We start from the raw sequence: 56,595 nt of genomic DNA on the forward strand, positions 1-56,595 counted from the left end.
TAGACATGATTGTAAATGCTATTCAAAAAATTGGATTTTATAGCAATGATTTCTCCTTGTGTCTCAAAATATTCAATAAAACTACTAAGGAACTTAAAATATGAAAAAATTATCGTGTACAGAGAAACTTATAAATTATGAGAAATATTACCCTAAAACTAATATGAGTGTTCAAGAAATTTGTGAACTAAACTCTTGGGAAAGTTCTTCTGCTCTATTAATATTTGCTTGTATTGCCTTATCAACAGTTCCACCAAGATCAAGTCTTTCAAAAGTAGATAAAGCTTCAAAAGTTATACCTTTTTTAGATGTTACATTTTTTCTTAAAGTAGCCATATCCTCGTCACTTTTCAAGACCATCTGCGCAGCACCAAGACACGTTTGAGCAACAAGCTTCTCAGCTTGTTGTTTATCCAGCCCTCTTTTAGCAGCAGCATCGACCATATGCTCCATAAATTGAAAATAATATGCTGGACCAGAACTTGCTATAGCTGCAATAACATCAATCTCATCCTCTTTTTTAACTACAGCGACCTCTCCCATTGTCTTCATAATATTAATAACTTCTGACTTATTATCATCACTAATATTTTTATTAAAAAATATTCCAGTAGCGCCGTAGCCTAAGCTACTAGGCGTATTGGGAATAGTCCTTGCGAAAGAAATATTCTTAGCAAACATTCTCTCATAATCATTAGTTTTGATGCCTGCTGCTACCGTAACTATTGTCTGATCATCTCTAGTATGATCTCTAATATCCCTGATTAAACTAATCATACCTTGTGGCTTTACAGCTAAAATAATAATATCAGCTATAGCAATTGACTCTAGTAAAGAGTCCGAAGACAGTATCCCATATCGACTAACTAAATTTTCTCTTTTATCTTCATTTCTATCAAAAACGATAATATTCTGACCATCATAGCCATGATTAACCATTCCCGCGATCATTGCAGCGGCCATATTACCACCACCAATAAAACAAACTTTCATAAATATACTCTATATATTTTCCATTCTTTAATTTATATAACTATAACATTTCGGATAATTATTGCTAATATATACACAGACTTAAACCTTAAAAAACATTCAAAAATGAGAGAAATAGTTCTAGCATCAAGCAATAAAGGAAAGATTAGAGAGTTTACAGATATTTTTAAAAAAATAAACATTCAAATAATCCCTCAAACAGAATTCAATATTAGTGATGCTGAAGAGACAGGGCTTAGCTTTATAGAAAATGCAATCATTAAAGCAAGACACTGTTCAAGACACACTGGATTGCCTGCAATAGCAGATGATTCTGGGCTTGAAGTATTTTCATTAGCAGGCGACCCTGGTATTTACTCTGCAAGATACGCTAGCGAGCATGGCAATGATGATGCTAATATACGAAAGTTACTAACCAATCTAAAAGACAAAGATAATCGTACGGCTCGGTTTGTATGCGCCCTAGCTTATGTCAAAAATGAAAAAGATCCTACCCCTGTGCTAGAATATGGCTTCTTAGATGGCGAGATCGCACACACTTGCTTAGGTGAGCATGGTTTTGGATATGATCCAGTATTCTCTTTACCTGAATTACAAAAAACTTTAGCACAACTATCAAAAAGTGAGAAAAACAAAATAAGTCATAGAGCTATAGCGCTTGATAAAATTATTAGCAAAATATGAGGTCTTAATGTTTTTTCATCCTTGATGATATAATTTCTTATCATATATGCTAAAATAGCTTAATTAGTTTGATAATTTTTACTAAACAAGTAAGCTTTTGGGTCGAAGTGTGGAACATTTAAAAAGAATATTATACGTTTCTCTTGCTCATATATACTCTAGCCTATTCATTATATATGTACCTTTCATATATCTCAAAAAACTCAAAAGAAGCCTCAAAAATAGTAGCTATAGGCAAAGATGGGGAGAAAGATTTGCTCAAACAAAACTTCGACTAAAGAGTTCAATTTGGATTCATTCAGTATCAGTGGGCGAAACTGTTTCAGCAGAACCTCTAGTGAAAGAACTCTTAAAAAACTTTCCAAACGAAAATTTTGTTATTACTACTACAACACCTACAGGTAGTGATGTTGTTAAAAATTTGTACAGCAAATACGATAATGTATACCATATGTACATCCCATATGACACAATACCATTCATAAACAGCTTCTTTGTGAAAGTTAATCCCAAGGCTTTCTTGATAATTGAAACTGAAATTTGGCCAAATATTTTAAATAAATGTTTTGCAGAAAATGTTCCCGTAGTTATAACAAACGCAAGACTATCAAGAAGATCGATTAGAAACTACACCAAAATACCATTTGGAAAAGATTTCCTATTTAAAAACATAAGTCAAATAAACGCTCAGACTGAAAAAGATGCAAAAAGATTTTGCTCATTAGGTGTTGATAAAGAAAAAATCACAGTAACTGGCAATTTAAAATATAATCTTATCACCCCTGAAAATTTAGAAGATAAGATGCTTAGCATCAAACAAAGCATAAATAGTAGACCAGTATGGATTGCAGGTAGTACTCACCAAGGAGAAGAAGAGATAATACTTGCCGCTCATAAGGAAGTGTTAATCACTTACCCAAACTGCCTATTAATAATAGTACCAAGACACAAAGAACGTTTTCAGAAAGTAGAGAAACTCATTGCAAATGAAGGATTCTCTTACCAAAAAAGATCGTCATCTACCAACGAGATCTTTAACCATACTCAGATATATTTAGGTGATACTATGGGAGAGTTACTTCATCTATACTACATTTCTAACATCACTTTTGTAGGCGGTTCTTTGATAGACAACGGTGGACACAATCTATTAGAACCTGCAGCCCTCGCAAAACCAATTATAAGTGGCACAAGTCTCTACAACTTTAGTCAGATATCAAAAGAATTAATTCGCAATAGAGCACTAATACGAGTAAAAAACCATACAGAACTTGCTGAGAGTATAGTTAAGTTACTAGATAATAAAGAATATTCGCAACAAATGTCTCAGGGCTCTCTAAAAACATTTGAAGCTCACAGTGATGTTCTAGAAAAGCAATACAACAATATAGTGAAGTTCTTATGAGTACCACTCCTACACTAGAAAGCTTCAATATTTTTTCAGAAAAGATATTTTCTGAAATTAACTCGCCTTCCGAAAGACTCAAAGAAGCGATGAAATATAGTTTTTTCAGCGGTGGTAAAAGAATACGCGCACAATTTGTATATGCTCTAGGTGAAGCATTGGATATAAGTCTTCAGAACTGTCATAAAGTTGCATTTGCTATAGAGTGCATACATACTTACTCACTTATACATGATGATCTTCCAGCAATGGATAACGATACTTTACGAAGAGGCAAGCCCACATGTCATATACAATTTAATGAAGCAACAGCGATATTAGCTGGAGATGCATTACAGTCATTAGGTTTTGAAATTCTAAACAATATTGAAGTATCGAACATTGACAAGCTAAAGAAAATAAATATATTTTTTGCAAAATGCTGTGGTCTAGAAGGTATGGTTGGTGGCCAACAATTAGATATAGACGGCGAAAACCAAAGTCTAGAATTAAAAGATTTACAAAAACTGCATATAAACAAAACTGCAAAAATGTTTAGAGCTAGCATAATAATACCCTACATCATTTCCGAGCATAATAGTAAAGAGATAGAAATCATCTTGACAACACTTTCTGACTTAATTGGCTTATGTTTTCAAATCAAAGATGATATTTTAGATGTTACAAAATCAACAAAAGAACTTGGTAAAACTAGTGCGAAAGATATTAACGCAAATAAATCCACCTACGTATCTCTGATGGGTCTTGATAAAGCAGATGATCACTTAAGTCGTAATAAGAGTGAAATCAAAAAACTACTTACTCAATTAAATGAAAGACTACTTTCTACACAAAAGTTAGAAAAACTTATTGAACTAGTTATTCATAGAAACTATTAACTATTTTTGTTACAATTCCGTAATTATTTATTTCATAGTAAATTAAAAAAATAACAACAATGCAAATAATACAAAAAATTTATGCTTGGCTAGTACACCTATTCACTTCATTAGGTGCAGTATTTGGCATACTCGCTATCATTTTCTCCATAGAAGCTGCTAAAGCCAGTGTGATTAACCAAGTAGATCTTCACCACTATTACATTAAGCTATCAATGTTTAGCATAATTATGGCTATTTTTATTGATTCTATTGATGGTAGCTTGGCCAGATTGGTAGATATAAAAAAATTAGCCCCTCTAGACGGTGCTTTACTTGATAATATTATAGATTTCACAACATACTCTATAGTCCCATGCATTTGGATATATGTCTCAGGGATAGTCTCCCAGGAATGGTTAATTCCAGTAGTAGTAATGATAACGATTTCATCTTCATATCAGTTCTGTCAAACTAATGCCAAAACTGATGACCACTTTTTTGTTGGTTTTCCTAGCTACTGGAATGTAATAGTCATGTACATGCTATGTTTTCAATCTCCATACTGGGTTAACGAGATTGTAATAGTCATTCTTTCGATATTTTCATTTGTACCAATAAAATATATTTACCTATCAAGAACTGAGCATATAAGTACAAATAAGCTTATCAAATCATTTACTTTTATATTTACAATGCTTGCATCAATTTCCACATTCCTAGCAGTGCTAATATATCCTATAAAAACTCCAACTCCTTTTATATCAATAATACTAATTTTCTCTATTTTTTATATATTATTTAGCCTCAAACTTAATATTAAACCAGTAAAAAACTAATCTCTTTAGCGAATAGCTATCCCTTATGGTAATATATTATCTATGGTAAATATTAGTTAATCTACACATGAAAGTATTAAGCCAAGAGGAGCGTCAAAAGCTCTTTGTCGAGAATATATTTCCATACAAACATAAAATCCCTCGTAAAGTATATGAAAAGCAAAAACATCATTTGCAAATAGAATTATTAAAGTTTCAAAAATGGGTTAAAGAAAATAATAAAAAAGTTCTAATAATTTTTGAGGGACGAGATGCTGCTGGAAAAGGTGGCACAATAAAAAGAGTTATGGAACACTTAAATCCTCGTGGAGCTAAAGTAATAGCCTTAGAAAAACCCTCTGAAAGAGAAAGAAATCAATGGTATTTCCAAAGATATATCGAACATCTACCATCTGGTGGCGATATAATACTGTTTGATAGATCTTGGTATAATAGAGCTGGTGTTGAACGAGTTATGGGATTCTGTACCGAGAGAGAATATTTTTTATTTCTGGAGCAGGCTCCTCAACTTGAAAAAATGTTAGTTGATAGCGGCACCATAATCATTAAGTTTTGGTTCTCTGTAAGCCAACAAGAACAAAAAGATAGATTTGCAGCTAGAGAAAATCATCCTCTTAAACAATGGAAACTTAGCCCTATTGATAAAGCATCCTTAGATAAGTGGGATGACTATACAGAAGCTAAAGAAAGGATGTTTATATATACAGACAAGCCTTATGCGCCCTGGGTAATTGTGAAGTCTGATGATAAGAAAAGGGCAAGAATAAATGCTATTAGATATATACTAAATAGTATTGATTATGATAACAAAGATCCTGAGGTAGCAATTGCACCAGACCCTCTTATCGTAGGAACATCATCAAAAATATATAAATAACAACAAACTTAAGCAAAATTTCTATTGACTAAACACCATATTTAAAATATAATCTTGACTATAGTTTTGGGCCTATAGCTCAGTTGGTTAGAGCGCCGGACTCATAATCCGTAGGTCGTAGGTTCGAGTCCTACTGGGCCCACCAAACTATTCAATTTATCAGATATAAGTTTCCATACAAATTGAAAAAATAAAACTCATATCTACAGAAATACTTTTTGCTGTTAAGCAGACTAAACTCTATTTGATTGACTATTTTTTAGGAATCAAAAAGTACAAGAAAATAATAAAATGGAACAGGCTCTTTAAATTAAATATGCCTATCTACAATATAGCTGCCAAATAGCTTTGCTTATCTTTTTTTGTAAGTCTAACTTTATGCTCATTCATTAGTGTACCATTAAATGATTTACCTAGAGCTTCCAAAATATCAAGCATGAGCTCATAGCAGGTTTTAACATCATATCCTATATTGGCAAGCTTTCTATAGTTCATTACTGCCACTATCCCATTTACCTCACCCTCATTACTAGCCAAAAATTCTTGACCTTCATTATCAGGCAAAACACTAAAAATAACATCTTTATAGTTTATCTTTTGAAAGACTTTCTCTTCTGTAAATTTAATACCATAATACTTCAAAAATGTTGCTAAATCTTTTACCTGTATAGATTGAGTTCCTTCAAAATAGATTAATAAAAAACCATCTCTCAATAAAGGATACTCACGCTGAACATCCTCGACGCGTGCATTGCTTGGTGAACTTTTAGCTTGACTTATCAGCTCTTGACTATTTGCATGTTCAATATTTGCTAGAATATCTTTTTGTCTAACTCTCAAGCTTTTACGGAATAAATCAATTATGATTAAGACCACTAAAATTAAAACTAAAGCCAATATCAATGTCATTTATTTAGTACCTTTGGTGTTTTCATACTCATGTATTATATATTTAAAGATTATAAAAATTAAGATTTTTCTATCATTGTATCCAATACTTCTATGATCTTTTCTTCGGTGTCGACAATCATATCTTCATGAATTTTTTCAAACTCTTGAACTATATAATCATTTCTTTGCTTATCATCAAACAGTCTTTTCAATTCATAAAAAAGATTATCTGCAGTACAATCTTCTTGAATTAGTTCTTTTATTATTTCACTTTTATGCAAAATATTTGGAAAAGCCCAATAACTATGCCCACGTATAAGAATTCTACCGATAAATGCTGAAAGTTTAGACAGCTTATAACCAACTACCATAGGTAACTTACACAACATAGCCTCTAAGGTTGCTGTACCAGATGCCAATAGACTCAAATCCGAAGCTTTTAATACTTCGTGAGAGTTTGTTTCAAAAACCTCAATTTCCAAGTCTCTAATTTGTGTATCATACTCAGCAAATATTGATCTAAGTGACGGTTTAGCTAATGGCATAATAGCTTTGAATTTATATCCAGATTCTTGTAACTTTTGCAATGCTTCCAAAAATAATGGTAATAGCCTAGTTACTTCAGTAGTTCTACTACCTGGTAATACAGATAGTATTGGCAACCCTACATTTTCAAGACCAAGATGCTCTCTATACTTCGCTCTATCAATCTTGATTGGTATATTTTTAGCAAGCGGATGCCCTACATATATAGCTTCAAAATCATGTCTATTTTTGTAGTATTCCACTTCAAAAGGTAAAATTGCTAAAATCTTATCAGTAGCTTTTCTGATTTTTTTGATACGATACTCTCTCCACACCCATATTTTAGGACTAACATAGTGTATAGTCTTGATACCAGCAGACCTTAGCTTTCTTTCTACGGTTAGGTTAAAGTCAGGTGCATCTATACCAATAAATATATCAGGCTTATTATGTTTAAAGTGATTAATTATCTTTTTACGAATACCTAGTATATTAAGACCTTTTGAAATAATCTCAAAAAAACCAATTAGAGACAGAGCATCCATAGGATATAAGCTCTTAAACCCTTGACTTTCCATTTTAGGGCCACCAATGCCCTCTATTATAGCATCAGGATATTTTTTTCTCAGAGCTTCGACAAGAGTTGCACCCAGCTGATCTCCTGAGAGCTCTCCTGCTACAATACCTATTCTCATTATCTTAGTATGCCTCTACGTGAAGTACTTATCACATCAACGAATGGTTCTAGCACAGGCTCTTCATCTGCCATTTCCTTAATGACTTCAAACGCCTCTTTGATCATCAAGCCCTTTCTATACAGCACTTTATAAACTTCTTTTATTTTCTTTAAGTGCTCTGGAGTAAACCCTCTTCGTTTCAGACCTTCTGTATTTATTCCACAAGGGGTTGCACCTGCTGTTACAGCTGTTACCATTAAGTATGGTGGAACATCTTTTCCAACAAGAGCAGCATGAGCTATAAACGCATGTTTACCAACTCTGCAAAACTGATGAATACCAACATTTGAGCTCAAAATAGCAAAATCATCGACATGGACATGACCTGCAAGACCAACTCCATTTACAAGACTAATATTATTTCCAACTTTGCAATCATGACCTATATGAACATAGCACATAATAAGGTTATTATTTCCAACTGTTGTAACACCTGTCTCTTTTGATGTGCCACCATGTATAGTAACACACTCTCTAATGGTATTGTTATCCCCAATAATAACTTGAGAAAAGTCACCCTGTTTATAAGTATAATCAATAGGATCATCACCTATTGATGCATACTGGAAAATACGGTTATTCTTGCCTATTACTGTATTATCCCCAACAGTAACATGACTCTTAAGCTCTGTACCTTCACCTACAACGGCATTCTCTCCAATAACACAGAATGGTCCTATTATAGCACTTTCGGCTATTTTGGCGCTTTCATGTACTACTGCCAAACTATGTATCACAATCAATAATCCTTATATGCTGCCATTAACTCAGCTGAACAAACGACTTGCCCATCAACTTTAGCTACAGACTCCGCCGTGCAGATAATATTTTTCTGCTTAACCATACGTGACTCAATAACCAAAACATCTCCAGGAACGACTGGTCTTTTGACTCTAACCTTATCAATACCCGCCAACATAAACGTTCTTCTTCCACCACCAGCTTTAGCAACAACATGAGCAAACAGTGTCTCAGCCATCAATTCACCAAGTATAGCAGTTGCCTGAGCCATAGCTTCTACAATTAAAACACCAGGCATGACTGGAAACTCCGGGAAGTGACCATTAAAAAAATCTTCATTTATCGTTACATTTTTATGGGCCACAATAGTTCTATCTTCAATACTCCAATCAACAATCTTATCTAAAAGAGCAAAAGGATACCTATGAGGTAAAATTTTTCTAATCCCCATTACATCTATTTGTTTATTTTTTTCATCAAACTGGCTCATGAATAATCCTTACTTATTTAACTTATCTTCTAATTGTTTTACTTTTTTAATCAAACTGTCGATTTTAGATAATCTCGCTACGAATCGTCCCCATTGAATCCTTGGCTTAGCTTCAAATGCAGCATAATACATCCCAGGTTGAGTAATCGATTTGCCTATGTTAGATGCTCCGCCAATAACTGCATTGTCACATATACTTATATGACCTGTTATCGCAGATTGTCCACCTATCAAACAATTATCACCAATAGTAGTACTCCCAGCTACTGCTGTGACACCTGCCAAGGCAGTATTTCGACCAATAACTACATTATGGGCTATCTGCACCAAATTATCAATACGAGCACCTTTTTTAATAATGGTATCGTCGATAGCTCCCCTATCAACCGTAGTCCCTGAGCCAATCTCGACATCATCCTCTATTACAACTCTTCCTAACTGAGGAATCTTAGTCCAACTACCATCATCATCTCTGGCATTACCAAATCCATCACACCCAATCACTGCATTTTGGTGTATTATACAGTTAGCACCAATTTGAACATCATGAGCAATAGAAACATTACTCTTTATAAAAGTATCACTACCTATCTTAGTACCTTCATCAATAGTGGTGCATGCACCAATAAAAGTATTATCTCCAATAGTAACGTTTTCACCGACAACAGAGTTTGCTCCAATAGTAACATTTTCACCTATAACAGCACTTGAGGCTATTACAGCTTTACTATGTATTTTACCATCTGGCTTTGGTGACTTATCAAACAACTCCATAACTTTAGCCAATGCCATATATGGGTTTGATAAAACAACTGCATTTGTATTACAAAACTCTAAGGCTTCCTCTGTAATTAGCACAGCAGAAGCTTTAGTCTCTGATAGCGCCTTCAAATACTTAGGATTCGTGCAAAAAGAAATATCTCCGACACCTGCTTTCTCTAAAGTAGCTATCCTATTTATTTCAATACTCTTGTCACCCTTAACTTCACCATCTAGTTTCGAGGCCAAAAAATCTAAAGAATACATTCCAAAACTCCCCAAACAATTAAGAGTTCTTATTCATAATTTCAATTACTTGGTTTGATATATCATCAACATTATTTACATAAGCTAGCGCCTGAGTTGTCATAACAATATTATAACCCTTTTGTTTAGCAACTGTTGCTACCGCACTATCAAAAGATGCTTGGAATTTCTTAGATAACTTATCTTTTGCAGCATACTCTTTTTGCTGAAGAACTTGAGCTTTTTGAGCAAAGCTCTGTTGCTCTTGTTGAATCTGCTGCTGCTTCTTCTCCAGCTCAGCTTTTGTCATAGTAGCTGAATTTTCTTGAAGCGTTCTCATTTGTTGCATAATATCATTTTGCTCTTGCTTAAGCTTTGCTGCTTCTGGCTTTAAGTCATTTTCCATTTTCTTTACGCTAACTGATCCCAAATCAGAATCATTGAAGATCTCTACAGGGTTAACTACCGCTATCTTAGTATCTGCATATACTCCCGTCACAGCACTAGCCAAAACGCACAACGATAATACAATTTTTTTCATTTTAAGATCTCCCTTAATTTTTATTATATATTCAATAACAGATTCTAACACAATATTATAGACCTTGTTAAATCGTTTTGGTATTAGATTTCGATAAATATTTTCTAGATTAATTATTTTTTTTAGAAGTTTTGACCAAGTGAGAACTGGAAAACTTGCGTAACATCTCCAGGCTGAACATTAAATGGCTGTGCTATTGATACTGCCAAAGGCCCCATTGGCGAAGCCCATCTAAACTCAACACCCACAGAATATTTAAGGTTAGTAAATGATGGAGTAGTCTCTTGTTTTGGCTGAGGTGCTACAACCCCTTTCAGATCATAAGTAGTATAAGTATTACCTATGTCAACAAATGCACCTATTCGCATTTTTGAGCTATCTTTAATAAATGGTACTGGAAAAAGTAAATCATAGTTATTGTAGATATTAAGGTTACCACCAATTGAGTTACCTATTTGACCATTTTGTAAATTTATATCACGCGGACCTAAAGAACCTTGTAGGAAACCACGAACACTTCCCCAACCACCTCCGTAGAAGTTCTCATAAAAAGGTAAGTTATCAGTACCACCATATCCACCACCATACTGCACACCACCCCTGATAGTTAGAGCAGACATATCTGTATTTGGTATAGCTATATTATACTTACCTCCAACTTCAATCTTATAAGCTTCAATATTACTAATAACTGGTATATTGACTGAGCCATTGATATCGAATGAGCCACCATCTGTAGCGAACATATATTTATTAGAATTATCAAAACTCCAACCAGCAGTTAAAGCAGGCTCATTAAAGCTATTTCTCCCACCTTGTTGCTGTATAAACCATTGTACAATTGATGAAGTAAATCCGTTAGATTGGTTAACAGTATTATTTGCAAATGTTATACCCGCTGAAACGTTACTAAATGTTGATATTGGCACACCATACATTAATCTTGCACCGATAGTATCTAATCGATATGCCGCAACCGCATTAGTTTTTGCAAAGTTTGATCTATTAATATAAGCTGAAATACTCTGACTAACTCCAGAAGTAGTAAAATAAGGATCAATATAACTTATATCCAATTGTTGGAATGGAATCGATAACTGCGCATTAAGGTTAAAGGTATTGCCAGTACCAAAAACGTTAGGCATATTAAGCCTACCACCAATCATGAAACCATATAAGTCCGAGAAACCTAAGCTTCCACTAACTGAGTTCGCATTTCTCTCTTTGATATTATAGTTGACATCAACCAAGTCATCAGAGCCCTCTACAGGCACAAGCTCCATATCTGCACCTGCGACGTATGGAAGCTGATCAAGCCTTCTTTGAGACTTATCTATGGCTTCTTTATTATACTGGCTTTGCTCATAGTACTGCAGCTGTCTACGAAAAACATAATCATTAGTAACATTATTACCAAAGAAATTAACTCTATTTACGTATACTTTTTTACCGGCATCTACAACAAACTTGAAAGAAACTATACGCTTCTTCTTATCAATTGTCGGAATAGGGTTAACTGTAGCGAATGCATAACCTTTACTTCCCAACAAGGTTTTTATACTCTCAACCGTATCAACAAGCTTACTTTTAGAAAAAACCTCGCCTCGCTTTATTTTTATCAAAGATTCTAACTCAGACTTTGGTAAAATAAATTTTCCGGTCAAAGATACGTCACCAACCTTATATACATCACCTTCTGCAACATCAAGAGTGATATATGAATGCTCTCGATCCTTAGACATTGATGCTTGCTTAGATGTAACTTTAAAATCAAGATAACCTCTATCAAGATAATAATTAGTTACCCCTTGAACAGATTGATTCATACCTTCAGGAGAGTAACTATCAAACGACGACAAAAAGCCCCACAAATTCCATATAGATGGAACTTCGAAGGCCATACTACTATCTAATTCTGAATCATCAAAGTTTTTATTACCTACAAAATTTATAGAATCAATAGTTGCAGGCTTCCCTTCTTTAAAGGTAATGTTTATATCAATCCTATTATTAGGGAGTTTTCTAATATTTTCATCAACCTCTGCACCATATAGGCCCATCATAGAGTATTGATTTAGTAGTGACTGCTTAAGCAAAAACATCGTATTAGGGTTATATACATTACCAACATATATACCCGCATCAGTAAAGACCTTTTCCAGATCTTCTTTTTTAAGTTTTTTATTTCCTGTGAAATTAAAACCAGCAATAATTGGTCTCTCTTTAACATTAATAAAGAGGTTACTACCCTTACGATATAGATCAACACTATTAAAAAATCCTGTACCGTAAAGATTATTAATAATTTGGTTTGTATCTTCTGGAGTGATATAACTACCTTTCTTATAGCCAATTCGGCTCTTCACCACATCACTCTGTAAACCTTCCAAACCTTTTATGGAAACATTGTCTAATATAAAACTGTCATTATCTGCCCAGCTATTTAATGCAATACCCATAAGAAGAGAGGCTAATACAAACTTCTTTCTCAAAAAAAACACTCAATTTACCCCAAAACAGAATCCACATATTCTCGAGTCTTTCTATCTATTTCAAAAACTTCTTCTATATTTGTTGGATTCTCAAAAATCAACTCTTTTGTTACTTTTTTATTTACTTCTATTATATCTAAATACTTAATTCTTTCGTTTAAAAACGCTGCCACTAAAACTTCATTTGCAGCGTTAAAAACAATATTTGCTGAATAATTTTCACTCTTTAAATTATCAAAAACTATTTTCAAAGCCTTGAATCTGTCAAAACATGCTTCCCTAAAAGTAAGCTCATATTTTGTAAAATCCAATCTATCAACATTAATCGACCCTCTAACTGGGTAATACATTGCGTTTGCTATAGGTGTTCTCATATCTGGTACACCTAATTGCACTATATAACTACCATCCACATATCTAACCATAGAGTGGATTACACTTTGAGGATGAATCAGAACGCTTATTCTATCAGCTGAAACAGAAAAAAGCCAATATGCCTCGATAACTTCTAGTGCTTTATTTACCATAGTAGATGAATCGACTGATATTTTTTGCCCCATTTCCCAGTTAGGATGAGCACAAGCCTGCGCAGGTGTGATATCAATCAAATCGCATAACTCTTTATCCCTAAAAGGCCCACCAGATGCTGTCAAAACTATTTCACTAATCTCTTTAGTATATTTCTTATCTGGGTTGTCAATACATTGAAATATAGCATTATGCTCACTATCCACAGGTATAAGCTGAGCATTATTTTTCTCAACTTCTTCAATTAAAAGATGTCCAGCTGTTACAAGAGACTCCTTATTTGCAAGTAAAATTTTCTTGCCTGCTCTAGCCGCAGCAAAGGTAGGCTTAAGACCTGCTATGCCGACTATAGCAGACATCACCAAATCGACTTCTACCGCACTTGAAACTTCCTCTAAAGCACTTTCACCAACCAAAACAGTAACATCAGATATCAGGGCTTGTAATTGTTGCTTTTTAGGTAAATCCGAAACTACAGCAAATTTTGGTGAAAATTCTTTACACAATCTCGCCAGCTTTTTTACATTACTAAAAGCTGATAACGCATAAACCTCAAAGTCATTACTCTCTCTAATTACAGCTAATGTACTATCACCTATTGAACCTGTAGCACCCAGTATAGTTACCTTTTTCTTTAGCATATTAATTTATTCACTCTGCTCTGTTGCTTCAGAAATTTCTACATCATCACTATCAACTTCATCATCTTTTTTGACTACTTTTAGACTTATAAGCCTTTCATTATTCCTAAGATTAATAAGTCTAACACCCTGAGCAGAACGACCACATTCTCTAACTTGATCAGATGAAGTCCTAACCAGAGTTCCATTATCGGTAATCATGACTATATCTTCATCATTACCAACCAAAACAGCAACAACAACTTTACCATTTCTATCGGAGGTTGATATAGCTATTACACCTTGACTAGCTCTTTTAGTTCTACGATATTCTGATACTGCAGTACGTTTACCATAACCATTCTCAGTTGCTGCCAAGACAACGCCCTCATCAGGATTTGTTACGATCATAGAGACTATTTTTTGATCAGCATGTAAACGCATACCAGTTACACCAGCAGCCGAGCGCCCCATAGCTCTAACATCTGACTCACCAAAACGAATTGCCTTACCCGCATCTGAGAACATCATAATCTCCTTAGAACCATCTGTAAGAGCAACATATGACAGTTCATCACCGTCATTTAATCCAATCGCTATCTTACCTGTAGAACGAGGTCTCGCAAACTCTGATAAATCAACTTTTTTAACCCTACCAAGCTTAGTTGACATAAACACATACCAGCCTTCTGTAAACTCAGAAATTGGCATTAAAGCGGTTATTCTTTCATTCTTATCAAGTGGTAAAATATTATTAATAGGTCGACCTTTAGAAATTCTACTTGCCACAGGGAAATCATATACTTTTGACCAGTACACTCGGCCCAAACTAGAGAAACAAAGCATTGTGTCATGAGTTGAAGCAAGCATTAATTTAAAGATACTATCTTCTTCTTTAGTCTTAGTTGCAGACTTACCAACACCACCACGTTTTTGAGCATTATACATACTAAGCGGTTGAGTTTTAACATAACCATCCATTGACAAAGTCACAACCATGTCCTCTTCTGCTATAAGATCTGCTCTTGTAAGATCAAGTCTTGATTCTATAATCTCAGACTTCCTTGCATCACCGTAGTTATCTCTGATTTCAACAAGCTCCTCTTTCACAACACGAATCAGCTCATTCACATCACTCAAGATACCTATTAGATACTTAATTCTTTCAATAAGTTCTTTAAACTCGTTAGTAATTTTATCCTGTTCTAAACCTGTTAATCTATGCAATCTTAAAGCAAGTATTGCCTCAGCCTGTTCTTCTGTAAGATTGTAAGAGCTATCAACTTGAATGCCATAGTGAGATGCCAATGTTTCTTTACGATACATTTTGACATCAACACCCTCAAGCATACTCTTAACCATAGAACCATTCCATGATCTAGCAAGCATTGACTCTTTTGCATCGGCAGGACTTGGAGAAGCCTTAATAAGCTCAATCATTTCATCAATATTAGCCAACGAAAGCAATAAGCCTTCTAATATATGCGCACGTTCCTTTGATTTTCTTAACTCAAAAATTGTTCTTCTTGTAACAACTTCTTTTCTGTGTTTAATGAACTGCTCTAATATTTCCTTAAGATTAAGTAACTTAGGTCTATTGTCGCTTAGTGCCACCATATTTATACCAAAACTACACTGTAGCTGAGTTTGAGCATATAAAGTATTTAAAACAACTTCTGGAGACTCATCTCTCTTAAGGTCAATAACAACCCTAATACCATCTTTATCCGATTCATCTCTTAATTCAGATATACCTGTTACTTTCTTATCTTTTACAAGTTCCGCTATTTTTTCAACTAGTTTGGCTTTGTTAACCTGATATGGTATTTCTGTAACCACAATCTGAGACTTGCCAGAAGCTTCATCTTCATGAATATCAGCTTTGGCACGCATAATAACGCGCCCACGACCAGTCTTATACGCCTCCAAGATACCATCAGTACCATTTATGTAAGATCCAGTAGGAAAATCTGGTGCAGGAATATATTGAATCAAATCCTCTATAGTTAATTTTGAGTCATCAATCAAAGCTATAGTACCATTAATAACCTCTGTCATATTGTGCGGAGGAATATTTGTCGCCATACCCACAGCAATACCTGATGACCCATTGACTAAAAGATTTGGAACTCTAGTCGGTAAAACATCAGGAACCAATTCTGTATTATCATAGTTTGGAGAAAAATCTACAGTTTCTTTGTCTATATCAATCAAAAGCTCATGCGTCAGCTTCTGCATTCTAATCTCAGTATAACGCATAGCTGCAGGAGAATCGCCATCTACAGAACCAAAGTTACCTTGCCCATCTACCAACGTATAACGTAGAGAAAATGGCTGAGCCATTCTAACGATAGTATCATATACCGCAGTATCACCATGTGGATGATACTTACCTATCACATCACCGACAACCCTAGCAGACTTCTTATATGGTCTATTGTAATAATTAGACAACTCATTCATTGCAAAAAGTACTCGGCGGTGAACTGGCTTCAAACCATCTCTCACATCTGGCAAGGCACGACCAACGATCACACTCATTGCATAATCAAGATATGATTGTTTAAGTTCTTTCTCTATATTTATAGATGATGATTCTTTAGTAGGTATAGACATTACTTATCGCTTATTACAAAGATAAAACATATAGCCGATATTCTAACACATTCAATAGCAAAAAGCACTCTTTAGAGACCGCACTAAGCCTAAGCAAGAACCAAACACTTACGTAGTAACATTATCCAAACAACATCTATCAAATTTTGATAAGGACTATCAATATATGATAAATTAGCAACTCTAATTTTAATATATAATATGTCCACAAAATTCCAAACATAAAATATTACATTCTTTTGAGGAGATTACTAAATATGAAAAAAATTATCATAAGCTCAATATTAGCATCACTGGCACTACCAGTAGCATCACTAGCAAACACATCGCTCAAAGAAGGCGAAGTTGCTTATCACAACACATTCCCCTTCAGCAAATCAGCAACTTACGATATTTTTACTACAAATACTGAATACGCAAATACTGTAATAATGTCTAATACCATTGCTGGTGTTATGTACGGATATTTAATTAAACAAAAATATCCTGACATAAAATTCAACAAAGATTACTTATATGGCTCATTAATCGGGCAACTAATGCAAGAGTCAGACATGACGACTCAGATTAACAAAGATTTTAAACCAAATGATCCTGATCAGTTAATCCAGAATGAAACTTATGCCAATATTCTTTTATCAAAAGGACAAGGTGGTCCTTATCAAATCAACGACTATTCAAAAAGGTTACCAGGAGTAGGACAAGAAGGGTCACTTGGTCTAGTAAACTACAACTCTATTGCAAAGGTTCTAGGCTACTCTATCGAAGATCAGGATAGTGGTAAGCAAACTGACAGCCAAGGACCCAAAGCTTTAGACAATATATATGCAGGACCAATGATTACGACATTCTATCATTTCAATGATATCAACAGGATGAATGTTAATGCTTCTAATGACTGGTTTGTGTATCACCAACAATGGAAAGACTGTTTAGCTAACTCTCAAAAAAGTGATGCTAGTGGCTTAAACTTCCCATTTGTTATGAATGTTGTATACAATGCTGGTTCATACAGTCCAGTACTTAAAACATACCTAGATATTTGTGCAAACGGGTCTACAGATTCAAAAGAATACAAAAATATGAACAACTGGATGTTAGACACAATCACTTATCAAACTAAAGTAGGTGCTGAAAAGCCTAATGATGGTGAAGCAACATACTATCGCTATCCTAGACAAGTATCTTTCTATATCAATCAGATATTTAATAACAACAATGCAAAGCTAGAAAAAACTGAACTTCAAGTCAACAATGAAGTAATATTCAAAATTGAAAGGCTTAAAGCAGTATTTGGAATGGTAATGCACAAACTATCCTATAGAGATAGCAATGATGAACTTCAATATATTAATATTTCAGCTGCTAATACAGCTTTTGATCAAGCCATAAAGCAACTAAAAATAACAGAAACTGAACTAAGCTTCTCAAATACCCCTAAGACAAAAAATCAACAGAGACTAGTAATCTATAAAATCATCAACAAAGCCATTACCAATTTAGCAAAAAATGACAACATAGATTTCACAGCAGTATATGACAAGCAGCCTGGTCCTGGGCCACAACCTGGTCCAACACCAAAGCCACAGTATAAGTATCCTGATGGCATTGGCGAATATGTAGCTGGTACAGTTGTTAGCGCAGGTGATAGCACATACCAGTGTAAAGTTGCAAACTGGTGCAACGATTCCACATATTCTCCAGTGGGTGATTACTCTGACTCAGCATGGCAAAACCTAAATCCTCAACCAACTCCTCCAGTTCCAGAAGGTGACTGGGATCCTAAGAAAACATATGTTGAAGGTGATTTTGCAAAAGTGAATGGAATAAATTACAAATCTAATTTTTGGAATAAAAATAAAAATCCAGAAGATAATAACTGTGAGTACGGTTGTCCTTGGACAAAACAGTAACTTTAAAACTCAAAATATCTCTTAAATATCAAACGCTTTAACATCTAAATAAGTTTCATTACTAGCAACACACAGCACTAAAATGATATACTTCGAGGAAGCTTATTAGCAAATAAACTCAAATTTAAGGAAATGACTTTTATGAAAAAAATACTAGTAGCGTTAACAGCTATAATAACCCTAGTATCATACGGATTTTGCGACGATGTAAAACAAAAGTGTAAAATCGAATCATGCGAACTTAGCATAACTCATGCAGAAGTAAAAGAAACCAAAGGCAATAATACAGCTATAAAAATGCACATTAAGAATAGCGGTAATGAAACTGTTGATATTATCGCAGCATATTCGCCAGTGGACACCCAAACACAACTTCACCATTTTGTAACAGTCGGCAATAAACGTGTAATGAAGCAAATCAAGACAATTGAAATATATCCTCATAATAGTGTTGATCTGTCATATCAAGAGTTACATGTAATGCTAATAGGTCTTAAACAAAAAATCACAAAAGGTCAAAAAATACCTGTAATGCTAATCTTAGAAGATGGTAGCACACTTTCAACAACCGCAATAGTCGACTAATTTTCCCCTTATAATTTCCAATCTACAGGATTGAGACCTTTTGAAGTCAAATATTGATTAGCTTTCACAAAATGATTACAACCTTCAAATCCTCTATATACAGATAGAGGCGATGGATGTGATGATTCAAGAATTAAGTGCTTAGTATCATCAATAAGATTTTTTTTCTTACGAGCATGTGAGCCCCACAGCATAAACACAACATTTGGCTTATTGTTAGATATCTTTTGAATTACAGCATCTGTAAAAATCTCCCAACCAATATCTTTATGTGAATTAGCCTTATGAGCTTCTACCGTAAGTGTCGTGTTTAGCAGAAATACTCCTTGCTTCGCCCAATTTATGAGACAACCATGCTCAGGAATCTTAAATTCTGTGATACTGCGCTCTAATTCTTTGTAAATATTACGTAGTGATGGTGGGGTATCAACTCCTTTCTGCACAGAAAAAGCAAGTCCATGGGCTTGATTATAATTATGATAAGGATCTTGCCCCAAAATTACGACCTTTAAATCATCTAGCTCGGTATACTTAAAAGCACTAAATACATTTTCTTTTGCAGGAAAAATAATTTTACCAACAGATGTTTGACTAGCCAAAAACTCTAATATTTTCTTAAAATAAGGTTTCTGCTTTTCTTCTGCTAAGATATCTGACCAATTCACTTTTTATATTCTATAAATCCTATAACTTATAAAATTATAACAAAATGAAAATACAGTAAGATAAAAATATAAGATTAATATTTAATTAGAGAGGTTTATTTTTTCTTCTTTTGAGGAGGAAGATCTGTTGCAGTACCTTCAAACACTTCCGTAGCCATCATCAAGCTCTCAGATAGAGTTGGATGTGGATGTACTGTAAGAGCTATATCTTCAGCATCACAGCCCATTTCAATAGCAAGTGCAGCTTCAGAAATAAGCTCTCCAGCATTAGTACCAACGATAGAAGCACCGATAATCTTATGATTCTCATCAAATAGAACCTTAGTCATACCCTCTGATCTATCGATACTTAGGGATCTACCACTAGCAGCCCAAGGGAATACACCTTTCTCATACTTGATACCTTTTGCTTTTGCAGAAGTCTCTGTCTCACCAACCCAAGCAACTTCAGGGTCAGTATAAGCAACTGAAGGAATTACTAACGGATCAAAACTATGGTTCAGACCAGAAATAACTTCTGCAGCTGTTCTCCCTTCCGGCACTGCTTTATGAGCAAGCATAGGCTGACCAACAATGTCTCCGATTGCGTAGATATGCGGTACGTTTGTACGAAGCTGTTTATCCACTGCAATAAAACCTCTTTCATCAACATTTACACCAGCTTTCTCAGCATCGATAAGCTTACCGTTAGGCTTACGACCTATAGCCATAAGAACCCTATCATAACGCTCATCTTTTGCTGGATGATCACCTTCCATAGTTACATAGATACCATCTTTTTTAGCTTCCATAGCTGTAACACCTGTTTTCAAGCGAACATCATACTGACTATTCACTTTTTGGTATGCTTTAACCAAGTCCTTATCCACACCATTCATAAGTTGATCAGCAAATTCCACTACAGTGATCTTTGTACCAAGTTCAGAGTAAACTTGCGCCATCTCAAGACCGATGATACCACCACCCACTACAAGCATAGTTTCAGGGATCTCTTTCATTTCAAGAGCACCAGTAGAGTCGATAATTCTGTCATCTTCAGGCACAAATGGTAAGTTTATAACACTTGACCCAGCAGCGATAATACAATTATCAAATGCAATTTTTGTAACCTTACCATCTGCAGCTTCTACAGCCAACTCTTTATCAGAAGTAAATTTACCATAACCCTGTACGATTTTTACTTTACGCATCTGAGCCATGCCTTTTAGACCACCAGTAAGCTTACCGATCACACCATCTTTATATTTCAATAGATTTTCTCTATTAATATTAAGACCACCCATCTCGATTATACCTAGAGACTCTAAGTGGCGAGCTTCATTGATAACTTTAGCAATATGCAACATAGCTTTTGAAGGGATACACCCAACATTTAGACACACACCTCCAATCTCAGCATATCTCTCAACCAAAACCACTTCTAGACCTAAATCTGCAGCCCTAAATGCCGCACTATACCCACCAGGACCACTACCTAGCACTACTAATTGTGTTTTAATATCACTCATTTTAAAACTCCGTATTTACATTATGATTTCACGTAAATCAGATAAAATCTGACTATATCTTGTCAAGAACTTAGCAGCTAGTGCACCATCAATAACCCTATGATCTGCTGACATAGATAGTGGCAACATAGTTCTAGGTTCAAATTCTTTACCATTCCAAATTGGCTTAACAGCTGTCTTAGATACACCCATAATAGCAACTTCAGGCATATTTATAATTGGTGTAAATGCTGTAGTACCTAACACGCCGATACTTGAAATAGTAAATGTAGCACCAGACATATCCTTAGATCCCAATTTACCATCACGAGCCTTACCAGCTAGCTCCATAATATCTTTTGATATTTCTATAATACCTTTCTTATCAGCATCCTTGATAACTGGAACCATAAGACCTGCTGGAGTATCTGCAGCAAAACCAATATTGTAGTATTTCTTCAATATTAAATTCTCACCATCATTTGATAATGAGCTGTTCATTCTTGGGAACTCTTGTAGAGCTACAGCAGCAGCTTTTACCAAGAATGATAATGGAGTAATCTTAACACCCATTTTCTCAGCAAAACCTTTTTTAGCTTTTCTAAACTCTTCAAGATCTGTAACATCCGCATCATCGTAGAAAGTTACATGAGGGATTTTTACCCAGTTTCTATGTAAGTTTTTCGCACTGATTTTATTGATGCGAGTTAGAGGCTGAGTTTCAATCTCACCAAATTTAGAGAAATCAACAACTGGATCATCCAAAAGATCCAAACCACTTCCACTTGCAGCAACTTTACCAGTCTGGACCTGTGTTACAGCATGCTTGATATAATTATAACAGTCTTCTTTCGTTACACGACCCTTACGACCAGTTGCTTTGACCTTACTTAAATCAACATTCAAGATTCTGGCTAGTTTTCTAACCGCTGGTGAAGCGTGAGCATTAGAGTTATCTACCGCATACTCATTTACGCTACTTTGCGCTACTGGTGCAGGAGCTGGTTTTGCCGATTCTTGCTTAGGCGCTTCAGATTTAGCCGCTTGACTAGGAGCTGCAGCAGGAGCTAAACCTTGTGTTTTGACTTTAAGAATTAGAGTACCTTGAGCGACCTTATCACCTACTTTTGTGATAACTTCTGTAACTTCTCCAGCCACAGGAGATGGAACTTCCATACTAGCTTTGTCTGTCTCTAAAGTGATTAAAGAGTCTTCCTCTTCCACCTTATCACCAACAGCTACAGCCACTTCAATCACATCAACACTATCATAATCACCGATATCTGGAACTTCAACATCTACAATCTGTCCTGATGCTGATGCAGGCGCTTCTTGTGGAGCATGTTCTTGAGCAGGTGCTGAATTAGATGCATTAGCAACCTTAAGTATTAGATCACCCTCACCGACTTTATCGCCAACTTTAACTGCTATTTCAGTAATCTTACCAGCAGCAGATGATGGTACTTCCATACTAGCTTTATCTGTCTCTAAAGTAATTAAAGAGTCTTCTTCAGCAATCTCATCACCAACTTTAACAGCTATCTCAATAATTTCAGCAGCATCATAGTCACCAATATCTGGGACTTTGACATCTACAGTTTGTGAAGATTGTTGGCTTGCAGGCGCTGCAGGTGCAGCTGCTTCTTGCTTAGGCTTTTCTGCTGACGCTTGACTTTCAACTTCGACTTCCATAATTGCCGAACCCTCAGCCACCTTATCACCAACCTTGACAGTTAGTTTAACAATTTTTCCAGCTACTGGAGACGGAACTTCCATACTAGCCTTATCAGTCTCTAATGTAATCAAAGAATCTTCTTCGGCGATAACATCACCCTCTGCGACATTAACTTCGATCACATCAACACTATCATAATCCCCAATATCAGGAACTTTAACTATCTCTATAGACATTAATATCTCCTCAATTAGCTATATAATGGAGCTACACGCTCTGGGTCTATATTGTATTTTTTAATTGCTTCTTTAACTTCACTAGCTTTAACTTTACCATCAAGTGATAAAGCATATAAAGATCCAACAACCACGTGATATCTATCAACCTCAAAGAAGCTTCTTAGAGCTTCGCGAGTATCAGATCTACCAAAACCATCAGTACCTAAGTTAACATAAGTCTGCGGTATAAATTCTCTTAGCTGATCTGTGTATAGCTTGATATAATCAGTAGAAGCGATCACAGGGCCTTGCTCATTCTTCAAGCATTTCTCAATATAACTTTCTTTTCTCTCAGCATCTGGATGAAGCATATTTTCTCTTGCTACTTTTTTAGCTTCTCTATGAAGCTCATTAGCAGAAGTCATACTCCATACATTTGAAGTAATACCATACTCATCTTTCAGCATCTTAGCAGCTGCTTCAACTTCTCTCAATATAGAACCTGAGCCTAGCAACTGTACATGCTTATCAGCTGGCTTAGTATCTTCAAGCTTATATAAGCCCTTAATAATACCTTCTTCACAACCTTCTGGCATAGCTCTGTGAGAATAATTCTCATTCATCACAGTGATATAGTAGTAAACATGCTCACCTCTAACATACATTCTATTCATCCCTTCGCCAAGAATCACAGCTAACTCATAAGCGTAAGTAGGGTCATAAGAGATACAGTTAGGGATTAAACCAGCTTGGATATGGCTGTGACCATCTTCATGTTGTAAACCTTCACCATTTAGAGTTGTACGACCAGATGTACCACCTATCACAAAACCTTTTGCCATAGAGTCACCAGCTGCCCATGCAAGATCTCCAAATCTTTGGAAACCAAACATAGAGTAGTAAATCATGAAAGGAATCATTGGCACTTTATGTACACTATAAGAAGTAGCTGCTGCTATCCACGAACAGAATCCACCTTGCTCGTTGATACCTTCTTGTAGGATCTGACCATCTTTGGCTTCTTTATAGAACATTACCTGTTGCTTATCTTCTGGTACATATTGTTGACCTTTAGGATTATAGATACCTAATTGTCTAAACAAACCTTCCATACCAAAAGTACGCGACTCATCCACAGTGATTGGGACAATATGCTTACCTAACTTCTTATCTTTTGCTAAATGAGATAATATTCTCACGAAAGCAGTAGTAGTAGAGAACTCTCTATCGCCACTATCATCTAATAAGTTTTTAGCAAAGTCTTGAACACTTGGAATTTCTAGCGCTTCATTATTTTCTAATCTCTTAGGAATATATCCACCCAAATCTTTTCTCTTAGAGTGAAGATATTTCATTTCTGGAGAATCTTCTGGCAATGAAACAAGCTTATAATTCTCTACATCTTCTTTAGTTGCAGGGACATCAAATCTATTCTTGATATGCTCAAGAGCATCTGTATCAAGTTTTTTAACATTATGAGCAATATTCTTAGACTCGCCCCACTCTCCTAAGCCATAACCTTTAACAGTCATAGGTAAGATAAGTGTTGGTTTACCATTTGATTGCTCAACAGCTTTTTTATATGCTGCATATATCTTGACAGGATCATGTCCTCCTCGACGCAATGCCTGGATATCATCGTCTGTCATATCCTTAGCCAAGGCTTCAAGATCTTCGTCACCACTAAATACTACTCGACGACACTCAGCACCACCATGAGCCTTGATTGTATGGAATTGACCATCATTTAGTTCACTCAACCTTTGAGCAAGCTTTTTGCCGCCTTTTTGATCTTGTAGTAACCTATCCCAATCACTACTCCACAATACTTTGATAACATTCCAGCCAGCGCCAGCAAATACATCTGCCAACTCTTCAACAATATTACCATTACCGTTCACAAGACCATCTAATCTTTGTAAGTTACAGTTAACTACAAAAATTAAGTTATCTAAACCTTCGCGTCCTGCTCTAGTGATAGAACCAATTGACTCCGGCTCATCCATCTCACCATCGCCACAGAATGCCCAAACACGACGATCAGAAGTTTCAGCCAAACCTCTAGCCTCAAGATACTTCATAAATCTAGCCTGATAAATAGCTTGCAGTGGACCCAGACCCATTGATACTGTCGGGAACTGCCAATACGTAGGCTGTAAATATGGGTGCGGATAAGAAGAAACAGCATTCTCTTTATCAAAAGCTTGTCTTCTAAAATTCTCTAGCTGCTGTTTAGTAATTCTACCTTCTAGATACGAACGAGCATATACGATTGGAGAAAGGTGTCCTTGGTAGAAAATCAAATCACCAGCATGATTCTCATTTGGAGCTTTCCAAAAATGATTGAAACCAACTTCATATAAAGTCATAGCACCAGCACCAGTACCAATATGACCTCCAATAGAACCCTCTCTCTTGTTAGCGGATGCAACTATTACAGCAGAGTTCCATCTATTGATAGCTTCGATTCTTTGCTCAATTTCCATATCACCAGGATAACTTGGTTGTTCAGAAACATCTATAGAGTTTATATATCTCTTAACTTTTGCTGTTGAGTAAGCACTCTCTATTCCAAGTTCAGTACCCTTACTAAGTAGTTGTTCAAATAAAAACTTAGCTCTATCAGCACCCTCTCTTTTAATGACATCTTCAAAAGCCTCAAGCCACTCTTGGGTTTCTAAAACATCAATATCTTTAGTGAAATCCGACATCCTTTATCCTCCGAATTAATCGAATATTAACGAAAATAAAACTTAACCACTCGATTATAAGTTAATCTATAAATAACATCAACCATATAACAGAACAGTTGGGTGTTTAATAGCCACCCCTTACAGATACAGAACTCCAAAAACTCGTAGTCAACCTTTTAACTCATCTAATATTTACTTCAAACCTTTCGATTTTAAAGCAGAAAGTCAATATTATCCTCATTATCAAACGAATCTAATACATAATCAAAATTGACAGAAAAGCCAATCACCTTAAATACTTCTGCAAGCTTGTCATTGAGTAGAAGTTCTTTAATATCATTAGCATATCTTAATTGATCTTTGGAATTAAGGTTCTTAAAGACATCTTCAAAAACATCAACAACACTAGCTCTTTTTAAAAAGTTTGCTTGTGTCATATAACCATCAAGTTGAAAACCGCTCTCCACAGCTGCCTCAGCAACAGCTGTAAAGTCAACATGCGCAGTAATATCTTGTTGTCCTATATTTATAAATGGATCAAAATTAACTTTATGCTGATAGTAACAAGCCAAAGTCCCCATGCTTCTTTCTTTTGAATAGTATAAATCTCTGTGATAGCCATAATCACATAAGAACACCATCCCTCTATCTAAAGTAGCGCACAAAGATTTGACCCATGGACGTATCCAAGTATTAATTTCACTTACATAACCATCCTCAAAAATCACTCCATCACTTTTAATCTTATTTAGTTCATAGTTAAACCGAGCATCATTTTCGGGTACATCAACAAGTTCAAATTTACCATTAACAAAATCCACACCTTGCTGTATTAATTGACTATCCTGGACTCTAAAAATATCCACTGGCATTGCATCTAAAACCTCATTGGCAAAAATTACAGCTTTAAGCTTATATTGAGGAAGCTCTGCAAACCACTCAAATCTGTCATATAGTTCTGGAATATTTTTCCTTATGCTCTCTTGCTGTCTGGACTTCAAGTCATTACTTAATTCAACTATTATATATTTTTGAGGCAGAACCCCTAAATCACTAAGCTCTCGCATACAGTCAGTAGCAAATTTACCATTACCAGCACCAAACTCTATAATATTACAATCACTACCCAATTCAGACAGAACTAATGCAAATTGTCTTGCTAATGTACGCGCAAATAAAGATGTTTGAGATGTCGCAGTGATAAAATCTCCAGATGAAGATATTTTTTCTTTCGAACCCGAATAATAACCAAGCTCAGGATAATATAAAGCCAGCTGCATAAAATCTCTAAATAAAAATGGATTGCTGCTAGACTTTATTTTTTTTAGAATTATATTTTCAATAGACACAAAATCATAATTATTTTCAGTAAAAATATAGTTATTTTAAGTTTAAAATGGATTTTAATCAAAAAAATGTATGACTTTCTTAGAAAAAAATATTAAAATCTGTGCTCAAATAATTTTTTATAATGAAGGCGTAGATGAGCGTGATACAAACTTATCCAATTGGTATAACTGGTGGTATAGCTAGTGGCAAATCAACAGCAACAAAAATTTTAAAAGAAAAAATGAATTTAAATGTTGTATGTGCAGACACAATAAGCAGAGAAATTACCAAAAAACCTTCTGTAATTAAAAAAATAGCCGAAAAATTTGGCAGTGATATTGTAATGAATAAGCAAATAAACAGAGCTATGCTCAGAGCAATTATTACAGAATCCAAAGAAGCTAAAAAATGGCTTGAAGATTATCTTCACCCTGTTATTAACAGAGAAATCAAGAAACAAGTAAAAGAATCCGATACTGTTATGACTATTGTCGACATCCCCCTACTTGGTCCATATAACTTTCGTCACTACGATTACTTGAAAAATGTAATTGTAATTAAGGCCGATCTTGAAACCAGAATCAGAAGACTAATGGAGCGTGATGGCAAAAGCAGACAACAAGCGGTTGCTTTCATTAATCTACAGATATCTGATAATGAAAGAGAAAAAATTGCCAACTTCGTAATAGACAATACTAGCCTGAGCGATCAAGAGTTAGAAGATAAATTAATTGAGACAATTAATAACATCACAAACTTGACTAACTAATATTTTTTGCATATAATATTCTTCAACTTTTGCACCCATAGCTCAACTGGATAGAGTACTCGGCTACGAACCGAGCGGTTAGGGGTTCGAATCCCTTTGGGTGTGCCATAGTTTCAAGCGGGAATAGCTCAGTGGTAGAGCACAACCTTGCCAAGGTTGGGGTCGCGAGTTCGAGCCTCGTTTCCCGCTCCATTTTTTCTCTACACGCTTTCAAATTGTTATATTTTTTTATAGAAGTTTTATCTATTTCTTTCCAATATTGACTATGTATTAATATTCATTTTTTTTTAATACTATAAAACAAAGATATCAATCTCTAGCAAATATGCATAACAGCTATGCATTATTGTCTATATAAAAATAGATATCCTCGTAATTATAATTGTGATGTATAAAGCTTTTTTTTAATATACATAACAAAAGGGAAAGATCACAATGATAAAAAAAACAATTATAACAAGTATACTTATAGCATCATCAGCTATAGCTTTTGCTAATACTTCTACTCCAGCAACTGCTAGTTCTGCAAATTCTGATGATAGAGTAATGGCTGGGTATTTAGATATTACCGCCATGAGCTCTGCTGATAGTGTGGACTTATCTCAAGTTGCTAAAGATGGTTATAACGAGGCTGTTGTAGCATTTGCCACAATAGATGCGAACAATAATATATCGTTTAAAAGTGACTATGAAGCTCTTGCAGCTAAAAAAATCCAAGAAGCAAAAGATGCCGGATTAAAAGTTGTAGTATCAGTTGGTGGACAAAGTAATGTTAATACTTATAACCCCAATGGTTCTGATGCTAAAGGACTTGCTCAAAATATAGTTAACTTCCTAAATAAATATGGATTAGATGGTATCGATTTTGATATTGAAATACCAGAAACAGCAACAAACAATGGTACATACCTAAAAGATGTAATTACAAATATAAAAGATATCGATAGTTCAAAGTTAGTAGTAATAGCTCCTCAGATTAATAATGATAAACTAGTCTCAACCGGTAATGATGAATTTTATGCTCCATTATTTAATGCCACCAATAAAGTCTTAAACTTAGTTGATTATATATATGTACAGAACTACAACACTGCACCTGAGCAAAATCCTGATTTTATTCAAGATGCATACACACTTACTAAAGATTATATTGGAGCGAAAACAGCTAAAATAGTTATAGGCTATCCTACAGCTGCTCAGGGTGGCGGAGCCGCTACAGTATACTTCCCTCATTTTGATGGTGGTAAAACTCCTCCAGAGTCTTCGGCCTTACAAACTTATGATGCTATGAAGTCAGTATATGATAATCTAGGAAACATTCCTAAAGATACTAAATTCGCTGGTTTTATGGGTTGGTCTTTAAATGTTGATTATGACCCAGAAGCATACAACATAGGTTCGATCAAATATCCGGCTCACGGCATAGGAGACTTTGGTTACTACATGTCTCCTTGTGCTTTAGATAGTAACAAATGTGATAAGATTCCTAATGAAAGAGAACTTCCTAAAGAAGCAACTGTTTTAGTACATAATAACAGCCCAGCGACAGGTTTTGATGGCATAACTTTCTCAGGTCCTGAAGGTAGCGTATATACACAAGGCTATATAGCTCCAACTACTGATAAGAGACCGGGTACTACTTCTGCTAAAGCTCCTATTGGAACAAGTATAACTGTATCACCAAAAATAACATGGTATGAAGAATCAGGTAAAGCTCCTGTAACTTGTCCTACAAAAATGGATACTACTAAATATACTCGTGCTGAAATATATGTAGCTGAGCAAAATGGAACTTATATTGCTAACTGTGAGTATGGTAACTAAAAAGTTTATTCTTAAATCTGTTTCTATTATATTTCATCAGTTTTAATGCCTTTAGTTTAGTTAACTTTATTTTATAGCGATAGAGTAAATAAACTTCTTATATGATAAAATTAACAGACTATTATACCAAGTAATTAAATATCTATAATGTCTAAAAAAATAGTTCTTACAGGCATAACTCCTTCTGGCACACCACATCTAGGAAATTATATAGGCGCCATTAAGCCTGCAATAGAAATGTCTCAAAGTGATGAATACAATTGTATGTATTTCATAGCTGATCAACACTCATTAATAAAGCTTTGGGATAAAAAACTACGCCAACAATATATATATGAAATAGCTTCTTCATGGTTAGCTCTAGGACTTGATCCTACAAAAGCTTCTTTTTATCGTCAATCAGACATACCCGAAATAATGGAGCTAACATGGATTATCAGTACAACTACTGCTAAAGGCTTATTGAATCGTGCTCATGCATACAAAGCATTAGTAGACCAAAATATTCAAGAAGAAAATGCTGATCCTGATAAAGGCATAACTATGGGGCTGTTTAACTACCCTGTACTTATGGCTGCAGATATTATGATGTTTGATGCAGATTTAGTTCCAGTAGGAAAAGATCAAATCCAACATATAGAAATAGCCCGTGATATTGCAAATAGATTTAACCATATATACAAAAAACAAATATTAAAAGCACCTCAAGCTCTAACGAATGAAGACAGTCAAACAATACTTGGTTTAGATGGTCGCAAAATGTCAAAGAGTTATGATAATACCATACCTATATTCTCCACAGAGAAAAAGCTTAGAAAACAGGTTATGAAAATCATCACAAACTCCCAAACACCTGAAGAAAGAAAAGATCCAAAAAACTGTACTGTCTTTGCAATATATAAAAGTATCGCTAACACAGCTGAAGTCTCTTCTCTAGAAGAAAAATATTTAGCTGGTGGGTTAGGTTGGGGAGATGCCAAACAAATACTCTTTGAAAAAATAAATGAATATTTGACAGACGCTAGAGAGAAATATGATTACTATATCAATAACTCGAAAGTTGTAGATGATATTCTCAATCGAGGCGCAGAGAAAATGCGTCCTTTAGCTATGAGTAAACTTAGAGAAATTAAAGATTTAATAGGAATGTAAAAATGCAAAGGTTAGATAATGTAATTATAGCTAACTATAGCATCCATTCTTTGGCTCTTATATGTTGGGCAAAGAAAAATTTACACAATAACTTTTGTGTACTATCCGTAGATACTGGTTTTGCTGCTGATAATTGGGATAAATATTTAGAGAATGTATTCACATGGCTCAAAAATGAAGCTATAGAATTTTATCACCTAAAATCAGAAAATACTTTTCAAGAACTAGTCGAAGCACGTAAACAGTTTCCTTCACAACAGTTCAGTTGGTGTGCCGGCTTCCTAAAAGGTATCACATTGTTAAACAAAATTGATGAAATTGATCCTGATGCTGAAGCTACTATACTTCTGAGTCACCGAAAAGACTTATCAAAGGTTTCACAGCTTTTGAGAAACCTAGAAGAAGAGGAAAAATATGACTATAGATCACTAGAATACCCTTTATTGGATCTAAATCATGATAATATTTTAGAATTAACTAAAAACCTGCCTTTTAAAACGTTTTATCATAGTCTTGAGTGCCAACCTTGTATACACTTAACACAGCAAGAGTTTGAAAAAATGACAAAAGCTGATGAAAAAAAAGTTTCAGCACTAGAAAATGAAACAAACAGCTTTATGTTTAATAATGTACCTTTCGACAAATTAGATCGCCATGCTTTTATTCATGGCAATATTTTAGAAGAATTATCAAAGGCCTGTAGCTGGGAATATAGCTGTGGACTGTAGGGGAATAATATGAGTGAGTTTTTTTTATTTAGTTTGCTTACTGTTGTAGCTGCATTGATGAGTTACATCAATACAAAATTTCTGAAACTACCAAAAGCAATAGGACTAACTATACTATCAATAACCTTTTCGGCACTATGTGCATCTTTTCTTAGTCCATCGAACTTTTTAGTAGTTGCTCTATCTAGTTTTGACTTCAAAAAAACAGTCTTAGATGGAATGCTGTCTTTCCTGTTGTTCGCAAATGCTTTGCATTTCAATATGATTGATCTAAAAAAAGAGCTGAAAGCTATATTTGGACTTGCCAGTATTGGTTTAATTTTGTCTGCTCTAACAACAGCCATTCTAATCTATGGATTCTGCTTGTTAGTTGGATTTGATATAAGCTTTGGATACTGTTTGGTGTTTGGCGCACTTATTTCACCTACGGACCCAATAGCAGTCATTAGTACCCTTGCCGGCAATAAGTCAATTCCTAAACATCTCAAAACGCGTGTGGTAGGTGAATCATTATTTAATGATGCTACTGGTATTGTATTATTTGTAATACTTTCAAACATTGTATTTTTTGGTAGTGGAGGAGACTTCGGTCAAGGAATAACTAGCCCTGGTGTTAACTATATTTGGGTTATTACCAAACAGATTGGTATTGAAGCAGGTGGAGGAATACTACTTGGTTATATATTTGCAAAAGTAGCTTTAATCTTCCTAAAAACAAATGATGACTCAGAAACTTCCATATTTGTAACACTAGCAATAGCTAGTATGGGCTATGTAATAGCTCATAGCCTGCATGTATCAGGACCAATTGCCATGGTTGTTGCTGGCCTAGTTATAGGTAACAGCCTTTCTGATCGCAAGAAAACTCACCCAAACCAGGTAGAAAAAATTGATAAGTTTTGGATGATTATTGACAATATGCTGAACTCATTTCTATTCATACTGATAGGTCTTGAACTGACTAGTATACCTTTTGATCATGGTGCTTTCTGGGTGGGTGCTGCAGGTATATTTATAGTTACATTTGCTAGATTAATCAGCATTTCAATCCCTATAACCGTTATAGATAAAAAACTCTCCAGAGCATCTGCTAGGGATAATATACTTGTTGCATGGTCTGGAGTCCGGGGTGGAATATCCCTAGCTCTAGCATTATCACTACCTGATGAGGGTCATGTTATAGTCAGTATGACTTATACTGTCGTGATATTATCAATATTAGCTCAGGGCTCAACGTTGAAGATAGTTTTAAATATGATTTATCCTCACAATCCAACTAAGCAAGCAGCAAATACATCTCTGGAACAATTAAAATAATTTTTTAATATCTAAACTTTAGAGTTTCATGGTATTTAGTAGCTACTCCGCAAACGTCTATTATTAGCTCCATTTTCAGAATACATACTTTGGCCCATATTTGATGCCATTAGACTATGATATTGATAATCTCTGCCGTAAAAATCAAAATAATTATCCGTAAATTCTTCAGGAAAAGCAGACTGCAGTGTATCTTGATAAGGTTGTGAATAGTTTGCATAACCCTGCTGTTGCTGGCTATTACGCCACACAATTTGCTTTGGAATGTCGTCTGCATTTACCACAGTAACATTGTCATTAGCTAAGTCTAATTTAGTTGCTCCTTTTGATGGAGTATTGGTAAACTCAGGCACCCCATTTTTATGCAACTCATAAACAGCAGAGTATCCATCTAAACTTACTAATGCTAAAACAAATAATATAAACAATCTCATATTAACTCTTTATAAAGTTATTATTCTTCTTTAATATTGCCAAAGCTTGTTCATAATCACAATCATTTAATATCATTGCAATCGCGACTTTTACAGACTTATTAGCTTTCATATAAAAATCTTGGGCTGTCACATAATCAACTCCTGTTGCCTCACAAATAATATTCTTAGAGCGCTCAACTAACTTTTCGTTGGTTGGTTTAACATCAACCATCAAATTTTGATACACCTTGCCAACCGATACCATAGATAACGTTGATATTATGTTTAAAATAAGTTTTTGTGTTGTTCCCGCCTTAAGCCTAGTTGATCCAGTCAAAACTTCAGGACCAGGTACTGCCTCGACATTATAATCAGTATAACTAGATATCTTAGCTTGCTTAGTACAGCTAATCGCAATAGTAGTAGCATCGATAGAATTTGCGTATTCAAGAGCCCCTATAACATAAGGTGTTCTTCCACTAGCTGCGATACCTATTACAACATCTTTATCTGTCAAATCTATTTTTAGTAAATCTGCTTTACCAAAATCAGGATTATCCTCTGCACCCTCTTGAGCTTGAATAAAAGCTTTTTCGCCACCTGCGATTAATCCAATAATAGTGTTATAATCAACACTAAATGTTGGTGGACACTCAACAGCGTCGAGTATTCCTAATCGACCACTTGTTCCGGCGCCTATATATATTATCCTACCACCTTTTTTCAAAGCTTGTGATGTAACCTCGACTATCCTAGCAATGTTTAAACTTTGCTCTTTTAATGCTTCAATCACACCATACTCTTCATCTATCATTAAATTCACAGATTCCTGGACTGACATCGAATCAAGATTAAAGCTCCTTGGATTCCTTTTTTCTGTATTTATATTTTCTAGCATGCTCATATTTTAACTTCCTTAACAATTCCTAACGGATAAAGATATTTACTCTCCAAATAAACTGGAGCGGCAGGTTCTACCTCATCTTCAGCTTTCTTACCTCTGTTTGCTTGCTCTTTTTTTCTTTCAGAAATAGATTTTGACCTACTCCTAGATTTATTTGACTTATCATTAACTTCTGACTTATCTTCAGGTTGTGCTTCATCACCTATTTCATCTTTCATTTCTTGTGCTTTAAAGTCCAAAGCTTCTGATTGAATATATATTTTGTTAACAGTATTTTTGACAGCATCAAAATCAGCAAGAATCTGAGGAGATTGAGGTCCTAAATCAACCTCTTGAAGTACATCAAAATCATAATTAAGTTGCATAACTTTATCTGGTGTAAATACAAACAGATAACCAAACTTAGGTATAACTAGCTGGATACCATTATCATCCTGATCTTCCGTATTCTTACTTTTGTCTCCACCAAGCCTTTTAGGCTTATTCTTTTTTTTCTTAGGAAGCCCTACTACAACATTTAGATTATCATTATCTTCAAAATTAAACTCTTTTTCCAAACCATTAGAACCAAAATCTAAACTAACAAAACTACCAAAACCTTTTTGATATTCATATCTATGAAGTTTATTTGGTTCATACGTTATGATATACATCGACTCATCAGATTTAGAAACTATAACAGGTTTGCCAAAGCTTTCACCATCTATATATGTATCTAGACTTTTACCGACCCTATGATCTCCATTAAAATTAAAATCACTTATTCCCATAAGAGTTTTACTTCGGTTATTAGGATGAAATATTAAAACCATATTAGCTTCTAAATTATTTGACATATCAGGTACTAGAAGCTTTATATTATCCTCATCCAAATCGCCTTTAAAGTTAATTTTCTCTGCTAACTTAAGTATATAACTCTTATTTGTTGTAGAATATTCTGAATAATAAACCTCTAAGACCTGTCTATTACCTTTTTTCTGACTATCTTTTCTTACCAACATTATTTCTGGAGCACCATCATTATTGTCAAAATACCAAACTACCCCAAGTATATTATCTTTTACAAATTGTGCTCCTGATGAGGATCGACCCTTTCCATTACCAACCAAAACTGCTTGCCAATTTCCAATTTCTTCACCTATTGCTTTATTGTCTTTCTCAAGCCCTTTCACATCGTCACTAAGCAATTTTTCTAATTCTATATTTGATGTAAACAATTTATCAGTATCATATAACAACAAATATAAAGTCCATTTCCCTTTTTCAAGGTTCCAACCTATCCTAACTTTATAGTCAGTCCCCATACTATCTGGAATTGGCACTCCTATTTTTGCCTTATCTGTAAAGATATTCAATTGCTTATTTTGCTTTTCTACAAACCCAATAAACCCTTTTGGTGAATCTTCAATACTACCATCACTCTTTAGACGATAACTTCTAGCTTGATAATTAGTCACTGAGTCTGGATTTATCATTGGAACATTTATTGGGGTATAATCACCATCAAAGTTTTGATACGTATTAGCTGCAAGCGCGTTATAAATAATTCTCTCTGTTAAATCTACTTTCGTTCCTTGATTAAAAGCTTTATATATAACATCATAACTTTTGTATTCCTGTGACTGAAATAATTCAGCATTTGTCATAGCTGGATAGAATGATGATATATCATCGTCATCGACAGTTATTTCAAATTTACTCTTGCCAATTTCAAACTCACTAGATTTTGTGAAATTAATATCATCCTTTGCCTTAGAAAGATATGTCTCTCCTAGAACTTTATCACTACTATTTCTGATAATACTCTTGGTAGTTAACATCCCCATCTTGAATGTGTATAAAAGACCTCCAAGCATTATCATAATCACAAATGAAAGTATTAAGGCCATTAACAATGCTGAACCATTCATATTTGGGCTTAATCTATTTCTCATATACCCACCTAATCTTGGCCTAATAGATAAATTTTACTTGTTTCTTGACCGGCCACTTTAAAAGAGATTTTAAGTGCAGCAGTCGAGTCACTTTTTATATTCACAAGCTCTTTTTTCAATGACTTCCAGTCTATTTTAGCATTTCCTTGTTGAATATCTGAATTTAAAACATACTCAATCTTTAAATCAGTCACATCACTTATTAATTCATATATTTGTGAATCGTCTGCATTTTGCTTCACATATTCATACAGTGAGTATATTTCATTACCATCTTTGTCTTTTTTATTAGTAGATGCAACAAAGAATACCTCTAATATATACTTACCAACGTAATCACCAATTTTAAATTTACTTTCTACACGCTTAGTCGTAGAAACAAAATCATACGTAACAGCACCAACTTTAACAAGATCACATTCATATGAGTTACATAATACTAAGTAATCATTCATAGAAAGGTCTTTTTCAGGCAATGTATCCTTTTGAAATTCATTTACTTTAAAAATATTATTTGATGAATTTGACTTTAAAGTGGAATCTAAGCTACTTCTTTGAATCATTAAAAAATCACTCTCAGGCTGTACACAGTGAATGTCCTCGTCAATATTCATATCTCTGAGAGCTTCATCATTTAGCATTCGTTCCTTACATAGCTCAACAGGCATACTTAATCCTTTAGGAAGGCTTTCAAAACTTTGCGCAGGTGACTTACCAATTGTAACTATACCCATTTTCCCAAAGATATCTCCAAAGTTATCCCCTGAGTTATCCACAAGCTGTTGATATATGTCTCCATATTTAGTTGTAAAGCCTGCTTGTCCGATTGCATTATAGAAAATTTGCTTAATCAATAGTTGATCAGAGTTTATTCTATGTTTATCACTGAGCCTTATATATTGCTTTTTCATATCAATATATATTCCAACAGCCATACCCATCACTATAGCAGCTATAACCATTGCAACCATTAGCTCTGGCAAACTAAAGCCTGCACACTTTCTAACTCTCTTCAACACCATCAGCCTTTATATCTCGCTCAATAATTTTGACCCTATCAGCCACTCCCATCTGATCATCTATTGCCGCAATATTTACTACCTTGTATACAATATCGACACTATTAGCAGCGTCTTTTTTTGCTTTCTTATCAGCTTTTGCTGCCATTTTTTTGATATCAGATACACTTAGTGATTTAAATCTATTCACAGGCTGTTTTTTTTCTTCCGGCCTTATATCATTTTCTTTCTCTAAAACAACAGTTTTTATAAACTCTATGCCATCATCTGTCTTAGAATCATCAAATACTCCTGTAAGACGATATATACTCACTCTTTCATCAAGAAGAGTTGCTATCTCATCTTTCCTATTTTCAAGAGTTATATTCACAAGAATACTGTTTAATAAGATAAATCCTGATGATAAAACAAATAATAAAATCAGAGCAGCAATCATTGATTCTACAATACCAAATCCTGCCTGCGATCTTATATTTTTCAGAAGCATTGAAATAAATTAGATTAAAATTGAGAAAATTAAGCTTCTTTGAATCTTCCAAAAGACATTAATTTATCATATCTTTTAGCATTTCTTTCTTCTACAGTCATTTCTGACAATACTTTCAACTCTGCAGCAACTGCTTTTCTGATATTAGCAGCTGTTGTATCATAGTCTCTATGCGCTCCACCTAACGGCTCTGGAATAACTGCATCAACTATTTCTAACTCTTTAAGACGACCTGAAGTTATATTCATCATTTGCGTAACTTCAGACGCCTTTTCAGCTGTCTTATGTAGAATTGACGCACATCCTTCAGGAGAGATAGTAGCGAAGTAACTATATTGAAGCATAAGTAATCTATCACCAACACCTATACCTAACGCCCCACCAGAACAACCTTCGCCAATCACGATACAAACCACAGGAACTTTAAGCGCACTCATCTCTAATAAGTTTCTTGCGATTGCTTCACTCTGACCACGCTCTTCGGCTTTGATACCTGGGTACGCACCTGGAGTATCAATAAAAGTAACGATTGGCATGTTGAATTTCTCAGCCAATTTCATAAGTCTTAGCGCTTTACGATAACCTTCCGGATGCATCATACCAAAGTTATGCTTAATCTTACTTTTAGTATCACGGCCCTTCTCTTGGCCTATAACCATGACAGGCTTATTATTTAATTTTGCTAAACCACCAATCACAGCTAAGTCATCACCAAATGCTCTATCGCCATGTAGTTCTTGAAAATCCGTAAAAACTAGTGATAGTAAATCTTTGAAATATGGTCTATCTGGATGACGAGATAGCTGAACTACCTGCCAGTCTGTAAGCTTAGAGTAAGTTGACTCCATAAGCTCAAGTCTTTTTTTACCAAGCTTCTTAATTTCAGCTTCTGTTTTATCATCTTCATACACATGAGATAATGACGTAATTTTATCTTCGATTTCCTTTATCTTTGACTCAAAGTCTAAATAATTCATTACTTTCTCCTTTCTAAATACAAATCAATTCGTAAAAATAGCTAGATTATATTCTAAAGCATTTTAACAAAATAAAAAAGCTACAACGAATCATTTTGAAGGTTTGTTATAGTAGTTAATTATAATATAATCTCAAACATAAAATTTTGAAATCTGAATATTAACAGCTATGCAAAAAACTTCTAATCACACACCTATGATACAACAATATCTAAAAATTAAATCTCAATATCCAGATATATTACTATTTTATAGGATGGGTGACTTTTATGAGCTTTTTTTTGATGATGCGAAAAAGGCTGCAAATCTGTTGGATATTACTCTTACAGCACGTGGTAAGTCTAATGGTGAATCGATACCTATGGCTGGAGTTCCCTATCATGCTGCTGAAAACTATATAGCTAAGATTGTCAAAAAAGGACTTTCGATCGCTATATGTGAACAGGTAGGTGATCCAAACACGTCGAAAGGTCCCGTTGACAGGCAAGTAACACGAATAATAACTCCAGCAACAGTTTCAGAAGAAGCTTTTTTAGATAGTAATCAAGATAGTATCTTAGTAAGCATCTATAAAAAAAGTGATAAATATCACATAGCATACACAAGCTATACTCAAGGTAAAATATACTTAACAAATACTATAAAAGACCTCTCTGAACTAAAAAACCAAATTTTGAAACTCTCGCCACAAGAAATAGTAACCAATTCCCAAGATCTTGCTGAACAAAATATTTTTGACAAACCAACAAAAGTTTTAGAAGAATGGTACTTTAGTGATTTTGAAACAAAAAAACATATAACTAATTCCTTTGATAAAAGTTTTACAAACAACATTTTAAGTCTTTATAAAAAAGAGCAGTTAATAGCAATCGGATCAATACTTGCTTATTTGACAAGTACACTAAAAAACACACCCAAACATATAACAGATATTTGCTTAGATGAAGACCAAAACACACTAAAAATAGATGCTAATAGTAGAACTAACTTAGAATTAGACAACAACTCAAAAAGTAGTCTCTTAAACATAATAGATAAATGTAAAACCAGTCTAGGAAGTCGACTTTTAAGAAGATACTTTAAAAATCCTACTAGAGATCTAAATAAAATATCTTCTCGTCACAATATTATAAAAGCCTTTAAAGAACAGCATTATTTCCTAAAAATCCAAGAAGTCCTCTCTTACATAAATGATATTGAAAGAATAATTTCACGTGTTGCTCTAGGAACAGTAAAACCCAAAGATTTAGTCTCGCTTCACACATCCCTTGAACAACTACCTAAACTTAAAGATTTACTTAATCAAAAAAATACAGATGAAATTATAAATATAAATAATCATATTCATCAAATCGATGAACTCACAGACTTACTAGATAAAGCTATTATAGATAACCCTCCGGCGACCATTCGTGATGGAGGTGTTATCAAACAAGGCTTTGATCAAGAGCTCGATGAACTAAAAGGGTTAAAAGATAATTCTTACGGTTTTTTACTTAACTTTGAAGCACAAGAAAAACAAAAAACAGGTATAAACACCTTAAAAGTTGGCTACAACCGTGTACATGGTTATTACATAGAGCTATCAAAACAGTACGCAGATAGAGTTCCAACCGAGTATATTAGACGCCAGACTCTTAAAGCAAGTGAACGCTACATCACTGATGAACTTAAAACATTTGAAGATAAAATTCTCTCAGCAAAAGAAAAGGCTTTGGCTAGAGAGAAACTTATCTACGATACTTTATTAAATAAAGTTCTAGAGTACTACTGTCAAATCCAAGAAACTGCATTAAGTATTGCAAAAATAGATGTGTTAGCAAACTTTGCAGAAAGAGCTATCAAACTAAACTTAAATCAACCTAAGTTTAATAAACTTGGTAAACTCGACATAAAAGAAGTTCGTCATTTAGCAATTGAGCAAAATATCGATGAACCTTTTATACCTAATGACACGCTATTAACTGCAGACACTCATACACTAGAAATAATAACTGGACCCAACATGGGAGGCAAATCCACATATATGCGCCAAGTTGCTCAGCTTGTTTTTTTGGCATATATCGGTTCATTTGTACCAGCTAATTATGCGGATATTTGTGACATAGATACTATATATACCAGAATTGGTGCTTCAGATGACATCTCTAGTGGTAGATCAACTTTTATGGTAGAGATGACAGAGACTGCTTATATCCTAAATAACGCAACTGAAAAATCACTAGTGATCATGGATGAGATTGGTAGAGGTACAAGTACGTTTGATGGTTTGTCTCTTGCGAAAGCTTGTGCTGAAAAATTTGCAAAAATAAGCTCATTCACTCTTTTTGCCACTCACTATTTTGAACTTACAGAATTAGTTAACCAGTATCAAAATATAAAAAACATACACTTTGAAGCAAAAGAATATAAAGATGATATCTTTTTTATGCATAAGGCAATAGCTGGTGCTGCTAAAAAATCTTACGGAATCCAAGTAGCTAAGCTAGCAGGTATTTCAGCAGATGTTTTAGAGTCAGCAAAGAAAAACCTACGTGACTTAGAAAAAAACCAATCAAAACCAAGCTCACCGAAGCAACCTCAGAAAAATCTCAAACTTGAACGAATAGCAGACGATGAAAACACACTCAAAACCAAGCTTAAAAACATAGATGTCAATACTATAACTCCTATAGAAGCATTAAATATTCTCTTTGAATTAAAAAAACTCTAATTTAGTTATATAAACTTTTTCAATTTGCTATAATTTCTTAAATATAAATTTGTAAAGTCTTAGGAAAAACTATGCAAGACAATGAAAATCAACCTTCTTTCTTAATTCAAAAAGTGTACACAAAAGATGTTTCACTAGAAACAGTTAATTCTCCAGCTTGTTTTAAAGATCAGTGGGATCCTAGTTCAGATTTTAATATTGATATAAACACAAAGAAAATCAATGATGAGACTTTTGAACTTGACCTAACAATTACAGTAACAACCAAAAATAAGCAATCTAACGCTTATATAGCTGAAGTTACTCAGTCTGGCATATTCACAATCACTGGCATGGGTGAGGAACAGGTTGAATCAGTACTTAATACATACTGTGCCAATACTCTTTTCCCTTACGCAAAAAGAGTTATTGATTCGTCTATAATTAAAGGTGGTTTTTTACCTCTTAATCTAGCACCAATCAACTTTGATGCTATATACATGCAAAAAAAAGCAAATCAATCTCAACAACCAGCACACTAAGTTAAGAGTAGTATATGAATAACCCCGAGAATAGTTTCATCAAAATTTTAGGATCAATAATGATCATAGTAGGTACTATGATAGGAGGAGGAATACTCGCACTACCTATTATAACTGCTAAACTTGGTTTTGTGATTGGATCTATTCTTATAATTCTTATCTGGAGTATAATGACTTATACTGCTGTCGTTATCTCAGATATTTCTTGCTCAATGCCTTATGGTAGTAGCTTTAAAACTATTGCTGAAAAATATCTTGGTAAAGCTGGAGGTATTGTAGCTAGTATAGCCTTCCTAGTATTAATGTATTTTATTAGTACGGCATATATATCAGCTGCTGCTTCATCATTATCATCATCATTTCCAAATCTTGATGAAAAAATATCATCCTTAATCTTTGTAGTTATTTTTGGAAGCATTGTAGTATTAGGAACAAGGTTTGTTGATTATGCCAATAGGCTTTTTATAATACTAAAAATACTAGTTCTAGTTATTTTATGTGTAGTATTTAATAGTTACATTGAAGTCCCTAATCTTTTTGTTGCTCCAGTTGATTTGGGAGTTTCTCTAATTATTGCAATTCCAGTTTTTACAACCTCTTTTACATCACACATTATAGTCCCTGCGCTTTCTGACTATCTTGGCAAAAATGCCAAAGATATGAAACGCATAGTTATAATTGGTAGTATTATCCCTCTTATATTATATATAATTTGGGTATTTACTATCTTAGGTGTCTTACCTTTACATGGTCCCGTAAGCTTTATGGACTCGATATTTAACCATATACCTGTTGATAAAGCCAATATCGGTGACATCCTTAAAACTTTAGGAGATAAAGTAAAAACCCCTACAACTGATGCAGTACTTCATATTTTCACTTATGTCGCTATTATGACATCCTTTTTAAGTGTTAATCTATCTTTATTCCACTTTAACTTAGACACATATAAATTATATAAAACAAAAAAGGTCATTGGATATTCTATAGCAACAATTTTGACTTTTGCTATACCACTGATAATAAATCAAATGGATCCTGATATATTTATTTATGCTATGACCTGCGTTGGCCTATCAATAGCTGTTTTGTTGATGATTATGCCCGCTCTTATGGCGTTTAAGATAAATAGCCTTGGAGAGAGCTTTAACTATAAGATATCAACTCATAAAAGCCTATGGCTAATTTCTTTACTTTCTGGTGTAATAGTAATACTGTGTGTAGTTATCTAATCAAATAATGACGAATATTGAACACATTAATAGTTTTCTTGAAAATTTACTTTACCTAAAAAATTATTCACAACAAACCATCGATAATTATCGCAGAGATTTGTTACAATTAAATGACTCAATTGATAATAACAAAGATATAAGTCAATTAAAAAATAATGATATTCTAGCATGGATTAAGAAGCTTCACGCTCAAGGTAACTCATCTTCAACCTTGCAACGCAAACTAAGTTCTCTTAGAAGCTTTTATAATTTCCTAGTAAATAATGAAATTATACAAAACAATCCTACAACAGGTATCAAAGCACCTAAAAATAGCAAAAAACTGCCAAAAGCTATAAATACAGATGAGTTAGCATATTTACTAGATATCAAACCAACCAATAATATAGAAGCTCGAGATATTGCATCATTTGATCTTTTATATAGTTGTGGGATAAGACTTAGTGAGCTAGCTTCTATAGAGTTAAAAGACATCAATATAGATCAAAAAAGTATACGTGTAATTGGTAAAGGCAATAAAGAACGAATTGCATACTTTGGTAACAAAACATTAACAAATTTAGACAGATGGCTCAATATCAGAGATGCTTATAATCCAAAATGTAACTATCTCTTTATCTCACAAAATGGTGAGCATTTAACAAATAGATCAATCCAAAAACGTATTGAGATCTTTGCACAAAAATATGCAACTAAACATATACATCCTCATATGTTACGCCACTCTTTTGCTACCCATGTTTTAGACTCATCCAAAGACTTACTTGCTGTAAAAGATTTACTTGGTCATGCTGATATTTCTAGTACACAGATATACACACATTTAAACTTCCAACAGTTAGCAAGTGTTTTTGATAAAGCACATCCAAGAGCGAAAAAAAAATCATGAATGTTTACGATTTAGCAGTAAAATCTCATATTGAAAATATTATAGATATTAAATTTGAATATATTTTATCAAACCAAGACAACAAGTACTTATATGTCGAGGATAATATCCTAAAACTACATTACAAAGATAAAGAGTTATTTATAGATTTTAATAGTAACGAAATTCTAAATAGGATAAATCCTAAAACTAAAAAATGCAGTATTGTCCAAGCAGTTGAGGGTCGCTCAAAAGACAAACTAAATATTCTAGATACAACAACTGGTCTAGGCAGAGATACATTTACACTGGCAGCTAGAGGACATAGATTAACTTCATTAGAGAAAGATTCTTATATTTTCGTATTACTCGCAGATGCACTCAATAGAGCAAGACAAACTCCTAACTTAAAAGATACTGCCAATCAAATAGAACTAATTAATATAGATGCTAATGAATATATAAGTACTACTAGTATTTCTTTTGACTGTATATATATAGACCCAATGTTTCCGCCACGCAACAAAAGCGCCAAAGTCAAACAAGGAATGCAAGTCTTACACGATATTGCCTTTAATAACGATGAATCTAACACAAATTTACTCAAAAATATTATCTTATCGAAAAAAACCAAAAAAGCCGTTGTAAAGAGACCTATTAATGCTGATTTTCTTTGCGATAAAAAACCAACATCTCAACTTAAAGGTAAAACAAATAGATTTGATGTATACAGTCTATAACTGTATTAAACATTTCTCTTAGCGTTTGTATATGCTGCTACAATGGTAACTCCAACAATGAACAAAAGTACAGCTGATACCCAATAATATGGAATAAAATCTCTTATATTTTGAGGCGCATTACTAATAACCATCGCAGAATTTGCATAATTAACAGCATAGCTAATAAATACTACAGAAAAAAATAATAACCCTATAGCTAACCTAAATGCAACAAATATAGCTCCTATTACAATTAGCATATAGCATAGATAATCAAATCCAAATAATAACTCGTAATCGAGTATATATGGATTAACATATTTATACATCACACCGACCCATAATAACAAGACGATCAAACTAGCAACTATCGCTAGCAATCTTAATTTTTGAGTCGGTTTAGTATAGTTAGATTGTTTGAGCCAAATATACCCAGCTACTACAGTTGTTACTATCTGTGCTGATAAGTAGATAAATGAGGTTGTAATCCCATATTTACCATAAATAAAGACCTTTATAATCAAACTAGCAAGCATAAATATCCAAGCATATTTATTTTTCTTATAAAGCAAAATCGCCAATCCTAATAAACAGGCATTAGCTATACAATCATAAATAACATAATTTAATGTAATCATACTATTAGTAAAACTTTTTCTTAATTGATGTAGTATAAACATATATAATTGTAAATATAAAGTTTTAAAATTTATTTGTTTTATGATTTATTTAAAATACTTATATCCACTAATATTATTAGCTCTCACTAATAGTATTCTATATGCAAGTGAAGATGATTTCGTCTACACATGGAAAGCGCCCAATGGTACAGTAGTATTCTCTCAAGCTACCCCTGTCTTTGATCAGGAATATGAAAAAGTTGGAGTAACACACAAGAACCAAATTCATCAAAAATCACCCGTAGAGCAACAACTTGCATCATTAAAACAAAACAACTTATATTTAAACTCTGATGATACTCAAACTGATAGCCAAGCCCAAACAAATAAATCAGGTACAGTAAAAGTAAAAGTAATTTCTCCTGCAAATGGCGAAAATAGATTTGTGCATAATGAAAAATTACCTATAGTTTTAGAACCAACATTAACTGCGGAAGATCATCCGATATTTGTAGTAAATGGCATACCTTATCCAGCTCACTTTGAAAATGGAGTATGGAAAATCAACAGACCAAACCCTGGACCTGTTACAATCTCTGTTAGAGGAAGTACTAAAGATCATAAAATCATTACTTCCAATGACTCGGAATTCTTCAGACGTCAAGTTCTAGGTCGATAAATTAATCTATCTAGGCTTTTGATTATTATCAATTTTATATATACTTTAAGATAGCTAAAAATTTGAGATTTCAATAATGTCTAACTTTCATAAAATTATTTTAACTGCTCTTATGTCAGGATTTAGCTTTATATTTCTTGCACAAGCCGCTGACGACACTACTATTTATTCATGGCGCTCTGAGAGTGGTACTGTCGTATTTTCGGAAGAAAAGCCTAGTGATGGTACTGATTACAAAATTATTGAGGTTGGCCAACCTACAGTTGTTGATACCAAAGCCACTAAAGATATCAATTCTAGTAAGCCTGTAAAAATTAATCAAAATGATATATCTAAACTGAATAATTCTAGTTTAGCTGAAAAAAATAAGGAAGTATTAGAAGAGAATCAACAATCTGGGAATCTAAGCGTACAAATAACTTCTCCAGCTAATGATGCTAATATTTTCACCAAAGAAGATAAGCTAGCTATATCGACAAATCCTGCCATAGCTGCTGATGACAAGCCAACTTTTATAATTAATGGAACTGTTATGCCAGCAACATTCGAAGATGGCCAGTGGAAAATTGCTAGACCAACACCTGGAGAAAACAGACTTAGCATAGCTGGACAAACAGCTAACGGTAGCGAAATTAAATCAACAAATGAAGTAACTTTCTACATCAAAAATGGTTGGTTACAACAAGCAAAAAACACTGGAAACTACAGAGGAAAATAATAATTCATTCTTTTTTTATTACTACTCTTCATCCCAGTTAACTTCTATAAATTTCTCAGGACTTTTTTCCTTTAAATGTTTTAGGTTAGGACAGCTTGATGTATGTATAACGACTCCCTTTGAGACACTCATATAGCCCTCAATTTCATCTGGATAAATTGGTTGACAACATTTTGCCATTTCATACTTCATACCATTAAATCCTGATACTAGAACTTTAGATATTTTAGTTTTGGCTGTATTTGCTCTATTTTGCTTCTTGACAAGCTTTTCTTCTGCTGAATACGTATCAATTATATGATTAACAATACTATTGATTCTAACAGTACCGCTCTCAACAGCAACAAATAAACTATCGCCACTTTTCATATTAAACTTATTTGCTACTTCTACAAAATCAATTTCCTTAAGATCATAGCCTTTTAGCTCTTTAAGTAGCCTATCTTTGCCCAGAACTATATTATCTTCTTTGTTTTGCTCATTAAACCATTTAGTTACTCTAGATCTGTTCCTAGCAGAAGATAAATATCCTAGACTCTCTGAGGCCCAATCCTTACTTGGATTTGGCTCCTTTCCTGTCAGAACCTCAACTTTGTCACCAGTTTTTAACTTTGTTGTTAATGGAACTATCTTACCATTTAGTTTAATACCTTTAGTACGGTGACCAACCATTGTATGTACTGAATATGCAAAATCAAGAACTGTAGAGTCTTCAGCCAAATCAATTAACTCATTAGCAGGTGTGAACACATAAAGCCTCTTATTAAGCTCTTTTGTAATTTGACTATCATCTTCGTTGATTTCTTTTTCCCATTCTAGAAGAGATCTTAACCATGCCACTCTAGCTTCATAAGATGCATCAAACTTAACACCCTCTTTATAACGCCAATGCGCAGCAAAGCCAAGTTCTGACTCCTCATGCATTTTGTGCGTTCTAATTTGAACCTCAATATTCTGCTGACCTGCTTTGACAACAGTATGTATAGATTTATAGCCATTAGATTTAGGATTCGCGATATAGTCACTAAATTCTTCAGGAATGGGCGAGTATAGATTGTTAACTTCAGCTAGTACCTTATAACACTCGTCAACATTATTTGTTATAACCCTAACCGCTGTAATGTCGTACAGCTCATTGATATTTTGATAACCTTTGTTTTTAAACTTTTTATATATACTATATATATGTTTAACTCTACCCTGAATGCCCGCATCCAAACCATATTTCTTAAGTATTTGCTTTAACTCATCGATAACATGATTAAGAAACTCTTCTCTTTCTTTACGTGTAAAACCTAGACTCTTAGCTATCTTTTTATATTCTTCTTGCTTCAAAAAGAAAAAAGCTCTATCTTCTAACTCCCACTTAACAGCCCCTAATCCAAGCCTATTTGCTAATGGTGCATAGATATCTAGAGTTTCTCTAGCTATAACTCTTTGTGTATTACTATTTAATGACTTTAGATGCCTTATAGTACATAATTTATCAACTATCTTAATTAAAACGATTCTGACATCTTCTATTATTGTCAAAAGCATTTTTCTAAAAGTATCTATTTGCTCTAATGAAATATTATCTGAACGATACATTCTAATAGCTGACATTTTGCGAGTACCTTGCAAAATTTTAACTACTGTTTGATTAGTCGCTTGCTCAACATCTTCATCAGATATATCACCAAAATTATATAGCTCATATAAAATACCTGCTGATACTGATTCTTCATCTGCTTTGATTTTAAAAAGCATATATGCCATCTCGATAGCATATAAAAATGAACTAATACCAGTTGGATGACGTACTGATTTGGCACTCTTGCTTTTCAGAAGCTCTAATGACGCTGCTATAATTCCAAACTTATCGCTAGTATAAAAACTTTTAAGCTCGGATATTAAAAGATCATCTTTTATCTGACCATCACTATCCAAAAGTTTAGAGTCAATAACTTGCATAATTTCCCACTTTTTTAAAAAAAATACAAAGTCAGTCTATAAGCCGGGTTCTGTAATAGACAGTCATTTATCTAGACTTGCTGTTGCCAACAAGCTCAAGCGACCTACCCTGCTACAATGCGAGCAACATCTTAGTAGCGCTATTTGGTCTTGCTTTAGATGGGGTTTACAATGCCATTGAGTGTTGCCACCAATGCGGTGCGCTCTTACCGCACCTTTTCACCCTTACCTTTTAAACAAAGGCGGTATACTTTCTGTTGCACTTTCCGTAGGCTCACGCCCCCCAGACGTTATCTGGCATCTTGCTCTATAAAGCCCGGACTTTCCTCACTTATAAAAAGCGCGACTGTCCGACTGACTTTGTATTATTAGCTTTCTCTAATTTTTGCTAACTCAATGTTATAATTAGATTTTACCGAATTATATTCTTCCTGCAAAGCAGATATCTTAGCATTATACTGCTTTTTTATTCTTATAACTTCAGATTCAAGATTCATTCTATCGTTACTTAGTTTTAGTCTGTATCTATTATATTCCTCTTGTAGACTTATCCTATCACAGCGAACAGCCTGTATTAGATTAAATATTTCAACTAGTTCATCTGGAAACTGCTGAAGCTTTTGTACACTAAACTCAGCTACATCAGGTTTTCTGTTATTATGGTTATTTGCAAATTGATAACTACCACTAACATGTGATCTTTTTTTGTAATCAAAAGTAGGTTTTTTCATAGAAATATAAAAGATTTGAAAGTTAATAAAATTATATATGAGGTAATCTACCAAAGGCTACTAATAATTGCAACGCAATAATACCTACACCACAGAATAATATCAAAGATAAATAAAACTTACTAATAATACTATTTTGCCCCTGCTTAGACCTTATAACCCAAACCATTAGTGCAGGTTGCACAATCAAAAGCACAGACACAAAAATACTTGCATATCCCAGAGCTGCTATAAAACTATTAACAAAATATATCGCAAAGAATAATGGAGGTAATAGCGTAACGACCAGAGTAATCAGCTTTTTTCTAGAATTTAGAGCATACAAATCTTGATTAAATGAGAATAATGCTAATGCCACACCGAGAAAAGATGTAATAATTGCAAAATTCTCAAAAAGTCTAATAAAAACTAATGGAGCTCTTTGTCCTAAACTTACATAAGCTTCTGCTAATGTTTTACCTGAATGACTTAGATCAACAAAACCATTGCCACCATATAAATTTATAGTCCCTAGAGTTGCCATAACCCAAACTAAGTAGACAACTAGTGGAGCTAATGCCCCAACAGCTACCGTTCTTTTAAATACAATATCATTTTCAAAATAATTCCTAATTGCAGGAATCACAATATGAAATCCAAAAGATGTTACAAGTATTGGGATAGAAAACCAAACATATTCAACACCTAATGCTCTACTCTCTAATATAGCTGGGCGTATTTGTGGAGCAACAAAAGATATAAACAATACAAAAGCCAAAACTTTAAGACTCAAGAATAGTTCATTAACTCTAAATACAACCTTGATTCCTTTATAAATGAAAAATCCAAAAATAAATGTAAATAGAAGCTTTGCAAAACTATCACTTTCAAAATTAAACCAACTAGTGATATATGTCTTAAAAAGCTGTCCCCCCATAAAGATATAAGCTGTAAGCAACGAATAGAGCAATAACAAATAAAACAATAAATTCATTACTCTACCAGACTTACCTAGTATATTATGAGCAATTGAATCCATATCAGTACCTAGTGGCTGTGAAACATTTGCTTCGACAATCAATAAAGCTGTTGCATACATTATAATCCAAACTAGAAACAGCGCCATAAGCGCATAGTTAAACCCAACAGCTGCTACTGCAAACGGAATACCAAGCATGCCAGCACCTATTGCTGTACCAGCTATGATAGCCACTGCGCCTATCTGTTTAACCTTCGAAACATCCTTCACCGACTTTCTTCTCACTTGGTAATTACAAAACACTAAATTATAGCAATTTTAATTAAAAAAAGGCAACCCAGACTGCTTTGTCAGAACAAATATCACCATCAAAAATACACTGTAGAGATTATTTTTTGATACCTTAATTTAATAAAAAATATGCTAAAGTATAAGTGTGAGTATTTACAAAATACTCACGAAATAGAATTATTTTAATTTTTATGAAGAAGGAGATCAATTATGAGATCAAAGAAAAAAATATTAATAAGCAGTATCTTAGCTGCAATATTCTGTTATGTAGTACCCGCAAACTCAGCGACGACATATCAACAAGGAAAATCCTATACAGCTGGACAAATTGTAGTAGGTACAGATGGCAATCAATATCAATGTAAACCATTCCCTGCTAGTGGATGGTGTGGAATGTCTGCGTCACATTATGCTCCTGGTAGTGGTAGCCATTGGCAAGATGCTTGGACAGAAATAAGTAATGCCAACACATCAGATAACAACCAGACTCCTACAGATAATACCAACACTAACACAAATAACAGCAATCCTGGAAACTCAAGCAGCTCTAACACTAGCGGTTCTTGGCAGGCCAATAAAGTCTTTGTTGGTGGAGATCAGGTTACATACAATGGTAAAGCATATAAGGCTAAATGGTGGACAAAAGGTGACACTCCGGGCTCCGCAAATGTATGGGAACTAATTGAATCACTCAATACTGATGACTCTACAAATAATAACAATACTCAAGATAGTGTCAATAATAGCGATAACCAAAGTTGGGATAGTAATAAAACATATTCCCAAAAAGGCGATGTTGTAGAATATAAAGGTATATTGTACGAAAATCAATGGTGGACAAAGGGTGATACTCCTGGTAATACTCAAGTATGGAAAAAAATTGGTCCTGCTCCAGATAGTGATGACAATAGCAATAATACAGAAGATACCAATAATGTTGTAAAAGCTGCTGTAACAGTAACTGGTTTAGGACAAAATACAGAAACTGTAATCTTCACTTCAATACAAGACTCCACGCTCGTAAAATCTTATGAATTTAAAGATGGTACTAACGAAATAAACCTACCAGTGGGTAATTACAGCATCATCGATGCATCTCCTGAAAGTAGTAAATTACTAAAACTTGATGGAGAAATTGTAGCAGTGACTAAGGATGCTCAAATAACTCTAGCATATGAGAATTATACATCAGATGAAGACCATTCAGAGGTAACTAATTCTGAACTAGAAAAGCTATTGCCTTTCAGTGATTTTGAAAAAGCATTTCCATATGCCACAAACGGAGCATGTACAGCCAAAAATAATGGCCTAAAAGGTTTATATGATGGTCTAATAGCTGCTGCTGCCAACTTCCCTAGCTTTGCTAACCCAGAAGCCATTCCTGATAGAGTTGCCCAAAGCCAGCAACAAAAAATAGAGCTAGCTAAACGAGAAATTGCAGCATTTTTGGCAAATGTATCGCAAGAAACAAATGGTGGCTGGGCTACAGCCCCGGGCGGCAAATATGCTTGGGGACTATGTTTTATAGAAGAGGTCGGATGTCAAAACGGTGGTTGCTCACAATATACTGACCAAAATCCTAGAAACCCAGCCCACAAGGGAGTTCCAGGACAATTTTACCATGGTAGAGGTATGATCCAACTATCGTGGAACTATAACTACGGTCTATTCCAAGATTTCTATAATGAAAAATTTGTAGTTAACAACCCTATCAACCTGCTTGCTAACCCAGGTTTAGTGCTTAGGGACTACAAAATAGCATGGACTTCTGCATTATGGTTTTGGATGACTCCACAGCCTCCTAAACCATCAGCTCATGATGCTTTACTGGGTATTTGGAGACCAAGTAATGATGACTTAAATGCTAATCGAGTGCCGGGTTTCGGCATGACTGCAAATATTATAAACGGGGGAATTGAGTGTAATAAAGGCGGTAATACCGAATCTTATCAAGTTAGTAATAGAAATAACTTCTACACCCGTTTAGCTGATATCATCGGAACATCTACTGGTGATAACTTGGGTTGTAGAAATATGAGAAGTTACTAGCCTATAAAATATAAGAGTAGTAATTAACAACTTTATTATCATAATTAGCGCTACTCCAATAAAAACCTAATCTACATATAACACTTTGCCTTTTTGCTCAAATTTATATTTAATTCATAACTTGAACTAATAACCTAAATTTCATAATTTCTTTGTTGATTTTGATAGCAGATAAAGACAAACTTGCTAATTAAATTTCTAAATCATATTTAAAATATCATGAGTATACAAAGAAAGGCCGTATTTGCCCTTTTTATAGTCACCATTCTTTGGGGAACAACATTCCCATTAGTTAAGATCTCTCTTGAGTATGTATCTCCTGGGCTTTTTGTAGCTTTTAGACTAGGGTTATCATGCTTATTATTCTTACCTTTAATTTTAAGAGCTAGGTTTAATAATAAGCTCTACTTACTAAAAGTGGGAGCCATATTTGGCTCACTTGAAGGTATGAGTTTTTATTTTCAGACTCAAGGACTATACACCGTTTCATCAAGTGTTTCTGCATTTTTGACAGCTTTGAGTGTAATTATGATTCCTTTCATAGGAAGTCTTTTTAAGGTAGATCGATTAACAATTTATGGAATAGTTGCTTCTGGTGTTTCATTATTAGGGATATATGCACTATCTGGCGCAAGCTTTGATAACTTTACTATAGGTTATCTTTGGTCAGTATTATGTGCTCTGATGTATGCTGTATCAGTAGTATATCTTAGCTATGAAACCAGAAAAGATCATCGCAGTGAAGCTTTTAAAGACTTGCGTCTACTAATAATACTGCAAGTAGCTTTTGGTATACCTATGCCTTTGATAACAGATGTATCATCGTTTATGTATCTTCACTTTAACTATATATTAGTAATCGCTATAGTTTTTTGCTCAACTTCAACAATTACTTGCTACTACTTACAGAACACTTATCAAAAACACCTAAGTATGTCCCAAGTTGCTGTTATCTTCTCTTTTGAGCCTATTTTTGCAACATTTTTTGGGAAGCTTATCAATGATGAAAAAATATATTTATCAACGATTATTGGAGGCTCATTAATACTGGTAAGTTACTTTATAATTGAAATAGGAAATAGAAAAAGGCAAGTCTAAGTTCTTGGATCAAAATTCATTTTTTCTTGCATTTGTTTATAGAACTCTTTTTTCTCATCAGTATCAGCAGGTGGTAATTTGACATCATAAACAATATAAAAATCTCCATCCCCAAGACCTTTGCCTTTGATACGCATTTTACGCCCCGATTGACTACCCTCTGGTACTTTCATTTTCTTCTTACCGTATGGAGTATCTATTTCTAGTGATGTACCAAGAGCCGCCTCCCAAGGTGCTATATTAATATGTTCATAAATATCATTGCCATCAACTTTATAGTTCTTATGATTCACTACTTCAACTTTGATATACAAATCCCCAGCCGGAGCATTTGTGCCAACACCTGCACTACCTTTACCTTTGACACGTAGTTTTTTACCATTACCCATAGCAGGTGGTATTTTGACATCTACACTTTTGTGCTGCATAGTTGGCATACCGTTAGCACCTGCTTCTTGATAGCTATACGAAACTGTTCTAGAGCCACCTTTGATAGCATCTTCAACATTCAAACGTAAAGAGATATTTATATCCTCACCTTTTCTAGCTCTTGGTTGACCTCCACCAAAGCCTCTTGCACCAGCTCCGCCACCACCAAAAAGATCACCAAAAATATCTCCTAAATCCTCGAAATTGAAACTTTGAGAGCTTCCTCCACCTTGAGAAAAACCTCCAAAGCCGCCTCCAGCTCCGCCAAAACCGCCTTGCTGAACTTTATCCCAGTTTTCTCCATAAGCATCATAGAGTTTTCTCTTTTCTTTATCACCTAAGACATCATAAGCTGTTTGAATTTCTTTAAACTTATCTTCAGCCCCTTTTTCTTTGTTGACATCCGGATGATATTTTTTCGCTAACCTTCTATATGCTTTTTTTAACTCAGCTTCTGAAGCATCTCTACTAACTCCTAGTAAAGAATAATAATCTGCCATATTTTAAACTCCCAAATACTTTCAAACATATCCAACAAATAGATAATATGGATACATAGTTAATGTTATAAAATTTCCTGCTATTAGATATAGGGATTAATTAGCGAAAAACAAGTGATATGGTTAAATTATCTAAAAATTATTAAAAGTTTTATACATTACTTATTACTAGCAAGTTTATATATAAATCCAGCCAACAAAGCCCATGGACAATTAAATATAAGATTGGCGTAAAACACATCATTTCCAGCATTTGATGCGAAGAAGCCATCGCCGGAATAAGGCATTCTTATCATATAGTTAAAAAGTATAACTATCAAAGCCATAGCAGCACTTCTTATCCAAATATTCTTTGGAAATGGTGAAACAAGAAGTAGTGCCCATACACCACCCCATATCATCATACGGTATAACTCTAGCTTTAGATCTTCATTTAGGCTTAAACTATGAGTTGTAACTAAAATCCAAATAATCTCTATAACCAGTCCACTGATTAATCCTGCCATATAGGCAGTAAATACTTTACTCAACAAATCTCTAAAACTATTCATAACAGTTTCTCCAACCCTATTGCTGAATTGTGGCAATACCATAAATAACACCAGCAAGTAATGCCCATAAAGAATTAAAAACAATATTCATAACAAATACTGCTGTGCCAGCATTTATAGCAAAGAAACCTTGACCAGCTAATGGCATTTTAACCAAAAAGTTAAACAATATAACAGCTAAACCAATAACTATGCTTTTGATAAGAATATTTTTGGATATTGGTAATGCAAATAATATAGCCCAAACACCTCCCCATACCATTAAGCGATAAAGCGTGTATTTAAATTCATCATTAAGCTCAACTCCATGCTGACGAATAAAAATAAACAAAAAATATAAAACACAGGCACTAATTAATCCCGCCATAAAGCCCACAAAAGTTTTGTTTAAAAAATTTCTCATTATAATTGCTCCTTAATTTTTTCGTAACAGTAAAATTCATAACAACGGTACAGCGTAGTCCATAAAACTAACAGTGTATAAATCAAGCCTAGTACAAATACTGTACTCGGTAATAAAATCATAACTATAATGAAGATAAATGTTTCGGCTCTTTCAATCAAACCTGGGCTATAGTAAAAGCTTTTAGAAGACTCTTTTTGACTAAATATTCCTACTAGCAAAAAACTACTAATACAAACAATAATAGACATCATCATTAATAAACCAACCCATGCAATATCAAGTTGATTAATAAAAATAACGATAATAATAAAACTCTCTACAAAACGATCACTTAATATATCTAACATAGTTCCAAATGATGATGAGCTATTTTGTAGACGCGCAACTGAGCCATCTAAAATATCTAGATATCCTGATAACAGTAGCAAAAACACACACAAGTATTGGTTTATAAAAAATGATACTGCAGCAACTAAACCACAGATTAAAGATAGTAAAGGCTGTTGAGTTAATGAAAGCCCTTTTTCATATGTTTTAATATTGAGTATTTTTTAGATAAATCTGACTCAAAATCTTACTTTTGTGTTTCATATCAGCATTTTATGCTGATATGAATACAC

Annotated in this window: 49 protein-coding genes, 3 tRNA genes, 1 other RNA gene and 1 pseudogene; 24 read left to right on the forward strand and 30 right to left on the reverse strand. The window is 34.2% G+C overall.

What is annotated here, in order from left to right; all coding sequences use genetic code 11:
• Positions 1-171 precede the first annotated feature (171 nt).
• The gene (proC, locus tag F3D57_RS04170; RefSeq protein WP_150465309.1) at positions 172-993 is read right to left on the reverse strand and encodes a pyrroline-5-carboxylate reductase; all 822 of its coding nucleotides are present in this window, start codon (positions 991-993) and stop codon (positions 172-174) included.
• Between the two features lie 105 nt (positions 994-1,098).
• On the opposite strand from proC, the gene rdgB reads away from it, so the two are divergent.
• The 6 genes from rdgB to F3D57_RS04200 all read left to right on the forward strand — a co-directional run bounded on the left by rdgB (position 1,099) and on the right by F3D57_RS04200 (position 5,800).
• Entirely contained in the window at positions 1,099-1,677 is a 579-nt protein-coding gene (gene rdgB / locus F3D57_RS04175; protein ID WP_150465310.1) for an RdgB/HAM1 family non-canonical purine NTP pyrophosphatase, read from the forward strand.
• A 109-nt stretch (positions 1,678-1,786) separates the two neighbouring features.
• A complete protein-coding gene (gene waaA, locus F3D57_RS04180) occupies positions 1,787-3,082 on the forward strand; it encodes a lipid IV(A) 3-deoxy-D-manno-octulosonic acid transferase (RefSeq protein ID WP_149368677.1) in 1,296 nt (431 codons plus the stop codon).
• Complete coding sequence (locus F3D57_RS04185; protein WP_150465311.1) at positions 3,079-3,960, forward strand: polyprenyl synthetase family protein; 882 nt, start codon at positions 3,079-3,081, stop codon at positions 3,958-3,960. Before waaA ends, F3D57_RS04185 begins: the two co-directional genes overlap by 4 nt.
• Before the next feature lie 59 nt (positions 3,961-4,019).
• A complete protein-coding gene (locus F3D57_RS04190; protein WP_013922566.1) occupies positions 4,020-4,778 on the forward strand; it encodes a CDP-alcohol phosphatidyltransferase family protein in 759 nt (252 codons plus the stop codon).
• 67 nt (positions 4,779-4,845) lie between these two features.
• The gene (ppk2, locus tag F3D57_RS04195; RefSeq protein WP_004287226.1) at positions 4,846-5,655 is read left to right on the forward strand and encodes a polyphosphate kinase 2; all 810 of its coding nucleotides are present in this window, start codon (positions 4,846-4,848) and stop codon (positions 5,653-5,655) included.
• A gap of 68 nt (positions 5,656-5,723) precedes the next feature.
• Positions 5,724-5,800: transfer RNA gene (locus tag F3D57_RS04200), tRNA-Ile, on the forward strand.
• A 179-nt stretch (positions 5,801-5,979) separates the two neighbouring features.
• Here the strand turns inward: F3D57_RS04200 and F3D57_RS04205 are convergent.
• From F3D57_RS04205 to gyrA, 9 genes are all read right to left on the reverse strand, one after another.
• The gene (locus F3D57_RS04205; RefSeq protein WP_013922565.1) at positions 5,980-6,564 is read right to left on the reverse strand and encodes a cell division protein ZipA C-terminal FtsZ-binding domain-containing protein; all 585 of its coding nucleotides are present in this window, start codon (positions 6,562-6,564) and stop codon (positions 5,980-5,982) included.
• A 59-nt stretch (positions 6,565-6,623) separates the two neighbouring features.
• Positions 6,624-7,766, reverse strand: a complete 1,143-nt coding sequence (gene lpxB, locus F3D57_RS04210; RefSeq protein ID WP_013922564.1) for a lipid-A-disaccharide synthase — start codon at positions 7,764-7,766, stop codon at positions 6,624-6,626.
• Positions 7,766-8,545 carry an acyl-ACP--UDP-N-acetylglucosamine O-acyltransferase gene (gene lpxA / locus F3D57_RS04215; protein WP_150465312.1) on the reverse strand — a complete coding sequence of 260 codons (780 nt, stop codon included), beginning with the start codon at positions 8,543-8,545 and terminating at the stop codon, positions 7,766-7,768. The genes lpxB and lpxA overlap by 1 nt, the downstream gene beginning before the upstream one ends.
• Positions 8,546-8,547: 2 nt before the next feature.
• Positions 8,548-9,039: a 3-hydroxyacyl-ACP dehydratase FabZ gene (gene fabZ / locus F3D57_RS04220; protein ID WP_013922562.1), complete on the reverse strand. Its 492-nt coding sequence runs from the start codon at positions 9,037-9,039 to the stop codon at positions 8,548-8,550.
• Positions 9,040-9,048: 9 nt separating this feature from the next.
• On the reverse strand, positions 9,049-10,065 hold the full coding sequence (lpxD, locus tag F3D57_RS04225) for a UDP-3-O-(3-hydroxymyristoyl)glucosamine N-acyltransferase (protein ID WP_013922561.1): 1,017 nt from the start codon (positions 10,063-10,065) through the stop codon (positions 9,049-9,051).
• 19 nt (positions 10,066-10,084) lie between these two features.
• Positions 10,085-10,585 (reverse strand): OmpH family outer membrane protein, encoded by a 501-nt coding sequence (locus tag F3D57_RS04230; protein WP_146420764.1) that lies wholly within the window; start codon positions 10,583-10,585, stop codon positions 10,085-10,087.
• Positions 10,586-10,707: 122 nt separating this feature from the next.
• Positions 10,708-13,086, reverse strand: coding sequence for an outer membrane protein assembly factor BamA (bamA, locus tag F3D57_RS04235; protein WP_013922559.1), 2,379 nt, complete (start codon positions 13,084-13,086; stop codon positions 10,708-10,710).
• A gap of 5 nt (positions 13,087-13,091) precedes the next feature.
• Positions 13,092-14,246: a 1-deoxy-D-xylulose-5-phosphate reductoisomerase gene (dxr, locus tag F3D57_RS04240; RefSeq protein ID WP_150465313.1), complete on the reverse strand. Its 1,155-nt coding sequence runs from the start codon at positions 14,244-14,246 to the stop codon at positions 13,092-13,094.
• A gap of 6 nt (positions 14,247-14,252) precedes the next feature.
• Positions 14,253-16,841: a DNA gyrase subunit A gene (gyrA, locus tag F3D57_RS04245; RefSeq protein ID WP_150465314.1), complete on the reverse strand. Its 2,589-nt coding sequence runs from the start codon at positions 16,839-16,841 to the stop codon at positions 14,253-14,255.
• Positions 16,842-17,098: 257 nt separating this feature from the next.
• Between gyrA and F3D57_RS04250 the strand changes: the two genes are divergently transcribed.
• Together F3D57_RS04250 and F3D57_RS04255 are read left to right on the forward strand one after the other, a co-directional pair.
• A complete protein-coding gene (locus tag F3D57_RS04250) occupies positions 17,099-18,754 on the forward strand; it encodes a chitin-binding protein (protein ID WP_150465315.1) in 1,656 nt (551 codons plus the stop codon).
• 141 nt (positions 18,755-18,895) lie between these two features.
• Positions 18,896-19,339, forward strand: coding sequence for a copper chaperone PCu(A)C (locus F3D57_RS04255; protein WP_150465316.1), 444 nt, complete (start codon positions 18,896-18,898; stop codon positions 19,337-19,339).
• A gap of 8 nt (positions 19,340-19,347) precedes the next feature.
• Here the strand turns inward: F3D57_RS04255 and ung are convergent, their stop codons facing one another.
• From ung to F3D57_RS04280, 5 genes are all read right to left on the reverse strand, one after another.
• Positions 19,348-20,004, reverse strand: a complete 657-nt coding sequence (ung, locus tag F3D57_RS04260; RefSeq protein ID WP_150465317.1) for a uracil-DNA glycosylase — start codon at positions 20,002-20,004, stop codon at positions 19,348-19,350.
• Positions 20,005-20,099: 95 nt separating this feature from the next.
• Positions 20,100-21,512: a dihydrolipoyl dehydrogenase gene (gene lpdA / locus F3D57_RS04265; protein WP_150465318.1), complete on the reverse strand. Its 1,413-nt coding sequence runs from the start codon at positions 21,510-21,512 to the stop codon at positions 20,100-20,102.
• 15 nt (positions 21,513-21,527) lie between these two features.
• Positions 21,528-23,402: a pyruvate dehydrogenase complex dihydrolipoyllysine-residue acetyltransferase gene (aceF, locus tag F3D57_RS04270; RefSeq protein ID WP_150465319.1), complete on the reverse strand. Its 1,875-nt coding sequence runs from the start codon at positions 23,400-23,402 to the stop codon at positions 21,528-21,530.
• A 14-nt stretch (positions 23,403-23,416) separates the two neighbouring features.
• Positions 23,417-26,095 (reverse strand): pyruvate dehydrogenase (acetyl-transferring), homodimeric type, encoded by a 2,679-nt coding sequence (gene aceE, locus F3D57_RS04275; RefSeq protein WP_150465320.1) that lies wholly within the window; start codon positions 26,093-26,095, stop codon positions 23,417-23,419.
• A gap of 194 nt (positions 26,096-26,289) precedes the next feature.
• Positions 26,290-27,426, reverse strand: coding sequence for a class I SAM-dependent methyltransferase (locus F3D57_RS04280; protein ID WP_150465321.1), 1,137 nt, complete (start codon positions 27,424-27,426; stop codon positions 26,290-26,292).
• A gap of 134 nt (positions 27,427-27,560) precedes the next feature.
• On the opposite strand from F3D57_RS04280, the gene coaE reads away from it, so the two are divergent.
• The 7 genes from coaE (at position 27,561) to F3D57_RS04315 (ending at position 33,196) form a co-directional block, all read left to right on the forward strand.
• Complete coding sequence (gene coaE, locus F3D57_RS04285; protein WP_146420773.1) at positions 27,561-28,175, forward strand: dephospho-CoA kinase; 615 nt, start codon at positions 27,561-27,563, stop codon at positions 28,173-28,175.
• A gap of 31 nt (positions 28,176-28,206) precedes the next feature.
• A tRNA-Arg gene (locus F3D57_RS04290) sits at positions 28,207-28,283 on the forward strand.
• A gap of 9 nt (positions 28,284-28,292) precedes the next feature.
• A tRNA-Gly gene (locus tag F3D57_RS04295) sits at positions 28,293-28,367 on the forward strand.
• A 243-nt stretch (positions 28,368-28,610) separates the two neighbouring features.
• Positions 28,611-29,999, forward strand: a complete 1,389-nt coding sequence (locus F3D57_RS04300; RefSeq protein ID WP_224728112.1) for a glycoside hydrolase family 18 protein — start codon at positions 28,611-28,613, stop codon at positions 29,997-29,999.
• A 147-nt stretch (positions 30,000-30,146) separates the two neighbouring features.
• The gene (gene trpS / locus F3D57_RS04305) at positions 30,147-31,151 is read left to right on the forward strand and encodes a tryptophan--tRNA ligase (RefSeq protein WP_146420774.1); all 1,005 of its coding nucleotides are present in this window, start codon (positions 30,147-30,149) and stop codon (positions 31,149-31,151) included.
• Between the two features lie 2 nt (positions 31,152-31,153).
• Positions 31,154-31,879 (forward strand): hypothetical protein, encoded by a 726-nt coding sequence (locus tag F3D57_RS04310; RefSeq protein ID WP_146420775.1) that lies wholly within the window; start codon positions 31,154-31,156, stop codon positions 31,877-31,879.
• A 9-nt stretch (positions 31,880-31,888) separates the two neighbouring features.
• Positions 31,889-33,196 (forward strand): cation:proton antiporter, encoded by a 1,308-nt coding sequence (locus tag F3D57_RS04315; protein ID WP_013922504.1) that lies wholly within the window; start codon positions 31,889-31,891, stop codon positions 33,194-33,196.
• Between the two features lie 35 nt (positions 33,197-33,231).
• Here the strand turns inward: F3D57_RS04315 and F3D57_RS04320 are convergent, their stop codons facing one another.
• From F3D57_RS04320 to F3D57_RS04345, 6 genes are read right to left on the reverse strand one after another with little or no spacing between them, the layout of a single operon-like run.
• A complete protein-coding gene (locus F3D57_RS04320; protein WP_146420776.1) occupies positions 33,232-33,630 on the reverse strand; it encodes a hypothetical protein in 399 nt (132 codons plus the stop codon).
• Between the two features lies 1 nt (position 33,631).
• On the reverse strand, positions 33,632-34,516 hold the full coding sequence (gene murQ, locus F3D57_RS04325; RefSeq protein WP_146420777.1) for an N-acetylmuramic acid 6-phosphate etherase: 885 nt from the start codon (positions 34,514-34,516) through the stop codon (positions 33,632-33,634).
• Complete coding sequence (locus F3D57_RS04330; protein ID WP_150465322.1) at positions 34,513-36,450, reverse strand: hypothetical protein; 1,938 nt, start codon at positions 36,448-36,450, stop codon at positions 34,513-34,515. The genes murQ and F3D57_RS04330 overlap by 4 nt, the downstream gene beginning before the upstream one ends.
• 8 nt (positions 36,451-36,458) lie before the next feature.
• Entirely contained in the window at positions 36,459-37,472 is a 1,014-nt protein-coding gene (locus tag F3D57_RS04335) for a PilW family protein (protein WP_146420779.1), read from the reverse strand.
• A complete protein-coding gene (locus F3D57_RS04340; protein WP_146420780.1) occupies positions 37,453-37,956 on the reverse strand; it encodes a pilus assembly protein in 504 nt (167 codons plus the stop codon). The genes F3D57_RS04335 and F3D57_RS04340 overlap by 20 nt, the downstream gene beginning before the upstream one ends.
• Positions 37,957-37,985: 29 nt before the next feature.
• Complete coding sequence (locus F3D57_RS04345; RefSeq protein ID WP_013922498.1) at positions 37,986-38,933, reverse strand: acetyl-CoA carboxylase carboxyltransferase subunit alpha; 948 nt, start codon at positions 38,931-38,933, stop codon at positions 37,986-37,988.
• Positions 38,934-39,102: 169 nt separating this feature from the next.
• On the opposite strand from F3D57_RS04345, the gene mutS reads away from it, so the two are divergent.
• The 5 genes from mutS (at position 39,103) to F3D57_RS04370 (ending at position 45,010) form a co-directional block, all read left to right on the forward strand.
• The gene (gene mutS, locus F3D57_RS04350; RefSeq protein ID WP_150465323.1) at positions 39,103-41,646 is read left to right on the forward strand and encodes a DNA mismatch repair protein MutS; all 2,544 of its coding nucleotides are present in this window, start codon (positions 39,103-39,105) and stop codon (positions 41,644-41,646) included.
• A 71-nt stretch (positions 41,647-41,717) separates the two neighbouring features.
• The gene (gene secB, locus F3D57_RS04355) at positions 41,718-42,167 is read left to right on the forward strand and encodes a protein-export chaperone SecB (RefSeq protein ID WP_013922496.1); all 450 of its coding nucleotides are present in this window, start codon (positions 41,718-41,720) and stop codon (positions 42,165-42,167) included.
• Positions 42,168-42,181: 14 nt separating this feature from the next.
• Entirely contained in the window at positions 42,182-43,399 is a 1,218-nt protein-coding gene (locus F3D57_RS04360; protein ID WP_150465324.1) for an amino acid permease, read from the forward strand.
• 7 nt (positions 43,400-43,406) lie between these two features.
• Entirely contained in the window at positions 43,407-44,291 is an 885-nt protein-coding gene (xerA, locus tag F3D57_RS04365) for a site-specific tyrosine recombinase/integron integrase (protein WP_150465325.1), read from the forward strand.
• The gene (locus F3D57_RS04370) at positions 44,288-45,010 is read left to right on the forward strand and encodes a class I SAM-dependent methyltransferase (RefSeq protein WP_149368699.1); all 723 of its coding nucleotides are present in this window, start codon (positions 44,288-44,290) and stop codon (positions 45,008-45,010) included. The genes xerA and F3D57_RS04370 overlap by 4 nt, the downstream gene beginning before the upstream one ends.
• Before the next feature lie 5 nt (positions 45,011-45,015).
• Here the strand turns inward: F3D57_RS04370 and F3D57_RS04375 are convergent, their stop codons facing one another.
• Positions 45,016-45,630: a hypothetical protein gene (locus F3D57_RS04375; protein ID WP_150465326.1), complete on the reverse strand. Its 615-nt coding sequence runs from the start codon at positions 45,628-45,630 to the stop codon at positions 45,016-45,018.
• Between the two features lie 82 nt (positions 45,631-45,712).
• Between F3D57_RS04375 and F3D57_RS04380 the strand changes: the two genes are divergently transcribed.
• Both F3D57_RS04380 and F3D57_RS04385 read left to right on the forward strand, forming a co-directional pair.
• Positions 45,713-46,291, forward strand: a complete 579-nt coding sequence (locus F3D57_RS04380) for a DUF4124 domain-containing protein (protein WP_150465327.1) — start codon at positions 45,713-45,715, stop codon at positions 46,289-46,291.
• A gap of 76 nt (positions 46,292-46,367) precedes the next feature.
• Positions 46,368-47,009 (forward strand): DUF4124 domain-containing protein, encoded by a 642-nt coding sequence (locus tag F3D57_RS04385; protein WP_013922490.1) that lies wholly within the window; start codon positions 46,368-46,370, stop codon positions 47,007-47,009.
• Between the two features lie 21 nt (positions 47,010-47,030).
• On the opposite strand, the gene F3D57_RS04390 is transcribed toward F3D57_RS04385, so the two are convergent.
• The 4 genes from F3D57_RS04390 to F3D57_RS04405 all read right to left on the reverse strand — a co-directional run bounded on the left by F3D57_RS04390 (position 47,031) and on the right by F3D57_RS04405 (position 50,921).
• A complete protein-coding gene (locus F3D57_RS04390; RefSeq protein WP_146420787.1) occupies positions 47,031-48,962 on the reverse strand; it encodes a RelA/SpoT family protein in 1,932 nt (643 codons plus the stop codon).
• A 23-nt stretch (positions 48,963-48,985) separates the two neighbouring features.
• An RNA gene (gene rnpB / locus F3D57_RS04395) (RNase P RNA component class A) lies at positions 48,986-49,324 on the reverse strand.
• A gap of 6 nt (positions 49,325-49,330) precedes the next feature.
• Positions 49,331-49,693, reverse strand: a complete 363-nt coding sequence (locus F3D57_RS04400; protein WP_150465328.1) for a hypothetical protein — start codon at positions 49,691-49,693, stop codon at positions 49,331-49,333.
• A gap of 31 nt (positions 49,694-49,724) precedes the next feature.
• Complete coding sequence (locus F3D57_RS04405; protein WP_150465334.1) at positions 49,725-50,921, reverse strand: amino acid permease; 1,197 nt, start codon at positions 50,919-50,921, stop codon at positions 49,725-49,727.
• A gap of 231 nt (positions 50,922-51,152) precedes the next feature.
• On the opposite strand from F3D57_RS04405, the gene F3D57_RS04410 reads away from it, so the two are divergent.
• Both F3D57_RS04410 and F3D57_RS04415 read left to right on the forward strand, forming a co-directional pair.
• Positions 51,153-52,991, forward strand: coding sequence for a glycoside hydrolase family 19 protein (locus F3D57_RS04410; protein WP_150465329.1), 1,839 nt, complete (start codon positions 51,153-51,155; stop codon positions 52,989-52,991).
• 219 nt (positions 52,992-53,210) lie between these two features.
• Positions 53,211-54,089 carry a DMT family transporter gene (locus F3D57_RS04415; protein ID WP_150465330.1) on the forward strand — a complete coding sequence of 293 codons (879 nt, stop codon included), beginning with the start codon at positions 53,211-53,213 and terminating at the stop codon, positions 54,087-54,089.
• On the opposite strand, the gene F3D57_RS04420 is transcribed toward F3D57_RS04415, so the two are convergent.
• The 4 genes and pseudogenes from F3D57_RS04420 to F3D57_RS04435 all read right to left on the reverse strand — a co-directional run.
• Positions 54,086-55,018: a DnaJ C-terminal domain-containing protein gene (locus F3D57_RS04420; protein ID WP_150465331.1), complete on the reverse strand. Its 933-nt coding sequence runs from the start codon at positions 55,016-55,018 to the stop codon at positions 54,086-54,088. The genes F3D57_RS04415 and F3D57_RS04420 overlap by 4 nt on opposite strands.
• A 158-nt stretch (positions 55,019-55,176) precedes the next feature.
• Entirely contained in the window at positions 55,177-55,569 is a 393-nt protein-coding gene (locus F3D57_RS04425) for a membrane lipoprotein (RefSeq protein ID WP_150465332.1), read from the reverse strand.
• 16 nt (positions 55,570-55,585) lie between these two features.
• Positions 55,586-55,972 (reverse strand): membrane lipoprotein, encoded by a 387-nt coding sequence (locus tag F3D57_RS04430; protein ID WP_150465333.1) that lies wholly within the window; start codon positions 55,970-55,972, stop codon positions 55,586-55,588.
• A pseudogene (locus F3D57_RS04435) lies at positions 55,972-56,472 on the reverse strand (CDP-alcohol phosphatidyltransferase family protein); the annotation flags it as partial. The gene F3D57_RS04430 and the pseudogene F3D57_RS04435, both read right to left, overlap by 1 nt.
• Between the last annotated feature and the right edge of the window lie 123 nt (positions 56,473-56,595).

Origin of the sequence: Francisella sp. SYW-2 (assembly GCF_008711475.1) — a bacterium.
GTDB lineage: Bacteria > Pseudomonadota > Gammaproteobacteria > Francisellales > Francisellaceae > Francisella > Francisella salimarina.

What these genes read in the sequence shown, in the direction of transcription:
- proC (WP_150465309.1), bottom strand. Translation starts at nt 993, where the DNA reads ATGAAAGTTTGTTTTATTGGTGGTGGTAATATGGCCGCTGCAATGATC.
- rdgB (WP_150465310.1), top strand. Translation starts at nt 1,099, where the DNA reads ATGAGAGAAATAGTTCTAGCATCAAGCAATAAAGGAAAGATTAGAGAG.
- F3D57_RS04185 (WP_150465311.1), top strand. Translation starts at nt 3,079, where the DNA reads ATGAGTACCACTCCTACACTAGAAAGCTTCAATATTTTTTCAGAAAAG.
- F3D57_RS04190 (WP_013922566.1), top strand. Translation starts at nt 4,020, where the DNA reads ATGCAAATAATACAAAAAATTTATGCTTGGCTAGTACACCTATTCACT.
- ppk2 (WP_004287226.1), top strand. Translation starts at nt 4,846, where the DNA reads ATGAAAGTATTAAGCCAAGAGGAGCGTCAAAAGCTCTTTGTCGAGAAT.
- F3D57_RS04205 (WP_013922565.1), bottom strand. Translation starts at nt 6,564, where the DNA reads ATGACATTGATATTGGCTTTAGTTTTAATTTTAGTGGTCTTAATCATA.
- lpxB (WP_013922564.1), bottom strand. Translation starts at nt 7,766, where the DNA reads ATGAGAATAGGTATTGTAGCAGGAGAGCTCTCAGGAGATCAGCTGGGT.
- fabZ (WP_013922562.1), bottom strand. Translation starts at nt 9,039, where the DNA reads ATGAGCCAGTTTGATGAAAAAAATAAACAAATAGATGTAATGGGGATT.
- lpxD (WP_013922561.1), bottom strand. Translation starts at nt 10,065, where the DNA reads ATGTATTCTTTAGATTTTTTGGCCTCGAAACTAGATGGTGAAGTTAAG.
- F3D57_RS04230 (WP_146420764.1), bottom strand. Translation starts at nt 10,585, where the DNA reads ATGAAAAAAATTGTATTATCGTTGTGCGTTTTGGCTAGTGCTGTGACG.
- dxr (WP_150465313.1), bottom strand. Translation starts at nt 14,246, where the DNA reads ATGCTAAAGAAAAAGGTAACTATACTGGGTGCTACAGGTTCAATAGGT.
- gyrA (WP_150465314.1), bottom strand. Translation starts at nt 16,841, where the DNA reads ATGTCTATACCTACTAAAGAATCATCATCTATAAATATAGAGAAAGAA.
- F3D57_RS04250 (WP_150465315.1), top strand. Translation starts at nt 17,099, where the DNA reads ATGAAAAAAATTATCATAAGCTCAATATTAGCATCACTGGCACTACCA.
- F3D57_RS04255 (WP_150465316.1), top strand. Translation starts at nt 18,896, where the DNA reads ATGAAAAAAATACTAGTAGCGTTAACAGCTATAATAACCCTAGTATCA.
- lpdA (WP_150465318.1), bottom strand. Translation starts at nt 21,512, where the DNA reads ATGAGTGATATTAAAACACAATTAGTAGTGCTAGGTAGTGGTCCTGGT.
- aceF (WP_150465319.1), bottom strand. Translation starts at nt 23,402, where the DNA reads ATGTCTATAGAGATAGTTAAAGTTCCTGATATTGGGGATTATGATAGT.
- aceE (WP_150465320.1), bottom strand. Translation starts at nt 26,095, where the DNA reads ATGTCGGATTTCACTAAAGATATTGATGTTTTAGAAACCCAAGAGTGG.
- coaE (WP_146420773.1), top strand. Translation starts at nt 27,561, where the DNA reads ATGAGCGTGATACAAACTTATCCAATTGGTATAACTGGTGGTATAGCT.
- F3D57_RS04300 (WP_224728112.1), top strand. Translation starts at nt 28,611, where the DNA reads ATGATAAAAAAAACAATTATAACAAGTATACTTATAGCATCATCAGCT.
- trpS (WP_146420774.1), top strand. Translation starts at nt 30,147, where the DNA reads ATGTCTAAAAAAATAGTTCTTACAGGCATAACTCCTTCTGGCACACCA.
- F3D57_RS04310 (WP_146420775.1), top strand. Translation starts at nt 31,154, where the DNA reads ATGCAAAGGTTAGATAATGTAATTATAGCTAACTATAGCATCCATTCT.
- F3D57_RS04315 (WP_013922504.1), top strand. Translation starts at nt 31,889, where the DNA reads ATGAGTGAGTTTTTTTTATTTAGTTTGCTTACTGTTGTAGCTGCATTG.
- F3D57_RS04320 (WP_146420776.1), bottom strand. Translation starts at nt 33,630, where the DNA reads ATGAGATTGTTTATATTATTTGTTTTAGCATTAGTAAGTTTAGATGGA.
- murQ (WP_146420777.1), bottom strand. Translation starts at nt 34,516, where the DNA reads ATGAGCATGCTAGAAAATATAAATACAGAAAAAAGGAATCCAAGGAGC.
- F3D57_RS04330 (WP_150465322.1), bottom strand. Translation starts at nt 36,450, where the DNA reads ATGAGAAATAGATTAAGCCCAAATATGAATGGTTCAGCATTGTTAATG.
- F3D57_RS04335 (WP_146420779.1), bottom strand. Translation starts at nt 37,472, where the DNA reads ATGGTGTTGAAGAGAGTTAGAAAGTGTGCAGGCTTTAGTTTGCCAGAG.
- F3D57_RS04340 (WP_146420780.1), bottom strand. Translation starts at nt 37,956, where the DNA reads ATGCTTCTGAAAAATATAAGATCGCAGGCAGGATTTGGTATTGTAGAA.
- F3D57_RS04345 (WP_013922498.1), bottom strand. Translation starts at nt 38,933, where the DNA reads ATGAATTATTTAGACTTTGAGTCAAAGATAAAGGAAATCGAAGATAAA.
- mutS (WP_150465323.1), top strand. Translation starts at nt 39,103, where the DNA reads ATGCAAAAAACTTCTAATCACACACCTATGATACAACAATATCTAAAA.
- secB (WP_013922496.1), top strand. Translation starts at nt 41,718, where the DNA reads ATGCAAGACAATGAAAATCAACCTTCTTTCTTAATTCAAAAAGTGTAC.
- F3D57_RS04360 (WP_150465324.1), top strand. Translation starts at nt 42,182, where the DNA reads ATGAATAACCCCGAGAATAGTTTCATCAAAATTTTAGGATCAATAATG.
- xerA (WP_150465325.1), top strand. Translation starts at nt 43,407, where the DNA reads ATGACGAATATTGAACACATTAATAGTTTTCTTGAAAATTTACTTTAC.
- F3D57_RS04370 (WP_149368699.1), top strand. Translation starts at nt 44,288, where the DNA reads ATGAATGTTTACGATTTAGCAGTAAAATCTCATATTGAAAATATTATA.
- F3D57_RS04375 (WP_150465326.1), bottom strand. Translation starts at nt 45,630, where the DNA reads ATGATTACATTAAATTATGTTATTTATGATTGTATAGCTAATGCCTGT.
- F3D57_RS04380 (WP_150465327.1), top strand. Translation starts at nt 45,713, where the DNA reads ATGATTTATTTAAAATACTTATATCCACTAATATTATTAGCTCTCACT.
- F3D57_RS04385 (WP_013922490.1), top strand. Translation starts at nt 46,368, where the DNA reads ATGTCTAACTTTCATAAAATTATTTTAACTGCTCTTATGTCAGGATTT.
- F3D57_RS04390 (WP_146420787.1), bottom strand. Translation starts at nt 48,962, where the DNA reads ATGCAAGTTATTGACTCTAAACTTTTGGATAGTGATGGTCAGATAAAA.
- F3D57_RS04400 (WP_150465328.1), bottom strand. Translation starts at nt 49,693, where the DNA reads ATGAAAAAACCTACTTTTGATTACAAAAAAAGATCACATGTTAGTGGT.
- F3D57_RS04410 (WP_150465329.1), top strand. Translation starts at nt 51,153, where the DNA reads ATGAGATCAAAGAAAAAAATATTAATAAGCAGTATCTTAGCTGCAATA.
- F3D57_RS04415 (WP_150465330.1), top strand. Translation starts at nt 53,211, where the DNA reads ATGAGTATACAAAGAAAGGCCGTATTTGCCCTTTTTATAGTCACCATT.
- F3D57_RS04420 (WP_150465331.1), bottom strand. Translation starts at nt 55,018, where the DNA reads ATGGCAGATTATTATTCTTTACTAGGAGTTAGTAGAGATGCTTCAGAA.
- F3D57_RS04425 (WP_150465332.1), bottom strand. Translation starts at nt 55,569, where the DNA reads ATGAATAGTTTTAGAGATTTGTTGAGTAAAGTATTTACTGCCTATATG.
- F3D57_RS04430 (WP_150465333.1), bottom strand. Translation starts at nt 55,972, where the DNA reads ATGAGAAATTTTTTAAACAAAACTTTTGTGGGCTTTATGGCGGGATTA.